This is a genomic window from Paenibacillus sp. J31R109 (assembly GCF_059692055.1).
Map to the genome: position 1 here is coordinate 403701 of NZ_JCAUAR010000005.1, position 51970 is coordinate 455670.

Annotated in this window: 30 protein-coding genes (1 of these 30 running past the window's edge); 25 read left to right on the forward strand and 5 right to left on the reverse strand. The window is 45.9% G+C overall.

Going from position 1 to position 51970, the window contains the following annotated elements:
- On the reverse strand, positions 1-600 hold the 5' portion of the coding sequence (locus tag AC58QT_RS16790; protein WP_497410006.1) for a helix-turn-helix domain-containing protein. It extends 237 nt beyond the left edge of the window; only the first 600 of its 837 coding nucleotides appear in the window; the start codon lies at positions 598-600; its stop codon lies beyond the left edge, outside the window.
- A 162-nt stretch (positions 601-762) separates the two neighbouring features.
- On the opposite strand from AC58QT_RS16790, the gene AC58QT_RS16795 reads away from it, so the two are divergent.
- The 16 genes from AC58QT_RS16795 to AC58QT_RS16870 all read left to right on the forward strand — a co-directional run bounded on the left by AC58QT_RS16795 (position 763) and on the right by AC58QT_RS16870 (position 31116).
- Entirely contained in the window at positions 763-1896 is a 1134-nt protein-coding gene (locus tag AC58QT_RS16795) for a glycoside hydrolase family 88 protein (protein WP_497410007.1), read from the forward strand.
- Between the two features lie 227 nt (positions 1897-2123).
- Positions 2124-2789: a GntR family transcriptional regulator gene (locus AC58QT_RS16800; protein WP_497410008.1), complete on the forward strand. Its 666-nt coding sequence runs from the start codon at positions 2124-2126 to the stop codon at positions 2787-2789.
- Positions 2790-2822: 33 nt separating this feature from the next.
- On the forward strand, positions 2823-3920 hold the full coding sequence (locus tag AC58QT_RS16805) for a mandelate racemase/muconate lactonizing enzyme family protein (RefSeq protein ID WP_497410009.1): 1098 nt from the start codon (positions 2823-2825) through the stop codon (positions 3918-3920).
- A gap of 129 nt (positions 3921-4049) precedes the next feature.
- The gene (locus tag AC58QT_RS16810) at positions 4050-4958 is read left to right on the forward strand and encodes a hypothetical protein (RefSeq protein ID WP_497410010.1); all 909 of its coding nucleotides are present in this window, start codon (positions 4050-4052) and stop codon (positions 4956-4958) included.
- 126 nt (positions 4959-5084) lie between these two features.
- Complete coding sequence (locus AC58QT_RS16815) at positions 5085-6950, forward strand: hypothetical protein (protein ID WP_497410011.1); 1866 nt, start codon at positions 5085-5087, stop codon at positions 6948-6950.
- Positions 6951-7035: 85 nt separating this feature from the next.
- Complete coding sequence (locus AC58QT_RS16820; RefSeq protein WP_497410012.1) at positions 7036-7563, forward strand: DinB family protein; 528 nt, start codon at positions 7036-7038, stop codon at positions 7561-7563.
- A gap of 154 nt (positions 7564-7717) precedes the next feature.
- Positions 7718-8965 carry a DUF4153 domain-containing protein gene (locus tag AC58QT_RS16825; protein ID WP_497410013.1) on the forward strand — a complete coding sequence of 416 codons (1248 nt, stop codon included), beginning with the start codon at positions 7718-7720 and terminating at the stop codon, positions 8963-8965.
- Between the two features lie 238 nt (positions 8966-9203).
- Complete coding sequence (gene helD, locus AC58QT_RS16830; protein ID WP_497410014.1) at positions 9204-11633, forward strand: RNA polymerase recycling motor HelD; 2430 nt, start codon at positions 9204-9206, stop codon at positions 11631-11633.
- Positions 11634-11789: 156 nt separating this feature from the next.
- Positions 11790-14147 (forward strand): helix-turn-helix domain-containing protein, encoded by a 2358-nt coding sequence (locus tag AC58QT_RS16835; RefSeq protein WP_497410044.1) that lies wholly within the window; start codon positions 11790-11792, stop codon positions 14145-14147.
- 234 nt (positions 14148-14381) lie between these two features.
- The gene (locus AC58QT_RS16840; RefSeq protein WP_497410015.1) at positions 14382-16022 is read left to right on the forward strand and encodes a type 2 periplasmic-binding domain-containing protein; all 1641 of its coding nucleotides are present in this window, start codon (positions 14382-14384) and stop codon (positions 16020-16022) included.
- Between the two features lie 86 nt (positions 16023-16108).
- Positions 16109-17086 (forward strand): ABC transporter permease, encoded by a 978-nt coding sequence (locus tag AC58QT_RS16845; RefSeq protein WP_497410016.1) that lies wholly within the window; start codon positions 16109-16111, stop codon positions 17084-17086.
- A gap of 13 nt (positions 17087-17099) precedes the next feature.
- Positions 17100-17969, forward strand: coding sequence for a carbohydrate ABC transporter permease (locus AC58QT_RS16850; RefSeq protein WP_497410017.1), 870 nt, complete (start codon positions 17100-17102; stop codon positions 17967-17969).
- Positions 17970-17975: 6 nt separating this feature from the next.
- Positions 17976-21137, forward strand: a complete 3162-nt coding sequence (locus tag AC58QT_RS16855; protein ID WP_497410018.1) for a glycosyl hydrolase family 95 catalytic domain-containing protein — start codon at positions 17976-17978, stop codon at positions 21135-21137.
- A 148-nt stretch (positions 21138-21285) separates the two neighbouring features.
- Positions 21286-29457 (forward strand): endo-alpha-N-acetylgalactosaminidase family protein, encoded by an 8172-nt coding sequence (locus AC58QT_RS16860; RefSeq protein WP_497410045.1) that lies wholly within the window; start codon positions 21286-21288, stop codon positions 29455-29457.
- A gap of 174 nt (positions 29458-29631) precedes the next feature.
- Positions 29632-30237, forward strand: coding sequence for a pentapeptide repeat-containing protein (locus AC58QT_RS16865; RefSeq protein ID WP_497410019.1), 606 nt, complete (start codon positions 29632-29634; stop codon positions 30235-30237).
- A 51-nt stretch (positions 30238-30288) separates the two neighbouring features.
- Positions 30289-31116, forward strand: coding sequence for an AraC family transcriptional regulator (locus tag AC58QT_RS16870; RefSeq protein ID WP_497410020.1), 828 nt, complete (start codon positions 30289-30291; stop codon positions 31114-31116).
- 32 nt (positions 31117-31148) lie between these two features.
- Here the strand turns inward: AC58QT_RS16870 and mgrA are convergent, their stop codons facing one another.
- Positions 31149-32141 carry an L-glyceraldehyde 3-phosphate reductase gene (mgrA, locus tag AC58QT_RS16875; RefSeq protein ID WP_497284117.1) on the reverse strand — a complete coding sequence of 331 codons (993 nt, stop codon included), beginning with the start codon at positions 32139-32141 and terminating at the stop codon, positions 31149-31151.
- Between the two features lie 212 nt (positions 32142-32353).
- On the opposite strand from mgrA, the gene AC58QT_RS16880 reads away from it, so the two are divergent.
- From AC58QT_RS16880 to AC58QT_RS16905, 6 genes are all read left to right on the forward strand, one after another.
- Complete coding sequence (locus AC58QT_RS16880) at positions 32354-33976, forward strand: glycoside hydrolase family 10-like protein (RefSeq protein ID WP_497410021.1); 1623 nt, start codon at positions 32354-32356, stop codon at positions 33974-33976.
- 21 nt (positions 33977-33997) lie between these two features.
- Complete coding sequence (locus AC58QT_RS16885; RefSeq protein ID WP_497410022.1) at positions 33998-35596, forward strand: response regulator; 1599 nt, start codon at positions 33998-34000, stop codon at positions 35594-35596.
- Between the two features lie 236 nt (positions 35597-35832).
- Positions 35833-36738 (forward strand): ABC transporter permease, encoded by a 906-nt coding sequence (locus AC58QT_RS16890; protein WP_497410046.1) that lies wholly within the window; start codon positions 35833-35835, stop codon positions 36736-36738.
- A 63-nt stretch (positions 36739-36801) separates the two neighbouring features.
- Positions 36802-37716, forward strand: a complete 915-nt coding sequence (locus tag AC58QT_RS16895; protein WP_497410047.1) for a carbohydrate ABC transporter permease — start codon at positions 36802-36804, stop codon at positions 37714-37716.
- 111 nt (positions 37717-37827) lie between these two features.
- Positions 37828-39363: a type 2 periplasmic-binding domain-containing protein gene (locus AC58QT_RS16900; RefSeq protein WP_497410023.1), complete on the forward strand. Its 1536-nt coding sequence runs from the start codon at positions 37828-37830 to the stop codon at positions 39361-39363.
- Between the two features lie 60 nt (positions 39364-39423).
- The gene (locus tag AC58QT_RS16905; RefSeq protein ID WP_497410024.1) at positions 39424-40260 is read left to right on the forward strand and encodes a Gfo/Idh/MocA family oxidoreductase; all 837 of its coding nucleotides are present in this window, start codon (positions 39424-39426) and stop codon (positions 40258-40260) included.
- A gap of 577 nt (positions 40261-40837) precedes the next feature.
- Here AC58QT_RS16905 and AC58QT_RS16910 read toward each other — a convergent pair.
- From AC58QT_RS16910 to AC58QT_RS16920, 3 genes are read right to left on the reverse strand one after another with little or no spacing between them, the layout of a single operon-like run.
- Complete coding sequence (locus AC58QT_RS16910; RefSeq protein ID WP_497410025.1) at positions 40838-44008, reverse strand: Ig-like domain-containing protein; 3171 nt, start codon at positions 44006-44008, stop codon at positions 40838-40840.
- 9 nt (positions 44009-44017) lie between these two features.
- A complete protein-coding gene (locus AC58QT_RS16915) occupies positions 44018-45076 on the reverse strand; it encodes a Gfo/Idh/MocA family protein (protein WP_497410026.1) in 1059 nt (352 codons plus the stop codon).
- A gap of 32 nt (positions 45077-45108) precedes the next feature.
- Positions 45109-46683 (reverse strand): FAD-dependent oxidoreductase, encoded by a 1575-nt coding sequence (locus tag AC58QT_RS16920; RefSeq protein ID WP_497410048.1) that lies wholly within the window; start codon positions 46681-46683, stop codon positions 45109-45111.
- 245 nt (positions 46684-46928) lie between these two features.
- On the opposite strand from AC58QT_RS16920, the gene AC58QT_RS16925 reads away from it, so the two are divergent.
- The 3 genes from AC58QT_RS16925 to AC58QT_RS16935 are packed head-to-tail and all read left to right on the forward strand — an operon-like array spanning position 46929 to position 51463.
- Positions 46929-48032, forward strand: coding sequence for an SGNH/GDSL hydrolase family protein (locus AC58QT_RS16925; protein ID WP_497410027.1), 1104 nt, complete (start codon positions 46929-46931; stop codon positions 48030-48032).
- Positions 48033-48069: 37 nt separating this feature from the next.
- Complete coding sequence (locus AC58QT_RS16930) at positions 48070-49575, forward strand: extracellular solute-binding protein (protein ID WP_497410028.1); 1506 nt, start codon at positions 48070-48072, stop codon at positions 49573-49575.
- A 58-nt stretch (positions 49576-49633) separates the two neighbouring features.
- Complete coding sequence (locus AC58QT_RS16935) at positions 49634-51463, forward strand: cache domain-containing sensor histidine kinase (RefSeq protein ID WP_497410029.1); 1830 nt, start codon at positions 49634-49636, stop codon at positions 51461-51463.
- Positions 51464-51970: the final 507 nt, after the last annotated feature.

Genomic DNA, 51970 nt, shown 5'->3' on the forward strand with positions numbered 1-51970 from the left:
CTGGAGTGTCAGTTGCTGGTATAGGTGATTATGTATATACGTGACGATATGTTCAATTTTGGCATGATAGTTGCCCTCAAGCTCAAACGTATGCAGATGAGTGGCGATTAGCTCATTGAGATGAATGAGGAGTCGGATAAACGTTAATTCAATGAGCACCTGACTTGCTGGTTGCTGATTACGAATATGTTCTTCAATCTCCGTGAAATAGCCGCTTAGTTGTTCTACTAGCTTGCTCGGGATGCGATTAAAGCTTCCGGGCTTTTTGCGTTCAAAATATTGCAAAATGGGATAGTTCATCTGCTGATAATGTTGGCAGAACTCCGGCGTGAAAAAAATGAGGATTCGTTCATAGCTAGCATCACTCGTAAAATAAGGTCGATGCATTTCCCTATTATTAATAATTAATAGATCCCCAGGATTGAGGGAGTACGTCATCTCTTCTACTTGATAATCGACATTGCCAGAGATTAAATAATAGATTTCGTAGCAATCCAACGTATAGGTGTGGTGTTGGTTGTCATGAGGACTTTGCGTAATGGAGTGGATGTAGCTAAATGCGTTATTTAGCAAGGAGATGGTTGTAAGAATTTCATTCATAGCGGCCCTCGGTGGCTAAGATTTAATATGTTAACTATATCATAAAAGGCAAAATGAAAAAGCAACTTTTGCAATGTATCACGCAAAGTCTACCATAGGTAGAAACTTCAATTCTCGCTATACTTAGCATATTCAAACAGATTTGTTTAGGGAGGCAACAACATGAAAGCGATTTTACAGGAGAATAAAGCGTACATTCAAGGGACATGGGATCGAATTACAGCGAAAATAGCCAAGACCTCAGCCCGTATTCAAGACGGGTTCCCGCACACGACGAATAACGGGGTTTATGATGATTGGCATGATGAACTTTCCTGGTGGACCAATTCATTCTGGGCTGGCATTCTATGGCAGCTGTACAAAGACACGAATACCGATGAGTACAAGCAATATGCGCAAAGTATTGAGAAAAAATTAGATCAGGTTCTCCACAGTTACGATGAGTTGCATCATGATGTAGGCTTTATGTGGTTGTTAACAAGTGTATTGAACTACGATCTTACAGGTGATCAACAAGCAAGACAACGCGCTATGCTTGCAGCCAATGTACTTTCCGCCAGGTACAATCTAGCAGGCGGCTATATCCGTGCTTGGAATGGAGAAGGCACAGAAGGCTGGGCTATTATCGATTGCATGATGAATATTCCGCTGTTGTTCTGGGCTAGTGAACAAAGTAAGGATGATCGCTTTAAGCATATCGGTATTCAACACGCAGACAAGACAATAAAGGCCTTTATCCGAGAAGATGGTTCGGTGAATCATATTGTTAGCTTTGACAAGGAGACAGGCGAATTCCTGGATAATCCAAGAGGACAAGGCTATGAGAGCGGTTCGTCCTGGTCGCGAGGTCAGAGCTGGGCGATATACGGCTTCGCGCAAACATTCAGCTGGACACAAAAACCAGAGTATCTGCACGCTGCCAAACGAATTGCACATTATGTGTTAGCGTGCCTACCACTCACGGGGTACGTGCCATTGTGTGATTATAGACAGCCGCAAGAATCTCCGTTGCTAGATAGCAGTGCAGGAGCTATTACCGCGTGCGGCTTAATTGAAATTGCCAAGGCTGTGCCAGAAGCAGAAAAGGCGCTGTATCTTCAATCGGCCCTATTCATTCTTAAAGCACTCGATGAAAAATGTGCGATCTGGGATCTTTCGGATGAGTGTATTCTGACAAACGCGACAGCGGCCTTCCATCCCGGTAACAATAAGCGCACAGCGGTTGAGAATGGTGCACTTATCTATGGTGATTATTATTATGTCGAAGCGATAAGTAAGCTGAAGGAACTCTTATAAGTCTTTCGTTGCGCTAGCTAATTTACAGCAAACAAAGAAGATCTCTGTCTTGTATAGAGATCTTCTTTGTGTTTGGACAATCTAAAACGTACTCGCTTTGCTCCCTGCATTATTTGAGTATACCGAGATCAGAATAGGTAGTTGTGTGTGTTGTTAAATTAACTGTTTATTTCGAATCATAAATCATGTATGATTTATGATATGAGGTAGAAGAAAAGGTGGCTACGATGAAAAAAGGCTTAAACCGTTATGTTTTGACCGATGAAATCTATACGTTATTAAAGGCGCAGATCCTTCAGCATGACATCCCTTCTGGTGAAAAGATTAATATTGATCAGCTGGCTCGTGACCTTGAAGTGAGCAATATTCCGATTCGTGAAGCACTCTCACGGTTAATGGCGGAGGAATTGGTGTACACGGTGCCTTTCAAGGGGATGTATGTGGCACAGATTTCAATGCAAGAGTTGGATGATATGTATGAAATCCGTAAGGAGCTGGAATCATTAGCGATTCGCAAAGCGCTGCCGCAAATGCCAGATGAGAAGATTGCTAATTTGGTACAGCAAATGGAAACATGGTCAAGAAGTCATCCTGCTGAGGGTGAGGACAAAGTAGCATTAATCGCAGAAATGAACCAGAGTTTGCACGGTTTGATACTTGAATATTGTGGCAACTTGGCATTGGAAAACCTGATTCATGTGTATATTGATCGCATTCAACGCTATTCATCACTCTTCCAGAAGGGAATGGAACAGCAATTATTACAGGATGAGTGGAATGAACACATGCTTATCGTTCAAGGTTTAATGGCAAGGGATACGGTGATGGCGGAAAATGCTTTACTACAGCACTTAACCCATTCGCATCAAAGAACCCGAGGTTTTATTGGCTAATGTAGGATAGTTACAACAAAGGAGATGGATGCCATGAAAATTACGAAAGTGGAGAGTTTTGTTTTGCATGTACCGATTACACCCCCGATAACAGATGCAATTAACATAGCTACGCATTGGGGATTAGCAGGCGTCCGGATTTATACAGATGAAGGCTTTGTTGGCTATGGCTACACAGGGACTTGTGCCCATGGTGATGGGATGATCGTGGATACCATTGATAACTATTATGCACCTCTTTTGATTGGCCAAGATCCTTTCATGGTCAAAGCACTCTGGGAAGAGATGCGTTTTGGCAAGATGCACTGGATCGGCCGAGCAGGCGTGACACACATGGCGCTTGCCGCTGTGGATATTGCCTTGTGGGACATTATGGCGAAAGCCTCCAATAAACCGCTTTGGCAGTATCTTGGGGGAGCGAAAACGAAACCAATTAAAGCCTATAATACCAATGGCGGCTGGTTGAACTGGTCGCAAGATCGATTGCTCAAGGATGTAACCGAGATCGTAGAATCAGGCTTTACGGGTGTCAAAATCAAGGTCGGTAAGCCCGATCCGCGCGAGGATTATCTTCGCTGTAAAGCGGTCAGAAAAGCGATCGGTGATGAGGTTATTTTCATGATCGATGTGAATCAACAATGGCATATCAATACGGCGATGACTTGGGGCAAAAAACTAGAAGAATTCGATCTCTTCTGGCTAGAAGAGCCATTGAATCCGGATGATATTATGGGGCATAAGAAGCTCGCAGACGAGCTCAATGTATCCATTGCACTTGGCGAGCATGTGTATAATAAATATGCTTTCCGTGATTACATTCATCAAGGCGCGCTCGAATATTGCCAAGTTGACGTTACTCGTGTAGGTGGGATCACGGAGTGGTTACAGGTAGCGGGCTTAGCGGCATCCTATGATGTGCCGATCTGTCCGCACGTAGGCGATATGGGACAAATACATCAGCATCTTGTAGCTGCGACGCCGAGTGCAATTATGCTGGAGTACATTCCATGGATTCGACATATCTTCGAGGAGCCTGCTACGGTGATAGATGGACACTATGTGTTGCCGCAGATGCCAGGAGCTTCGACTACGATTCTCCCAACCTATTTTGACCAATATCGAGTTAGATAATGGTGTGCCAACTGCTAGAATAAGGGGCAAAAATAAACGAATCCCCCGTTTAATTTGTCCACACGATTTTCTATCGTTTTGCATCTCCTATAGTAGATAGTGCTACTAGATACTAGGAGGAGATAGGTAATGACAACTGTTTCTGTTGTTAGCATTTTTACTAGGGGGGCAAGATCTAGCGATACGGCTGAATTGCGCAGAGCTAGAGTACAAAACGATATTAGTCGTTCGACTGAAGCATGGGGGACCGGATTTTTCCCAGGCGTTCGACCTAATATAAACTTTGTTTCCTTGAGTGAGTATTACATCTCAGATGTAACGATTCCATCAAATACGGTTGCAAACGTGAATGATGAAAGGGTACAATCGCTGATTTTACAAGCAAGAACGGTAAATAATAATGCGACTGCGATTTACGTTGTTTACGTAAGCGGAGGTAATTTAAGCTCTGGTGCCGTAGGAAATGGCGGACCCCAGATCATAAATTTTGTTAACACAAATAATTATGGCGTTTATGGACAGGTAGTCCTATCGGACAATGCGGCCGATTCGTATTTGTTAGCGCATGAAGCAGGACACGTGCTTTTCGGTCGTTTTACAAGTAATAGCTCCAACAGCTTTACAATTAACGATCCATCGAACCCAGGGAATGACCATAATAATAATCCGCAAAACCTGATGAATGGTTTCGTCCCGGCGAGCGCGCCTTTCATTAACGAAGCTCAGGCTTTAGTTGCATTTCAGAGCCGAGTGTTACTGGAGAACTCGACGATCCAAATGGCTACCGTAAGTCTAAGTGCTTCCGGGCAAACGGCAAGCATCAGTCATGCTCCGAATAACAAGTTGGAGAAGGTGCCTGCTTGTCCGTGTTGTGACCGACCTAAGCCTCCAGAAGAATCCGAGAGAGAGAGAAGGATCAATAAAGCCATTGCCAAACTGATTAAAGAAATTGGTCCAGATAAGATTAATCCTAAGTTTAAACCTCCACATGATCCATTTAAGCACTGCAAATGTAAATGTAAAGATCATCATCATTAATTTAATTGGAGAGGCTGCCCAGGGAGGGCAGCCTTTTCTATGTCAATTGGCACTTGATTTCCCATTAATTTCCTATATGCTTTGAATAGTAGTACACAGCGTTGATCATACAAAGAGGAGGTAACGATGGCCTACACACGTTTGATTGTTGTGGTGATGGTGTTTGAAGTACTGATCTCGGCACTAGTTGGTCTTGGCTTATACTGGGGGTTTTCCGTGTTTCCCTATTCTCCGTCAACGGTATCGACAACGGCTGCTATGGGAAACGCAGGATTTAACGCAACGATTCCGTTATACATGCCTTCGCTTAAAGACTTGAAAATCCCATATACGTATCTTCAGGCAGGGACAAACGTATGGGGAATCACAGCCATTCTGGTTTCATTGGCTGTCATGGGATTGCAAAGTTTTGTTCGAGGCATGTACCTTGGGGGTTTAAAAGGATGGGTTCTGAACCGTAAGGTAGTCCCGCTGTTTGCTTATGGATGCAGGTACTTCAGCGATATGATCGCTTGGTCGTTATTTCAAGGCATAATAAGCGTGTTGACTTTCGTCCTTGCTGCAGTTTTCTTTCCTTTGGGTCTCGTCTTGATAATTACAATCATGTTGTACTCACTTACACCGTATTTAATTGTTCTTCAAGATATTCCTTTCCATGAGGCATTAGGAAAAGCTCCTCGGCTATTTAGGCGCTATTTTACCTCCATGCTGCCTCTTGCGTTGTTTGCAATGCTGTGCACGTTAGTAATCAGCTCTTTGCAGCAGTTGGCTGCCCCTTGGGGACTAGTGGTACCGTTAATAGCGTACGCATTCATAGGAACCTGGTTGATTGGTGCGTTTATGAGTCATCTGTCTGTCAAACTGAGTCTAGACCGCCAACCGGCGTCAGAACTAGCAGGGGATGAGGTCCGAACACGTAAAATTGTAAACATTCTCGTTGTTCTGCTTGTGCCGGTGCTTCTTGCAACAGGTAGCTTCACTGCTGTGGGCAAGCACTTAAGTGCGTTTGATTGGGGGAGTAAAGAGCGGCTCGAAGGCGTTGCTTATTCCAATACCTTCTCTGATGTCTTCTACGCATCCCAGCAACAATATACCGCTTATGAATGGCAGAACAACGGTTACCATATGGAAATAAAACTGCCGGATTTATCGAAATCGAAGCCTGATGAACTGCGAGGGATAGCCGACATCACGTGGCAAATCAACGAGGAAGTCCGTATCAAGAACGGATACTCGGTGTATGAAACTACTCAGTCGAATGTAAAGAAGAGTCGTTTGATGTATCGCCTTGTTAGGGAGACCGCCGCTGACGGCAGCAACTACTATTCTAGTTTACATGGTTCTTCCACGATCCTTCCAGGTGAGGCGCAGCCTCGGGATCCATTGTCCGTACAAATCATGGTAAGTGAAAACGGAAAGCATGTGTTTGTCTTGCAATACCCGACGCGATTTGATGTCTCCAAGGTGTTCCGTGTATCGAAGGATGGGAAGTATTTGATCCCAGCAACAAGTCAAGTAAATCCGATGGATTTTCATGCCTATTGGTTAACGGCAGATCAGCGAGCAGAGAATCTATTCGAAATGTTGGCGGCTAAAAATGAGTTTAATATGATAGGTACGATGAACCGCGCTTACCTTATGCTAGCTTGTGCGATGCAGGAAGGTGACGGTCACATGGTCAACATGGTGCTAGGTACGATGCGGAGATCTGGCATTATCGTGAAAGCACCAGATTGGAATGACGAGACTTGGACCGACAACTTGCGTAACCGATATCAAGGTGCCAATGTCCAGAAGTCCCTGGAACTGCTGTCTAAAGCTGGCATTCAGGGTGGTTATGAAAGTAAGGAGCTTTCTGAGCAAAGCAATGAAAAAATTCGTGCGCAGCGGTTAGAGGTGCCTTTTCCAAACAGCATAGTGCCAATAACGTTTCAGGAAAATAAAGCAGATGGGAAATTACTGTCTATTCAAGTTTTCGAGGAAGGAAGCTAGAGAGCAGGAACGTTGAATTCGTTCGCGAATTACTAAAAGTCGGGCGATACGGCCGTTCTGAACAACTACCATGCCGGAGGAAAATATGATCAACATGAACAATATTTATCTCATTACGGATATACCTGGTTATACACCCCAAGTTAGTCGGTTACTATCGATGATGAACTATGCCAGATATGTTACCTTAGAAATGACGAAAAATTTAACTGTGCAGCAACTGGATTTCTTGTTAGACGCCAAAAGCAATTCCATCGGTGCCTTATTATCACATTGTGCAGCGGTCGAATACGCCTATCAAGTCGAAACGTTTGAAAAGCGAGATTTGAATGAAGAAGAGATGCTCATCTGGGGAGCCGCGATCAATCTAGGTGATGAAGGTCGTGAAAAGATTAAAGGGAATGCGATCGATTATTATGTAAATACCTTAAATGAAATCAGGAATCGTACGTTTGAGTTGTTTAAGTCCGTTGATGATGAGTGGTTATATCAAGAAGAAGAGTTCTGGTATAAAAAGCAAGCTAATCACTATTTTATGTGGTTCCACGTCATGGAAGATGAAATCAACCATAGAGGACAGATCAGCTTGATTAAGAAACGAACACTAGGATAATTACATCAGAAGGCAGTTGACCCAGTGGGTTGGCTGTCTTTTCTACATAACAACAATTATATCGTTATATTCGGTAATTATATATTGCAAAACGATAAATTGTGGGTTAATATCAAATTGACGAAAGTGACAAAGATGAGAGGGAGGTATCACCGTGGACATCAACAATCGGATTATCGAACAGATGACGAATCCCCACGAGCTAGAGAGAATGTTTAGACAGGATCCCGATGCTTTTAAACAGTCCTTCACAGCCGCATGGCAACAAAACCCTCATTCGGAGGTGCTTGCCGTTTGGCACGAAAGATTGCATTTCAAGGAGAGCGTACATACAGAAAAAGCGCCCCTGTTTCAGAAAAATTTTATCTTCATGGGGATCTTAGCTATATTGGCAGGGTTAATCACAAGGATTATTTTTCAATTTGTGGAACAAGAAACGATTGCCCCAATTAACTTGGCATTTGGTATTCTTCCCATCATGGCGATCTATTTTGTAACGATTAATCGTCCTAACCGAAATGTGCTATACACGCTTGGCGCATTATTCCTCATCTCTTGTGTCTATCTGAATATACTGCCACTCGAGCAAACGGACAGTATGATCTTGGCTTATATTCATCTTCCTATTTTTTTATGGGTAGTTGTGGGGCTAGCTTTTACAGGAAATGACTATCGGAAAGGCAGTACTAGGTTAGCTTATCTGAAGTTTAATGGGGAATTCGGCATACTCTATGCGATCATGGCCATTAGCGGCATGCTTTTAACAGGACTAACGATGCAGCTATTTCGCTTTGTCGGTATGGATATTGGCGATTTCTATTTCAAAAATGTCGTATTATTTGGTGCAGCAGCACTCTCCATTGTTGGTACTTATCTTGTAGCACGGAATCTTAGAATTGCTAAAAATATGGCACCTTATATAGCGAAAATTTTTAGTCCACTCGTATTGGCAACCCTGTTGGTGTATCTGATCACGGTTATCTGGGTCGGGAAAAATCCTTTCATGGACCGCGATTTTCTGCTCTCCTTCAATGGCGTGCTTCTTAGTGTTTTGGCTGTCACCATTTTTTCCATAACGGAAAGCGGTACAGAAGAGAGGAAGAACCTGTCTGATTATATCAACTTAGGCCTCATTGTTCTTGCGCTCATCGTTGATAGTGTAGCTCTATCCGCGATCGTGTTCAGGCTTTCCTCTTACGGGATTTCACCGAACAGACTTGCTGTTCTTGGTGTGAACCTGCTAATCTGGGCTAATCTCATTTGGATCATGCTATCTTATTTACGGTTTCTACGAAATCAAACTGGTCCTACAGCGATCCAAGATGCCGTTACGAAGTATTTGCCCGTGTATGGGGTGTGGGCGGCAGTTGTAGCGTTTACTTTTCCTATCCTTTTTAAGTAGAGGAATCATAAGGCAACACAAAGAAGAACCGGCAAAAAATGCCGGTTCTTCTTTGTGAATTAATCATTTACATGCGAGTGAAATCTATGTTAAAATCGAAAAGTCATTTCTGTTTTTATGAGTAAAAAATATAAATTTAATGCATTTTATCTATACTTAAATTTTAGCATGATGACTTACCGTTTGTCAAACATTTTTTGTTTTTCTCATAAGACCACGAAGGAGAGTGTTCCTAAAGATGATAAATGCGAAAGATTGGCAGCAAGAACAAGAGCGGTTAACTACGGTTATGGACAAATTGCGAGGAACTATTGCTGAATTGGAACCGGAGGTATCCGGGTTGCGCGATCAGGTGACGGACATTCGCAAGCGCTTCTGGGAGGAAGTAACGATTAATACAAGCAACGCCGAAGATTTCGAAGAAACATTTTACAGCATGAAACAGCAAGAAGCTTTGTTGTCTGAACGGGAGCGCAGTCATAGACAACGGATGCAGCGGTTGAAAAGTATGAAGCGGCTGCTAACGTCTCCTTATTTCGGGCGCATCGATTTTCAAGAGGAAGGAAGCAGCCTCAGCGAGCACATTTATATCGGTGTGTCATCCTTCGTTGATCGAGACGGGATAGACTTTCTTGTTTACGACTGGCGAACGCCTATCGCAAGCATGTATTATGACTTCTCGCCGGGAGCGGCGATATATGATACGCCAGGAGGCCGAGTTACAGGGGATATGAGGTTGAAGCGTCAATACCAGATTAGCAGCGGTCAACTTCACACGGTGTTTGATACCAGTGTAACGATTGGCGATGAATTGCTTCAGCAGGTGCTTGGCAAAGGCGCAGATACACAAATGAAGAGCATTGTAGCGACCATCCAAAGAGAGCAAAATGCGATCATTCGGGATGATACAAGTGCTATGCTCATCGTGCAGGGAGCAGCAGGCAGCGGAAAAACTTCCGCGGCATTGCAACGTGCAGCCTACCTGCTATATAAGCACCGCGATAAACTAAAAGCGGATCAAATTGTGCTCTTTTCACCAAACCCGATGTTTAATAGTTATGTGTCTACGGTTCTGCCAGAGCTCGGTGAGGAGAACTTGCAGCAAACGACGATGCAGGAATATCTGGCCTACTGGCTAGCCTCCACGTTCCAACTCGAAAACCCGTTTGACCAGATTGAATATGTCCTGTCAGATGCGAACTCATATGGCTATGAAGCACGGCTGAGCGGTATTCATTACAAAGCATCAAAAGCTTATTTAAAGGCGCTTCAGCAGTATGGGCTGTGGTTGCGTAAAGAAGGAATGTTATTCCAAAGCATCCCTTTTCGAGATGGCGAGTTGGTATCCACGGAGCAGATGGAAGCCCAATTTTATAGCTACGACAGCTCAATTCGTCTAGCTAATCGGGTCGCTCTATTGCAGGAATGGCTGCTGAAAAAACTATCCGTACTTGAACGTAAGGAGCGGAGGGCGCAATGGGTTCAAGATGAACTGAACTATCTCGACAACGAACAATACGCAGAAGCCTACAAGGAGCTAGTCCGGAGACATAAGCAAGAGGGGACTGTCATTCATTTTAACGAAGAATATGTTGGTATTTATGGTGATGCGGAAGAAGGGCTGGGTGAAGCCGAAGACTTTGACTTTGATTATGCCATGCAGGAAGAAGAGCTGCTGCGCCAGATGATCGTGAAAGCATGGTTTAAACCACTAAGGCAGCAGGTGAAACGGCTGAAGTTCATCGATATGATTGGCTTGTATGCTCGTCTGTTCGGTGACGAGGCTGCCTATCAGGAAATGACGAACGAGATGGATATGCCTATGCATTGGCAGGAGATAAGCAAGCAAACAAAGGAGAAGTTGAGTCAGTCTGAGTTGTTTTACGAGGATGCGGCTCCCTTCTTGTTCTTGAAGGAGCTCGTCGAAGGCAATCGGACGAACACAGAAGTACGTCATCTATTCGTGGATGAGGGTCAGGATTATTCGCCGTTCCAATTCTATTTCCTCAAGATGCTTTTTCCTCGCGCTCGCATGACGGTGCTGGGAGATTTCAGTCAAGCGATCTTCCCGCAGGCGACGAATCTGCACGAGCTGGATTCGCCATTGACCAAGCTTTACGGCGAAGGCGAAACTAACCTCATTCGGCTTGTCCGAAGCTATCGCTCCACGCGCGAGATTGTGGCGTTTACGAAGGCGTTATTGCCGAACGAAGAGATTGTGCCCTTTGAGAGGAGTGGCCGAAAGCCCAGCCTCGTCAACGTTATCAGCAGCGAGAAGAGGGCCGAACGCATAATAGCCGACATCGCGGCGCTTCGGGCGGAAGGCTACGACTCGATCGCCGTTATTACGAGAACGGCAGACGAAAGCCGTCAGGCGTATGACGTCTTGAAATCGCAGGGCTCCGATGCGCTGCGGCTAATTACGAAGGAGACGCTCACGTTCGAGAAGGGAGCCATGGTGATTCCTTCTTATCTGGCGAAGGGAGTCGAGTTCGACGCTGTTCTGATCTATGATGCCTCTTCTCAAACCTACGTTAGAGAAAGTGAACGCAAGCTCTTCTATACGGCATGTACCCGTGCGATGCACCGGCTTGTCCTCTACGCGACAGGGGAGTGGACGCCATTTATCCAAGCGATGGAGCCTCTCCTATATGAAGTAGAGCAATAAATCGAGCATTGCACGATGAAGAACAAGGAGCCCGCAGCTTTCAGCAGCGTGGCTCCTTTCTCATTTGCGAAAAAAGGTGTATTGCAACTTTGGTAGAGAGCAGTTACAATCTCTAGTAAATTCGTTTGTGGAATGGATGGTGAGATTGTTTTGAAAATGCCTTTCATTATTCGTCTTTTCAATAGTCGTAAAAGCGCCCTTTCAACGATGATCGCCTCCAACTTGTTTATCTTATTGATACCGCTTGCAATGGGTCTTTTTCTGTACACAAAGGTGGAGCAAAGTCTTGAAAGAAGTACGACAAGATCCAATGTAGCCATGCTCGAGCAGCTGAAGCTATCCCTTGATAACAAATTGTCCGAAGTGGACACGTTAATGCGCCAAGTTGTGTTTGATCCCAAGTTGGATTATATGCTTCGGATTCCAGCCAACTCCAATGATGTTGATAAATATGAATTTATTCAATTCATGCGCGATAAGATGAGTAAGTATCGCAGTATGACCAGCAATTTCATCCTCGATTACTATGTCTACTTTGCAAGCAGCAATACCATTGTCAAATCTGATTTGGTAACGGATTCGTCAACCTTTTATTCCATCTACTATCCATATAAGAACATGCCGTATGAGGAGTGGCGTCGTCTGTTAAGTAAGGAACATAAGATGTCCTACTTACCGGTAGCCGCTTTAATCACTGATATTGATCAATCACCGAAGAATGTGATTACTTACATACAGTCACTACCCGTCCAATCACAATCCCAAAATCTAGGGAGTTTTATTGTGTTGATCGATGTGGATCACGTCAAAGAATTATTCGCGCAGATGGAATCTGCCAGTCATAGCTCCGTTTATATTATTGATCATGATGGCAATACGATCATGAGCAACAGTGAGACCCCATTTCCAGCAGACTTGCTTGGACGTATCCAAGAAAGATCAGGGCCATTTGATTACAAGCTCGGGAGTGTGGATCAAGTGGTGTCAGTCACTTCGTCCCAAAAAGCAGGCTGGAAATATGTCTCGATCATGCCTAACGATGTATTCATGCAACAGGTCAATCAAATCCAAAGTTGGTCTATAGGTTTATTTATCCTGTGCCTCATTGCCGGGCTTGTGGCGGTTAGCCTAGGTGCGTATCGCACATATAAGCCGCTTCAGAAAACAGTGAATGCCATCATGCGTGGAAAAGAAATGATCGGGCGGCCCTCTTCGAATGAATATGAGTTTATTCGGCAAACGGTGGAAGGGTCCATACATGAAGAGAAACATTTGCGCATGACCTTAGGTCAGCAAATTCCGTTCATACGGGCCAATTATTTGTCTCGTCTTCTGAATGGTCACATGGATGTTGATATATCGCCAGCCAATGGTGATTCGTTGCGATTTATGGATCTGAGCTTTGTCAGTGATTGTTTTGCTGTTCTCATTGTGAAGATCGAGGATATGCAACATCTGAAGGAAGAGGATGAGCAGCAGTGGGCGCATGCGCGATTTATTATTTCAAATATTGGTACGGATCTGACAGCGGCTACGCACCGAGGATTTTCGGTGGAGCTCGACAGGGATCGCATCGCGCTTCTCATTAATTTAACAGCCAATCGTGAAAAGCTAGCTGAATTGGACATTCGAGAAATTGCCGAATCGCTTTACAACATCACCTCGGAGCGATTCCAAATCGGCATCTCCATCGCTGTTGGCGGCATTCATTGGGGTCCGAAAGCGATTCGTGAATCGTATCCCGAAGCACTCGCCGCGCTTGAATATAGGTTGATTCAAGGTAAATATGCCATTATTCATTTTAAAGATATCATGGATGTGAAGCAGCACTATTATTATCCGCTAGAAAGCGAGATTCAGTTAATTAACTTTGTTCGCAGCGGTGATACCGAGAATGTAGCCAAGCTGCTTGATAAAATTTATTCGATGAATTTCAATTCCAGCCATATAACCCCTGAGTTGGGTAAATGTTTGTTTTTTAATGTGACGAGTACACTCCTGAAAATCCTAAACTCGACGAACACGAATCAAGATGAGGTGCTAGGCACCGAATTCGATCCGATTAAAGAAGTATTCAGTTATCCCACGGCACAAGGCATGTATATGAAAACCAAGGAACTTTACGAAACACTTACCCGTTCGTTTAATCTGGAACGTTCGGATCATGGTCAACTGCGACTGCAGGAAATCATCCGTATTGTCCATGAGAATCTGGGTGATTCTAACCTAGGGGTAGCTCAAATTGCTGAACGTATCCAAATGACACCGCAATATCTGTCCACTTTTTTCAAAAAACATCAAGGGCAGAATCTGCTCGATTACATCACGACGAAACGGATTCAACATGCGAAGCAGTTAATGGAGCGCAAAGAACTGACCATTGTTCAGATTGCGCAGAAGGTAGGCTACAACAATGATGTCGTTTTCATTCGAGCTTTCAAGAAGCTTGAAGGTGTAACGCCAGGAAAATATCGGGAGACGAGCTTAACGGAGGTTATTGGCTCAGATACGTAATGAGCAGCCTAATAGGCTGCTTATTTTTGTGGAAATAGCTACCGTCGATTTCTAATACGGGCTGATGATTTCTCACAACGCCTGTATTTCTTACTAAAATACAACGGAAATGAGAACTAGGCAGTATGCATTCCCTATTTCAAAAAGCATACTTGGGAACAGGTGCTGATGGCGAGGAAGATCGCCGGTGCCATTCAAGCTAGGCGTTACTCATGATAAAGGGAGGCTAGACAAATGAAGAAAAGATTAAAACAAGTAGGGTCTATTGCATTGCTGTCTGCACTGGTTATTTCGGTAAGCGCATGCGGTGACGATACGGCGAGCACAAGCACATCGGCAACACCGCAATCCAATACAGAAGCGCAGCCGCCAAAGCTAAGCAAATTGTCGTATTGGGTAGCTAATCACTCTGCAGTCTCTGGTCAAATGAAAACGTACGCCGAAATGGGCATGTACAAAGAACTTGAAAAAGCAACTGGCGTAAAGGTTGAATTCCAGCATCCTCCACTCGAGGTTCCGCAAGCGCAAGAGCAATTTAACTTAATGATTGCGACCAACGAGCTACCGGATGTGATTGAAGCGAGCTGGGGAGCGACAAGCGGTTCCGTTATTCGGTACCCAGGGGGACCGGAGAAAGCGATTTTAGATAAAAAAATCATTAAGTTGAACGACCTCATTGATAAATATGCACCGAACCTGAAGAAGCTGCTTGCCGAGCATCCAGATTGGAAAAAGCAAATTTCAACAGATGAAGGAAGTATCTATGCATTTCCTTTCATACGAGGTGATGACAAAGTCAGAGTGAGCTTTGGTCCTTCGATTCGCCAAGACTGGCTAGATAAACTGGGCTTGAAAATGCCGACGACAATCGACGAATGGTACACGGTATTGAAAGCATTTAAAGAAAAAGATCCGAACGGGAATGGCAAAGCGGATGAAATTCCAATTTACTTGGATAAAAGTATGTTTTCTACAGACGCTCCTTTCCTTGGCGCATGGGGGATTAACTATAGCTTCTATCAGGATAAGGGTACTGTGAAATACGGTCCAATCCAACCGGAATATAAGGAATTCCTGGCCACAATGAACAAATGGTACAAGGAAGGCTTGCTGGACAAAGACTTCGCAGCACCGAATGAGAAATTGTATGACAACAAGATGACGACCAATCTCATGGGTGCATCCGTTTCCTTTAATGGTGGTGGACTAGGTAAATATGCTGGCCTCATGAAGGACAAAGATCCGAACTTTAAGCTGGAAGCAGCACCTTACCCCGTATTAAAAGCCGGAGAGAAAGCGATTTGGGGACAACGGGATTTTGCCTATAACGGTGTAGGAGCAGCGATTTCAGCTGTGAATAAAAATCCAATTGAAACGGTAAAATGGCTTGATTATGCGTACGGTGACAAAGGGAATCTGATCTTCAACTACGGAATTGAAGGCACAAGCTATAAGATGGAGAATGGCAAAGCAACATTCCTTCCAGAAGTGTTGAATCCTCCAGCGGGAACGAGCATACAGCAATCCATTTCCAAATATACGCGTGCCACTTGGAGTGCACCTTACGTGCTAAGCGACAATTTCCAATTGCAATATCTAGCTCTCCCGCAACAGAAGAAAGCGTTGGAAATTTGGTCGGCGCCTACAGCAGAACGTAAAATACCTCTTGTTTCTCCGACACAAGATGAAAGCAGCAAGTTCGCTTCCATCGTGACGGATATCCAAACGTATCAAGATGAAATGCTCTTGAAATTCATCATGGGTGTGGAACCGATTGATAATTTTGATACTTATGTGAAAAAGGTTAAAAGTATGGGCATTGATGATGCGATTAAAATTCAGCAAGGGGCTTTGGAGCGTTTTAATAAACGCTAAGGCTGCGTTGCTCGAGGGGATGAACGTTGTTAGAGTTTATCCCCTTTTTCCAAATAAATTCTATGAAAGAAAGGGTAGGGGAGACGATGAGGCAAAGCACTGCACCTGCTGAGGCTGCACAGGCCGTACATACAACGAAAACCTATCGCAATCCAACTGTCCTACAAACCATACGTGCGGATCTGAAACGGCATTGGTCCATCTATGTGATGGCCCTGCCTGTTATTGCATATTACTTAATTTTTCATTATGGACCAATGTATGGGTTGCAAATTGCGTTTAAAGATTTCTCGCCGGCAAAAGGGATTCTGGGAAGTCCTTGGGTTGGATTTAAACATTTTGATAGCTTCTTTAACGGAATTTACTTCTGGCGGTTGATTAAGAATACGATTCTGATTAACCTTTATGATCTTCTGTTCGGGTTCCCTGCGGCCATTATTCTGGCGTTATTGTTGAATGAAATTCGTCATAGCGTGTTTAAAAGGGTCGTGCAATCGATCTCCTATTTGCCGCATTTTATTTCAATCGTGGTCGTGGCTGGGATGATGATTGACTTTCTTAGCCGCAATGGTCTTATTAATCAAATCATCGGCGCCTTTGGCGTTGAACCCATCGATTTCTTGCAAAAGGAAAGCTGGTTCCGATTCCTTTTCGTATCCTCTGGCATCTGGCAAGGGATTGGCTGGGGTTCCATCGTTTATTTGGCGGCCATGTCTACGATCGATCCGACGCTGTATGAAGCAGCTAGGATGGATGGTGCGAACCGCTGGAAGCAGACGCTGCATATTACGATTCCGGGCATTATGCCAACAATCGTTATCTTATTTATTTTGCAAATGGGGAATATGTTGACGGTCGGCAGTGAAAAGGTACTCCTGCTCTACAATCCATTGACCTATGGTACAGCAGATGTGATATCGACGTATGTCTATCGCAAAGGGGTATTGGAGGCAAGCTATAGCTTTACGGCCGCTGTCGGTCTCTTCAACTCGGTCATCAGCTTCGCTTTAATCATTGCGGCCAATAGCTTTGTGAAGCGAATCAGTGAGAACAAACTGTGGTAAGGAGATTGTGCACATGAAACTAACCCGTGGAGAGCGCACGTTTGGCTACTTTAATATTCTGTTAATGCTCGTACTTTGTGCGGTCACCCTATATCCGTTTCTATACGTGGCATTCGCTTCAATTAGCGATGCGACATCCTTGCTGCAGCATCGCGGAATTATGCTTAAACCGGCAGGGTTTGATTTTGGCGCTTACAAAGCGGTGTTCAAGAATCCGATGATTGTGAAAGGATATCAGAATACGTTGCTGTATGTCGTCCTCGGTACAACGATCAACCTATTCATGACAGCGATTGGTGCCTATGTCTTGTCTAGACCGAATCTGTATTTTAAAAATATCATCATGTTTTTCATCGTCGTTACGATGGTATTCCATGGAGGACTCATTCCGAGTTACCTGCTCGTGAACGATCTCGGCATGATGAATACGATGTGGGCGATCCTCATTCCAGGTGCGATTAATACGTTTAACATGATCATTATGCGTACTTCTTTTCAGGGGATTCCGGTAAGTTTGGAGGAATCCGCTAGAATGGATGGGGCAGGCGATTGGAAAATATTATTCCGAATTGTCATTCCGCTTTCGATGCCGGTAATTGCCGTTATGATTTTGTGGTATGCGGTAGGGCACTGGAATTCCTACTTTAGCGCGCTAGTCTATCTGCGGAATAGGGAAGCTTATCCCTTGCAGCTCGTACTTCGTGAAATATTGATTTCTAACAATACAGATTCGATGATGTCAGGCGGCGATGACAGATATGCGATCGGAGAAACGATTAAGTATGCTGCGATTATGGTCTCGACACTCCCCATCATTTGTTTGTATCCGTTTCTTCAGAAGTATTTTGTTCAAGGTGTAATGATTGGTGCAATCAAAGAGTAGGTATGGATGCCTACGATCATCGAGATATGGACAGAAGGAGAGATACGTGTGAGAGGGGTTATTTTCAAAAACGCTCCTAGCAGCTGGAACGAAGCGTTACCAATCGGTAACGGACATTTTGGAGGCATGGCGTATTTCGAGGAAAACAAGCTGACGTTAGCGCTGAATCATTACGAGGTGTATTATCAGAAGCTTCATCGGTACAGTAAAAAGTATCGAAATGGAGATGTGCAGGATCTAACTCTTCAATATGGTCGTACATTTGATGAGCTGCGCGCGTTGGCAGCAGATAGGTATCGCGATCCCGAGGAGGAGCCATTCTTTCTGTATGGTGATGCCTTATCGGATACTAGCATGTACAGAAAGTATGGCAAGCCATCCGGTGGGGCCTCTCATTATCCGACGGGTGAAATTGAGCTCTATCCTTCGGAGATCTTGAGAGATCCTGATCATTACTCGCTCGAGCTCGATGTGGAACAAGCAGTTGTGCATTTACACGTTGAGAAAGGCAGTGACAAGCTTGAAGTAAAGACGCTGATTTCGCAGACTGGCGATTATGTCGTTACAGAAATCAAGCAGACGCAAAAAAACCTATTATCTAGTGTGAGAATGCATGTTCCCCTCGGGAGATATGTGCACATGAATGTGAAGTATCTGCAGTGGGATGAGACGACATTTTATTACCTGGGAAATTTCTATCCGGATGGGGAAGATAAAGCGCGCTACGAACCATTTGCGTTCATCGTCATGATGAAGATCATTGGGGCAAAAGGAAGCGTAGCTGCAAGCTCCAACGAGTACTTGGACATTACCCTGCAGGATGCGAAGGGAAATATGACGCTGCTTACAACGGTGGTCACGGAGGAAGAAACGAAGGATCTGCTTCAAACTGCACGGATGAGATTGCATAAATCCAGTTCACAGGTTAGTGACCTAGTGGCGGATCATGAACAGCATTGGAAGCGTTTCTGGTCACGTTCCTCGATCGCCTTGCCGGACAAAATGATCGAAGAACTCTGGTTTATCAATCTGTATGCGATCGCCTGCTGCAGTGGCAAAGGCGGAAGAATGCGCGAGCAAGCGTGCGGATTGAACGGTTTGTGGGATATTAAACAGCCGACCAAGTGGGGCAGTATGTGGTATTGGGATGTGAATATTCAAGCGGCATTCTGGCCGCTTTACACGGCTAATCACCTTGAAGTTGCGGAAGCGTTCAACGAAGGATTACTCTCTTATGTCGCTGAAGCTGAGCGTATGGCGAAGCAGTTTCATGGGCTGAATGGCATTGCAGGGGATTACCCACATGCGCTGTATGTCAGCATTTGGCCTTGGTGTGCACAATTTCTTTGGGACTATTATCGCTATGGCGGGGATCTTGATTTTTTGCGAGATAAAGCGTATCCGGTATTCAAGGGGATTGCTAAGTTTTTGGAAGGCTATCTGCAGGTGAATGAGCAAACGGGATGCTATGAGATATTTCCGGATATTTCCCCGGAACAGGGGCCGTTGACCCGCAATTCAACCTGCAGTTTGTCTGCGGTCAAATATGTGTTAGAAATTGCGATGGAAGCGAATGCGTTGCTTGGCGAAGCAGAAGAGGATCAGTTCAAATGGAAGCAACTTGTAGACAATTTGACGCCGTATCCAACAGCAGATTCCACACGTTATGGGGACGTCCTGCTGGATTCCGAATGGGCACCTGCGGAGATGCATCTGCGACATCCTTCGCTGTTAATGCCGATTTATCCTATAGGAGAAATCGACAAACGAAGTGAGCCAGCCCGCAGGAAAAGAGCAGAGAACACGCTTCACTATGCAGAAAAGCAGACGGAATATGGTATGTTTCAGTTCGGCTGGCTATCCTGCGTCGCCTCTAGATTGGGGAAAGGCAATACAGCGCTTAGGCTGCTATACGAGCAAGGCATCGACTTATCCCTCAGGAGCAATGGCTTGTTTGCAGAAGAAACGGAACGCTGGATGAACTATTGCAACATCACGAATGAACCGCTCTACCATCCGCACATGATGGAGGCTTCGGGTGAAATGGTAGCCGCTGTGAACGAAATGCTGCTGCAAAGTTATGATGGTGTGATCGAGGTGTTCCCTGCACTGCCTTCAGGTGAGGTTGAGCCGGGACAGCGGGTGGGATTATATGACCATCAAGTGGCGGAGAAGGTGAGGAGTTACGAGAAATGGCGCGATTGCTCCTTCCAAGGGTTATTGGCTGTTGGGGCTTTCGAAGTTAGTGCGCAGATGAAAAATGGTCGTACGACTTGGGTTACGATTATAAGTAAAGCTGGAACCAAGTTGGTTATGCGCAATCCATTTGATGCTAGTAAACAGGTGTTCGTTGCGCGTAAAGTGGGTTCTTCTTGGATCGCAGTAGAAGCTCAGCAGGATGATCAGAAGCTAATTTTCTTTGAGACAGAAGTGAATGGGGAATATACGATTTATCCGCAAACGGAATCGATCTTACTTGAGCTATATACAACCAAGTCTAATGGTGATCTATCAATGAGAGGTGAGCTTCCATTCGTTCATGAAGCACATACCCATCGGAGGGTGTTCCTTGGCAAAAACCAAGACACGCAGCATTTTAGAACACTCGATCATTTTACTTTCGATTATTACTCCGGCAATTACCGTGAATCTAGGCTGGCAGCATATCGGTTTGATTTTGGCGTAGAATTGCATGAGTTGACTAAGGATTATACCAAAGCGCTGCCTAGACAGGTGCATATGGAAGGTGTACTTGGCCAGACGTTTCGTAAAATAACACCAGACATGTCATTTACACCTTACAATGGTCTCGGTTGGGAGTGTACACAAGATCTCATCGCTGTGGATCGCGTAGAGCCTGATGAATTGCGAAGAGATTTCATCGGTGGAACGAGTGAAGCTGCGTTTCTGCTAGAGCTTCCGAAGGGGAGATATGATGTGCTCTTCGTATCTGGTGATGCTGAGGCGGCATCCTACACGGAAGTTGAGATTGCGGGGCAAAGTACGTGGAAGCCGGATAAAGAGCTTAGGGCTGGCGAATTTGTCACTGAGATCCTGCCGATCACACAGAGTAAGGACGGATATGCAAAAATTAGATTTCGCACTTGCGAAGGCATGCAATGGCGAGTAAATACGTTGATTATCAATAAAAATTACACATATTTGTAGATACTTTTTACCGTATGGTGTGAGTTAATTTTAATCGAAATCAAGGGTTGTGTTGAAACAAAGACATTTTGTTGGTACCAACGAGCTGAGGCAACAACACAATCCAGTGTGAATTCACAATTAATAAGGAGGAAAAACTGTGAGCAAAATGAAATGCAGATTTCTGAGCATGATGTTGGTTTTGGTCATGATGCTGTCGTTAATCGGCGATAACCTTATGTCATTGACAGCATTTGCAGCTGAGCCACATGGATCCGAGGCCGAGTTGATCAGCGTGGGTGGGGAGACGCTCGAGCCGGGCGGAGGCGATGGTCCACAAAGCGTTATACAGCCGCTCTCTGCGAGCGCTCCCAAAGTAACGTTTACCATCAACAAAGACGGCCAACCGTTTGGCGGGCACGGGAAAACGTTCACACTGAGGCAGAATGGGGAAATAATGCATAGCGGTTCCGACATTGGCGGCACGGTTACATTTGACGTTTATGACGGTACTTATAACATTTTTGATGGCAGTGTCGATACCGGCGAAACAGTCGCCGTCTCTGGAACTGCTGCCAAGACACTCAACTACTACACGGTTGAATTCAGGGCAGAGGATGCAGGTGCGTCCAATGGTTCAGCTATCGTCGCTAAATACAACGATAACTTCATTGCCAGCGGTGCCGTGGTTCTCGGCGGCAAAACGTTAGTGATTACCGCCGAAGGAAGGGGGGCGATGTCATCGCCATCGGACGTGCTCGAAGCCGGGTATTCGTACAAATGGAGCGGTGATGGGGCCAACAATCAAACCACCGACGCGATCACAATTAACAATCTAGACAAAAAGATTGATTTGCTCTGCTTAGTGAGGGGGAGCCTACGGTTATATGCTGCTGGTAGAAACAGCGCAAATGCTGCTAAAGCATACTATACGCTGCCGGAGGTTTTGACCAGTGGACAAATGACGGTTCAGTTCGACTATGTCACAACGGCAACCAGTCCGAATACAGCAATCTCCTTGGTTCAAAGTGGGACCGCAGCGAATGCGGATGTTGACAAAATGAATGCCCTTGTGCGGTTCAATACGGGCATTGGCGCATATAACGGTACAGGGTGGGGTGTCGATGTCATTTCCCCTTTAGTTGCAAGTAAAGTGTATCATGTCAAAATTATGATAAATATGACTACAAAAACATACAGCGTATGGGTGACGCCGGAGGGAGGCTCAGAGACAAAAATTGCCACAGACTTTGCGTTCAGGGCAAAAAATCCTACAAACATCGGTGAGCTCCGGGTTCTTGATACAAGAAACTCAGGCAATAACAATGCTGCAAGGCAAATGTGGGTTGAGAATATATCCGTTTCCAAGAAGCCAGAGTTGACGGTGCTTCTGGATGGAGAGCCACATCCTGATATTAACGACATGGAGTTCGTACTGATGCAGGACAGTGTCGTAAAGGCTACTGGCGTCAAGAATGGTAACAAGGTTGTTTTTAACGAGACGTTGAACGACGGCATTTATGACATATATGTCAATAGCACCAATTCTAACGTTAAGCTCACGATTATCAACGGGGGAGGCAGCGCGACGGTCGAGCTGGGCACTGAAGAGGGCAAAGCGAGGAAAGCGCTGCAAGAGCTTGTCACGACCATTGAGGGGCGTGGCCTTAAAGAGGAACGCTATACCCCAGCTACATGGGTGCCGTTTGCCATGGCGCTGGCCGAGGCGAAAAACTTGCTTCTCGACGATACAGCGATTGCAATAACACTCAATACCGCCTTGAGTAACTTGAGCAACGCGTATGAAGCTCTTGTGCTTATCCCGCGTGCCAACGGAATCTACAAGGCTGCGTATGCGGATAAGTTCGGCGGCACCGTAGTTCGTACCAACATTGGCAACACCAGCAACGGTGCGACTTATCCGAATGGCAGCTACTCGTCGCCTCCGGCAGGTCAACCTAACGACAGATCTGTTCTGGGTGGCTTATACACAGGCAGCGACCCTCAAACCTATCGGGCGAAGCGCGGTGCCGGGGTTACGTTCCCTTTTACTATCCACAAAGATGGGGAGTATGGATTCATGCTGAAGTTCTCCCGCATCAATTATGAAATTGAAGACTATATTAGCGTGTATGTCAACTACGACCAGGTCGAAAAAAATGAAGATGGCTCTCCGAAAACGCCTGGTAATTACCGTATTCCCCTCGCTGGCAGGGACAGTGAGCTTGTGTTTGTTGAGTCCGATATTTGGACGATGGGACTGAAAGAAGGCGACACGATTTCTCTGGTGCTCGACACCTCCAGTCTTGACGTAGTGGACTATCCGGACAAGGGCCTTGTGAATATTGACTACATCTCTGTCTGGGAGGTAGAGGAGTCCTATAAATACGATTCCTTTAACCGCAACTTCTACCTCCTGTCGGGAACTCAAATCATAATTCCGGAGCCCGTGACCTTCCCCCTCACCTGGAGCAGCAGTGACCCGGAGATTGCGACAGTGGATCCTGTAACGGGGAGGATTCAAACGATTAAGGCTGGGGACGTCGTCATTACGTCCACTGGTACCGGCGGTACGTTTAAATACAATCTGTACATAAAGAATAACGAAGGCGAGATTACGTTGAAAACTGCCCAAGTCTCGCTATGGGATACGGTGAACAATGTATTCGATCCACCAGCAGCGGTACGGAATAGCAACGCCAGTGAAGTCCCACAGAATATCCCAATCGCGTTAACCGGTCTTAACGGCGGGATTAAGGTCGGCAATGGGTTTGTGGACACCATGGACTACGTCCCGGTAGGCTCGTCTATTGAAATCGACGTTCCTAATGCCGTAGTGAAAAAGCCCGGTATGTATGACATCACTCTGAACTATGCAAAAGGCAGCTCTCAGGCGAGCGGCCAATTGGGGCTGCTTGTGAACAGCCAGCTTGCAGGCACACTGTATACGAGGACAACAGCCAGCCTCACCAGTACGGAACAGTCGAACATCGTTACTGTGTATTTGAAACCCGGCGATACAATCGGCATTCGTACGATCGTCAATCCGAAGGACGCGGTTGGACGCTTTAATAGTTTGACGGTCACCGAGAACGTAGTGATTCCGCCGTCATCTGTTACATTGTCCACGGCCACTAGCGTAAATCATCAGGATCAGACAACACTGAATTATACAACGGTCCCAGCGAATGCCACGCCAGCCTTTGTCTGGACAGCCGCAAACACTGACATCGTGTCCGTGTACGGAAACTTAGTGGTCGGAGAAAATGTTGGGGAGACAACAGTTACGGCGACTTCCCTATATAACCCGGAGATCAAATCAACCGGCACGGTGACGGTTGCACAGAACAGCAGTATTTTCAGCATCGAAAGCAACGAAGTAAAGGTCTATCTGGATAGGGACTTCCCTCGCGCCATTCAGTATGAGATGAAGGACAGCGGTGCGAAGATTGACGGCAACCGTAATAAGCTAGACACCTTAAAGTTGACCACTGGGATGACATATAGCTTAAATACGTCACAAGGGTTAACAGGTTCAACGGTTAAGAACTACAAGCCCGTCGTTACATCCAGTGAGCCAATCTTGAACGCAGACGGCAGCCAGCATGTTATCTATACCCTACAAGTGACCGAGTTGAACGCGGTAATAAAGATCAAGGCGACGGTCGAGGGGAAGGTGCTCAAGTTTGATTTTATTGAGATTAAGGAAGATCCCGCTAACCGTATTTTCAACATCGAAATACCAAATCATAATCCGGTAACGGTTAGCAATTTTACTACTGGCTCCACATTTGCCGGTTCCAAAATGGAAAGCAACATCGGAAGGAGCGGCGACAGCTTTTACAATATTAAAGATATGATGACCGGCTCTGATTATTATAATTACGCCTTTGTGTCAAACGGGAAAGTAGCCGCCAGCATTCAGAGTAACGCCTTTGGATTGACGGATGGCAGCGTGGCAAGACGCGTTTTCGCTGACACCAAGAGAAACGATTCACTGGTCACAACAAGTCTGCTCAGCGGATCCTGGGTATGGCGATTCCCTGACGCTACCAAGAAATTTATAGACAATGAGGGTAGATACGGAGAAGAGGAAGCCTTAATAACCAGAACATATACAGATGAACCATACGACAGGGATATGCCGCATGTTTGGGTCGTGCTGGCTGAAGAAAACAATAACGATGGCATCGTTAACTGGCAGGATGCGGCCAATGAGTTCCGCAGTGTCGCTAAAGTAGCAGTAGGCTCAGACAAAATCGCCGACGCGGTTGTACAACGACTAATTATGTCACAGGGGAACGAATCCAACTACCCTTATCTGGCATCTGTGGACGAAACTAAGCGGATCTGGCTACATACGGACGGCTTGGGACAAATCATCCTGCAAAAATACCACAACGCAGGCAACTGGGGCGACTTCAGTGTCTACGATGACCAACTAGGCGGCTTGGACGAGTTCAGGAAGTTTACCGACATTACGACCAACCAGTACAACAGCTTTGTCGGTGTTCATACCAACTTTACAGAGTATTTCGCGAAGGTTGACCAGTTCAGCTATGAAAACGTTGAAATGCAAGCCGACGGAATAACACCCCGAAGCAAAGGTTATGTGGCGTTCGGTTACTACCTGCACCAAGCCTATGTGATCGACGACCAGTTGGATGCGTTGACCCGAGATAATGAGAATGAGGCAAGCCAAGAAAAAAGTCGTTATGAGCGAATGAATCGTTTTAAAACCGATATCCCGGATTTGGGCTTTATTTACAGCGATGTGTTCTCTCACAATGGCTGGCGCGGAAATGCCCTGGCACGGGATTATGAAGATAATGGCCTTGCGTATTTCGTGGAATGGCCGTACGTTGCAGAAGACTCCGCCGCATGGGCGCACTGGTCCGTGGAAAAGAGCTACAGCCCCGCATCGCTCAAAGGATATTCCAGCGATATTGCCCGGTTTATCTTCAACGATTCCAAAGACCGTTGGGATAACTACACCACCGACAACTGGAAGGCTGACATTGAGGAAACCCGAGTGCCAAACAGCGCCTTCCTGCTGATGGGCGCCGATACGACCTCCTACGAGGGCTGGGTGCACAATGGTATCAATGAATACGACTCGATTGTTGAGAAAATCTATCGCAATAACATTCCAACTAAGTACATGCAGCACTTCCCCGTTACGCGTATGGACAAGGATAAGAATGGCTGGGCGGACTACATCGAGTTTAATAACGGAGAAGTGAAAGTTTATGCAGAGGGTTATGAGAACCTTAATAATGAAACAAGAAACAGTAAACGTATTATGGAAAAAGACGGAAAGAAGATTTACGAGCAGGTTAATGCAATCGGCACGGATCAAGGTTCAACCAAGTACCTGATACCGTGGAACGAGGGCGACATGCAAAAGATAGATGAGCAAGAACAAAAGGAAATTAAACTCTACCACTGGAATGATAACGGCGGCAGTACGACCTGGGAACTCCCCGACAGTTGGGCGGGCCTCGAGAACGTCTACGTATATAAGTTGTCCGACCTAGGCAAATCTTCTGAACAGATAATTATGGTGAAAAATGGAAAAGTAACTATCAATACGGATGCAAGAACCCCGTATGTGGTGTACAAAGAACAGCAGGATATGGATGTGGATGTTGACTTTGGCGAGGGACAATACGTGAATAACCCTGGCTTCAGCACAGGCAGCAATCTCAAAGGTTGGAAAACTGTTAGTGGGAATCCCGAAGCAGTGCGTAACGACAATACAACTATGCCACTCTTCACTAATGACGGGGCTGTAGCGCAGCTTAACTCGAATGCCGACAACCACGGCAGAAGCCGCAACTGGGAGCTCGCCGTTAAGGATGGTAACGAAATGGAGGTCAGTCAGACAATCACCGGCTTGACGCCAGGCGATGAGTACGCAGTTTCAGTTATGGTGGAAGTACAACGTGGAAAAACGCGCAAGGCATCGCTCATCGTGGATACAGATGGAGCTAGACGTTCCAGTTACACAGATTCCTCCATCTTGCTCAACTATGACCGCTATGATTCCAAAGAAAAAACCAGTATGCTCCGGATGCGCGTTGTATTCACCGCAGATGCACCTACGGCAACAATCCGGTTGCACGCCGAGGCGGGCGAAGGTGAGGTGCGATTTGACAACGTGCGCATGTACAGGACTACCACGCCAACACCGAAGACTCCTGTGACCGACGGGAAAATCGTCTTGTATCAGGATTATGAATCCGCGCCGGACGGAACAACTGAAGCAGGTACGTCCATCAACAAACCTACCTTTGAGGGCTTCTTACCCTTTAATCTTGGCAACGGCGGAGGGTTCCGTGAAGCCAGAACGATCATGCAGCGCCGGCATGATCCCTATACGCAAAACAATACTGTGCCCGTTTGGAGTAGTAACGCTCCCGAAAGTGTAAGAAACTTTGTGCAGCCAACGAAAGACCAGGCGGGTAATAGCGTTACTGGCCAATGGTGGGATACCACGACCATCCCGGTTGATCTTGTTGTGGATGGCAAAACCTCATTCTCTAACATTACCGGCAGCGCGGGCATTATGTACCAGACTACACCTCAGAGCCTCCGGTTTGAAGAGGGCAAGACATACCGTATCAGCTTTGATTACCAGACCGGCCTAAACGGCATTTTCGCCTTTGTGCTAGGGGATGGCATGAAAGGGACACTTAGTCAGAAAGTTTCTTCGACAAACGTGGAATTTACAGGGCATCAGCACCATGACTATCTACAAGGCACGATGGGACCGTATTATAACAATGTGATATCGAACCGGTCGGATAGTGGCGTGCCAATAACGGCAATGCCTGAAGGCTGGGAAGCCAATGGCACCTACCGCAACACGGACATTAAGAAAGCGGTTCCGAACTGGAAAGGGTATTATGAGTATGAGTTCGTGAGCACATCTGACCAGACTTGGTTTGGTATCTTGCGGAATAATGACTCACCGACGCCGAGCGATAACCCTAACCCGTTTATCATCGACAATTTGCTAATCGTGGAAGTAGGCGCGGTTGACTCGGGAGATGCAACGCTTGCTAACCTGACCGTAAGCGCAGGCGTACTGTCTCCGGAATTCAGCTCAGACATTATGAGCTACGCAGTCAATGTGGATAACAGTGTCAGCAGTATGACCATTACTGCCACAAAAAACCACAGTGCCGCGACGGTCAGCGGTGCGGGCGTAAAATCTCTGAGCGTAGGGCTGAATTCATTGGAGCTAGTTGTTACGGCCGAGGATGGTACGCAGAAAACCTATTCGATCGTAGTGACCCGTGCCAACACGCCGCCGACAGACACCGGCTCTGAGGGCAGCGGTTCTGGGGACACCGGCTCTGAGACTCCTTCTCAGCCTGTCTCGACAATCACTCCTAAACCAGCCGAAAATAAGTGGATCCTCCAGGTTGAGGAAGCTACGGATGCAACCACCATCATGAAAGCTACATCGGAGCAAACGAAAGCAGCGGAAGACGCAGTGAAGGCAACTGCGGCGAACAACGTAGACACAAGTGTGACCATTGTCGCAATTGCACCTCCGGTGATTGTGAAAACATCAGGGGATATCAACAAACCATACGCAGTAACCGTTAATATTCAACCCAACGAGGACAAAGCCGAATTCACTACATTAGCAATCGTGAATGCTAATGGTACCTTGACCCCAGTACCTACCAAGATGAATAGTAATGGTACGGTAACCGTTATCGTCCACGGAGATGTCATGTTGGTGCCGGTGAACGTCAAGTCCAACTTCATCGATGCGATAGGGCATTACGCAAATGATGAAATTAAGAGGGCAGCAGAGTTGATGCTAATCGTTGGCGTAGGTGATGGCAGATTCGTTCCCTCAGCGTCGGTTACGATTGCTGAAGCAAGCACAATGTTCCTACGGGCACTTGGTATTCCGGTAAGTAAAGACGCTTCTGACGCGAACGGGGTAGATCAGAACAAATGGTATGCTGATATTGTCAATACCGCGACTGATAGTAAGCTGATTGACTTAAACGAAAATAACATGGATTTTGACAGCCCCATGACACGCATTCAGACAGCGACATTAATTGTCAATGCGCTTAGGGCTTTGAACATGAATCCAACGATGACTATTCAGGAAGCGGATGAGTTGTGGTTGAAAGACTTCAAAGATCTAACAGGGCTGACGGAATCAGAGCGTATCGATCTGGCTATCTCTGTTAAACTGGGGATCTTTCAAGGAAATGGGGATGCAACTATGTCCCCGCACTCCGCACTGCAGCGAGCTCACTTGGCTAGTCTTGCGGTTAGGTTTCAGGATAATATTCTGAACCGTAAGTAACATGAAGGCAAATGAGTTCAAGTTATATAATTAAGGAAAAGGGAGCTAAGCGGCGTGTTGCTGCTTGGCTCTTATTTACGTCTGATAAAAATACTTCTTGATTTACAACTGCGTTTATGCAGGTACTTGACAGCCGTATGCTATATTAAAATAACTAACCTTAGGAGGCCTCTCATGTTCCAGCAGATAAATCAGACGTATACGGGCGTAAACTTCGGAAAGCAAGATTTAAGATATGGTGAGCTAATCAGCTGCACCTTTGATCGTTGTTTGTTTGCAAACGGATCCTTAGAGGAAATCACGACAACGAACTGCCGATTTATATCGTGTGATTTTCGCGGAGCTTCGCTAAATGGCTCCATTCATAAAGAATCTGCTTTTGAAAATTGTACGTTTAACAGTGCCAATCTGTTTGTTTCGAAATTTGAACATTGTAAAATGATGGGGTCGGACTTTTCGAGTGCGAGTTTGGATGGCTTGACGATTTATCGTGGAGATTGGTCATATACCAATTTAAGACATAGCAGATTAGGACGACAGGACTTGCGAGGCGTTAAATTTCATGAAGCAGACTTCTCAGGAGCAGATTTGGAAAGGGCTGATTTAAGAGATAGTGATCTGACCATGGCGATTCTAGCAAAAGCTAAGTTACAGGGAGCAGATGTAAGAGGGGCCAAAATGACAGGCATCGATTTCAAAACGTTCACCATAGCAGGCATGCGAATGGATCGAGAGCAAACGGTCTTATTTTCACTTTCACATGGTGCCAAGGTAGATTGATGTCTTGTTTATGGTATAATGTCTGTGCAAAAGAGGAGGAGAGAGTTCCGAATGGCCATCTTTCATTACAATCAGGAACGTTTATTTCGCAAGGATCCGGATTTACATTTGCTGCATTGGGGCAAAGAGGATTGTAAGCCTGGCCATGCTGTTGGGCCTGGTGTCCGTGATATGTACAAGATTCACCTTATCCATAAAGGGAAAGGGCTTGTTCGTATTGGAAATGTGACGCATCAACTTAGTCCGGGTCAAGGATTTCTTATTTTTCCTCATGTGATTAGCTATTATGAAGCGGATCCCATGGAGCCATGGACGTATTCGTGGATTGGCTTTCAAGGGGCGCAGGTGGAATCAATTGTATCGCGTACACGATTATCGCCGGAAAATGCTATTTTTCCGATGGATCGGAAAGTTATGCCGACGATGTACGAACAATTAACAGAGGCGAATACCTATTCAAACAGTGCCGATTTACACATCAAAGCGACCTTATTTTCGTTTATGACGGCGCTACTTGATGTGGCTCCTGCCTCCTCAAGTAGTGATGTACTGCCTACCAAATGGGATAGTTATATCATTCAAAGTATGGAATTCATCCATGCTCACTACAATGAACCCATTTCAATTGAAGGGATTGCAGCGCTGCTTAAGCTGGATCGCAAATATTTTTCGGCTATTTTCAAAGAAGCGACAGGGCTGCCTCCCCAACAATATCTCCTGCAATATCGAATGAATAAAGCAAGTGATTTGCTGGAGAAGAGCAACTATGCCATTGGAGAAATTGCCAACTCTGTCGGCTACCAGGATCAACTGATTTTCTCCAAAATGTTCAAACGTGTAAAGGGTGTATCACCTAAACAATATCGGAATTCGAACTAAATTAGCGTAGAAATGTTCAAATTGCAGATCTGTTAGGCATTTAAAATCCCATCAATGGTGGATAGCTCTTCTTTCGTAAACGCAGGAGCCTTCAATGCTTCAACAGCATCTTCAATTTGGCTGACTTTACTCGCGCCAATTAAAGCCGAAGTCACACGACCACCTCGCAGCACCCATGCTAGTGCCATTTGGGACATTTTTTGACCACGCTCATTCGCAAGTGCATTTAATTGTCTCACCTTCGAAATTCGCTCTTCATTAATATCCTCTTCTTTGAGGAAGACGCTTGAACTAGCAGCTCTGGAATCCGGGGCAATACCGTTCAGATAACGGTCCGTAAGAATTCCCTTAAATAGCGGTGAAAAAGCAATGGAGCCGATACCTTCTTCATCCAATACATCCTGAAGACCGTCTTCAATCCAGCGGTTCATCATGGAATAACTGGGTTGATGAATGACACAAGGTGTCCCTAATTGTTTCAAAATGCGGGATGCTTCTTTGGTCTCCTCAGGCTTATAGTTGGAAAGGCCAACATAGAGTGCTTTACCTTGTTGAACGATTTGGTGCAAAGCAGCCATCGTTTCTTCAAGCGGTGTATTCGGATCTGGACGGTGATGATAGAAGATGTCGACATAGTCTACTTGCATACGTTTCAAGCTTTGATCCAAACTGGCAATCAGATTCTTTTTAGAACCCCACTCCCCATAAGGACCTGGCCACATATAGTAACCTGCTTTCGTCGAAATGATCATCTCATCTCGATAAGCAGCGAAATCTCCTTTGAGCATCTTCCCGAACATTTCTTCTGCAGAGCCTGGCGGTGGCCCATAATTGTTCGCTAAATCGAAATGCGTAATCCCTAAATCGAAAGCTCTCTTGAGCATCGTTCTGCCGTTCTCGAACGTGTCAATACCACCAAAGTTATGCCACAGACCTAATGAAATGGCTGGCAGCTTCAGGCCGCTACGACCACTCCGGTTATAAGTCATGGCTTCATATCTGGATGAACTAGCTGAATAAGTCATTTTTGAACCTCCTAATCATGTGAATAAGTTACATTCTAGAGAGATTTGGACCAGAAGACAATGTTCATAAGGATGTTGTTTATGTCCTAATGTCAGATTTGGAAGTCTCGATTATTCCGCATCAATCTACCAAAGAAAGTAATCACTCTCCCCTATGAAGCTCATCATGGATATGATATTTTCTATACCAAACACATGAAGGGGTGTTACCTATGGCAGAACAGGCAATCGCCCATTGTTTGGAAGAGGCTGAAGAGAAGATAACCTATGTGAAAAAAATAATAGAGGAGAATTGGGAAAGTTACATCAACGCTCCTTTTGATTTGGCAAGAGAACATGTGCAAAAAGCAGAAGGGCTGCTGGAAGAGGCACGTCAGGCTGCGGATGCAGAAGAAAGTTTGAGCAAGGCTAATCTTGCAGCCATAGAAGCTATGGAAGGCTATTTGTGCGCTTTGCCAAGTAGAGCAGCGGAAGCTCGCGGCGTCTGGTATCGTCCTACCGAGCATAGCTTTGAGGAAGTAATCCTCACGTTAGATCGGATGAAAGCGGCAGGCTTTAATGAGTTGTACCTCGAGACTTGGCTCTGGGGCTATACGATTTATCCAAGTAGAATGGCAGTGGAGAAACAGATTGAAGAGCAGCATCCTGCTTTTCGCGGGTGGGATCCACTGGAGGCTTTCGTTCTTGAAGGTGAAAAACGAGGGATCGCGGTACACGCTTGGTTGGATGGGTTCATGGTGGGTATCGACCCAACGGGTGGCCCTGTACTACGTGCCTATCCCGAATGGTCTGCGCGCTCGCGAAGACAAGCGGATGCCGAGAGGCCAATGCCACAGCGGGGGACTGGTTACTTTTGGCTCGATATAACGAACCCTGCTGTACGGCAGTATCTACTGGACATCGTGAAAGAGATCATTACGAGATATGGCGTTGCGGGTATTAACCTAGACTTTATGCGGTTTCCACATGTGGATGACGACTGGCAGGACGGTTACTGCTTCAGCGCACATGCCCGTGAAACTTTTCAACGAGAACATGGCAGGGATCCACTTGAGATTTATGAAGACGAGCAGACGGAACTTTGGGCAACGTGGATGAAGTGGGTCGAGCAGATCGAGGATGATTTTGTAAGGGAACTGTACAAGGAGATTAAGCAGATCAGCCCGAAAATAATAGTATCGGCTGCGCCAGAACCAGGTGCGGAGTCTGATAAAATTGGCAACTGGTCGCAGCATGTTGATGTCGTTATTCCTCAGGCTTACTTTGAAAAAGCAACGCTAGTTCGTGCATCTGTTCAGCTGCACAAAAACGAGCTGCTCCCTGGCAATCTTGTATATAGCGGGATCTATCCGATGTATGCCAAATTGGGAGCGCATGAAACCGTAGAGCAGCTGCTTGCTGCACGTGAGATTGACTGCGGAACTGTCATATTTGCCTTCGGGCAAGCGACGGATGAAACGATACGTGCTTTGCGCAAAGGACCTTGGCGAAACGATGCCATATCGACAGGCATGTATCCGCTGCGTGCGGTTCAAGCGGCATTCCACGCGGTGATAACAGATGTAGAGCAAGTTTACCTTCCACGCCAAGCGGTACATGAGAAAACGGCGAATGATCTTGTAGGCAGAGTGGAGTTGCTCCTTTCTATTTTGCAAAGGAATGCAGGCGATGATGTGTATGCCCCTCTGGAAGAACAGGTAGAGGCTTGTAAGCAATTTCTGTTAAAAGCAAGCGAAGAGAAGAAGATTCATGCCTCTGTCGTGCAGCAGTTGATGAACACATTGATAGAAGTACAAGAGATTCTATGCTACTCGGAGATAAAACAAGTGAAATAAATGTGAGCGGAGGTCCCCATTATGAATTTATTAATTGTGGAAGATGAAATCCGTCTCAGAAATGCGCTAGCCAACAATATTCCATGGGATAAACATGGGATTGAGGTCGTAGGTCAAGCTGGTAACGGAGCGGAAGCACTTCGAATCATTGATCGCAAAAAGCCTGATATTATCCTGTTGGATTTGCAAATGCCAGAAATGGATGGGTTGACATTAGCTAAGCACTTGCGTCAAGTCGATCCTTTGTTGAAGATCATTGTGCTTAGTGGACATGATGATTTCACGTATGCCCAACAGGCGCTGGGTCTTGGCGTTATGAAATATTTGTTGAAACCAGCCGGCGATGAGGAAATATTGGAGACGGTGCTCGAAGCAGCGGAGAGGTTGCAGAGTGAGCTTGAGCAGCGTCATAACGAAGACGAGCTGAAGATGAAGTGGAAGCTGCACCTTCCGCAATTGGTTAACGAATTCTTTCAGGGTTTGTTGAATGGGAAATTCGAAGCGTGGGAGATTGAGCAGAAGTGCAAGGATTTACAATTGGATTTGCCAAAGGAAGCTTTATACGCCGTAGCTGTCGTCGATATGGACCCGATTTCGGCGACCGAACAGCGTTTCAGCAGGAAAGATATGTCACTGCTCCAATTTTCGCTCGGCAGTATCGTGAAAGAAGCACTATCGCATACACAGAGCTGGGTGTCCACCAATTTTGCAGGCTGTACGGTTATCCTTTTCCAGCTTGCAAGTGAAGAGGAGCCTAGAATTGCGCTGCAGAAAATCAATGCTTTAACTGAAAAGCTGCTATTCACAGTGAAAAGCTGCCTTAAGCTAAGTGCGAGTGCGGGGATCAGCGGTATGCCTGGCAGCATAGCAGAGATGAATAAGCTATATGTTCAAGCGGTGCGCGCGTTGCAGGATCGAATCGTTCTTGGGCATGATTTGGCAATTCCGTATCGTGCTGAACAGGGAAGAGAGCCTGAGCTGACGTTTCAGCCTAACCTGGAAAAAACACTGGAAATCGCTCTTGAAACAGGGGATTGTGAGAAGGCAATGGAAACGTTAACGGGAATTTGGAACAGCGGGATGGCCAAAGCGGAAACTGTTGATGATATTCGTGAGCATATTCTCTATTTCACCTGTTTATTTATCAGCATGATCCAAAAGCAGGGGTGGCCGGTGAGGGAAGTAGCTGGCGAGGATTATGTGTATTTTCATAACCATTCAGAGCTCGCATCAAAGGAGCAAATCCTTTTTTGGCTGCAGCGTATGATAAGAGCGTATTTGGATTATGCCGGCCATAGGCGGAAATCGACGAGTCATGGCATGATCAAGACCATTTTGAGCCTAGTGGAAAATGAGATTGACCAAGAAATGACGCTGCATGCTGTCGCAGACAGAATGTATGTCAATTCGTCCTATCTGAGCCGCCTTTTCAAGCAAGAAACAGGGAAAGCCTTTTCGACCTATGTACTGGAAAGAAAAATGGAGCGGGCCAAAGCCATTCTGCAGGAGGGCTCACGTGTGTACGATGCCGCATCTGGCGTTGGGTACAGGGATGTGAGTTATTTTACAAGAGTATTTCGTAAATACTGGGGTGTCACGCCTGGGGAGATTCGTAATTAAATCGTATAGATGCCGTTTCATCAGCCTTCTCGATCATCATCGGGAAGGTTTTTTCATTTTTCTAGTCGAGAAGTTATCAAAGTACCAAAACAAGTAATATTCCTCTAATTCGCAAAAAAACGGAGGATGATACACTAAGTTTAGAAAGACAGTACGAAGGAGGAGGCACCTTGAGAGAAACGAACACTACAAAGGAAACTGTCCTATCTTTGAAAAAAAATGTTAAAAAGAGATATATGCAGCAATTGTGGATCGATGTCAGGAAAGATTGGGATTTATACCTTGCACTTATTCCTGGCATCGCATTCCTCTTGCTGTTCAAGTACACGCCGATGTACGGAATTATTATTGCGTTCAAGGATTTTAATATTTTCGATGGGATGGCAGCAAGTCCATGGGTCGGCATGAAGCATTTCGATAAACTGATTTCCTCTGCAAGCTTCTTGCAAGTATTTAAGAATACGTTGCTGATTTCCGTTTATAAAATCTTGTTTCTGTTTCCACTCCCCATCGTAATTGCTATTTTACTTAATGAATTAAAAAACATCGCGTTCAAACGAAGCGTGCAAACTGTCGTCTACTTGCCACACTTCTTATCCTGGGTCATCGTCAGCGGATTATTCATCGATCTACTTTCCACGAATGGTGGAATGGTCAACAAAATCATCGTTGCTATGGGCGGTGAACCTATCCGTTTTTTCCTAGACAGTCAAATTTTCCGCTCTGTACTCATCGGGTCGGCAGGCTGGAAGGAAACGGGATGGAATACGATTATTTATCTAGCTGCCTTAGCAAGTATTGATCCCGGCCTGTATGAAGCAGCGAAGATAGATGGTGCGAATAAATGGAAACAAATCGTACATATCACGTTGCCAGGCTTAATTCCGATCATTTTACTTATGTTCATTTTGCGGCTCGGCTACGTGCTGGAGGCTGGAACGGAACAAATTCTCGTCATGTACAATCCAAGTGTATACAATGTCGCAGACGTAATTGGTACGTATGTGTATCGAATTGGTCTCGGCGAACAAGATTATAGCTTTTCAACTGCTGTAGGGGTATTCGAATCCGTCGTCGCGTTTATTTTGATCCTATCGGGCAATGGTCTGGCTCGAAAGTTTTTTGGACGAGGCATTTGGTAAGTGCTTCTGCTTACAATGCGCGTTTTGCACTAGCAAAGCTTTTAGGAGGCATGGAAGATGAATATGCAAAGCATGCTGAAACCCAAATCAGCCAGAAGGTCTTCGGGCATCCCTTCATCGCTCGGCGAGAAGATTTTTACAGTCCTTAACCACCTATTCTTTATACTTCTTGGCTTATCGACGATCTTTCCATTTATTAATCTCATCGCGAAATCGCTGAGCAGTGAGGCGGCAGTCGTAGCGGGAATGGTTAATCTCATTCCAATCGATTTTCAAATAGGAACGTATACGTATGTAGCTAGTAACTCTATGTTTCTAAGTGCGTTCATGATATCGATAACAGTCACCTTGGTTGGATCTATTATCTCGCTAAGTATGACCACGCTAGCCGCTTACCCGCTCTCTAAGCCTAGACTGAGAGGACGCAAGTTTTTCATCCTGCTGTTTTTATTTACGATGTTGTTTAGCGGTGGGTTGATTCCGACGTATCTGCTCATGCACAAGCTTCATCTGATTAATAAGCTGCCTGTGCTATTCCTGCCCTATATGATCAATGTGTACAACATGCTCATTGTTAAAAACTACTTCGAAAGTCTGCCAGACAGCCTTGAGGAATCGGCAAAAATGGATGGGGCCAGCAACATGACGATTCTTGTTCGTATTATTTTACCCCTTTCCATGCCGGTACTAGCGACGATCGCCTTGTTCTATGCGGTTACGTTCTGGAATGATTACTTTACTTCGCTAATCTATATTAACTCGGCAGATTTGAAACCTCTGCAGTTATATTTGAAAGAATTGTTCGTATCATCAACTGACACGTTTATGCGCACCAATGTTGACGCGTCACTCAATGTTTCACCGCAGTCCATTCAAGCGGCATCGATCATTTTAGCTACACTTCCCATTATTTGTGTGTATCCATTTCTACAAAAATATTTTGTTAAAGGTGTTCTTGTAGGCTCTGTGAAGGGTTGAATCTGGAAACAATTTTTTGAAGGGTGGTGGTGGGCCGGCTCTACAATGGTTCCATGATATTTGGTATATTGCGCTATCCATACTCAAAGGGAAAAATAGGGAGGCTCTTACATGGTTAAAAAGATGTTAGTTCTCATGTCCATCACATCGATGGCAGCGGCGATTACGGCTTGTGGCGGAAGTACTCAAACAACGACTAGCAGTTCCACTACGCCAGCTGCTTCAACAGCTCCAGTAGCGACCGTAGAAGCAAATAAGCCGAAACCAGAATTCAAAGCATTGCTGCAATATGCACGATTTGATCCGAATACAGAAGTTGTGGCTAAGTTCCTGAATGAAAAAACGGGCTACAAAGTTACCTACGACATGCTGCCAGTCGAAAATCCGGATGATAAGCTTAATTTGCTCATGGCTAACAAAGAAAAGTATGCCTACATGCTTCTCAGCGGCCCGCAATATTCGAAGCTTGCTGCCTCTGGGGCACTTGAGCCGATTGATGAGCTGGTAAATAAATACGGCACGAATATGAAAAATGTGATCTCACAAACTTCCTGGAACGGCGCGAAGCTGAACGGTAAAATTTTCGGCATTCCGCAAACGGGATCTGGAACCATTGTTAATACCCAGCTTATCGTTCGTCAGGATTGGATGGATGAACTCGGATTAAAAGCACCTACAACGCGTGATGAATTGTATACCGTTTTGAAAACGCTGAAAGAAAAGAAAAATGTGATGGGGTTATCTGGAGGGAAAAGTCCGCTTCTCCCTGAGGTTCTTCCGACATTTGGCATACCGATGGTGCAATCCAACGCAACAACTGGTTGGCAAGATGTTAATGGCAAGCTAGTGAATGCGATTGAGAATCCGAATATGAAAAAATATGTAGAATTTATGAAAAAGCTGTACACGGAGAAATTGATCGATCAGGAATGGTCGCTGAACCAAGCGAATAAAGTGATCGAGAATTTCACAAGCGGTAAAGCGGCGATCATTTCAAATGCTTATTTTAACGCACCAACTGTACAAAATGCCTTATTGAAAAACTCTCCTAACGCGAAAATCGGCAGTTTCCCTTACCTCAAAGGGGATGATGGCAAAGTTCAAGTTATGGGCAGCGCAGGAATCAGTTTCTACGTGGGCATCCCGAAATGGGCGGATAACAAGGAAGACGTTATTAAATATTTGGATCTTAAACTGGATAAAGATATTTTCAAAGAAGCGGCGATCGGTAAAGAAGGCGTTCACTATAAGATGGAAAACGGCAATTACTTCCCAATTCTGCCGAAATTCAATGATGAATACAACAATGCTTCAACTTTCTTAACAGGTGTGGATGAGAAAAATTATCCGATCTACTGGCAAGCTCGCGTACGGAAAGATCCGATCTTAACGGAGTCTTTTACAAAAATTCAAGAAGCGGCTAAAGGGAACATTGTTCTTGATCCGCTTGCATTTGCACCACCGCTTGAAGCAATTGGTAAATACAACTTGAAGTTGCAAAAGCTGATGGAAGATACGTTCTTGAAGTACATCACGGGTGCAGAACCGATTGAAAACTATGACAAGTTCGTTGCTCAATGGAAAGCAGAAGGCGGCGACGAAATGACCAAAGCGGCTAACGAATGGTACGCAGCAAATAAAAAGTAGTCATGCGCCCCCTGCGGTTATGCCGTGGGGGGTTATTTCCTAGAGGGAGTGGAGATTGAGATGCCTAAAATCGGGTTTATCGATTATTTTTTAGATGAATGGCACGCGGAGAAATACCCAGGTTGGATCGACAAAGCGACGGATGGCCGTATGCAGGTTGCGTATGCTTATGGGAAGACCAACATAGAAGGGAAGCTCAGTAATGATGCGTGGAGTGAGAAGAAGGGGATCCAGCTGCATCACTCCATTGAGGAGGTCGTAGAGAAGAGTGACTATTTGGTCGTTCTGTCACCGGATCATCCCGAGTATCACGAGGAGCTATCCAGATTGGCATTGCAATCGGGCAAGCCCACCTATATTGACAAAACGTTTGCTCCTGATCGAGCTGCGGCGTTACGAATGTTTGAGCTAGCTGAGAAGCACGGGACCCCGATGTTTTCAACTTCGGCGTTAAGATTTGCAGCGGAGTATGCAGGGATCGATAATGCGGGAATAGAGTCTATTAATAGTTTGGGACCTGGGAAGTTTGGGAATTATGCCATCCATCAAATCGAACCGATCGTTTCCTTAATGGGAACGGATGTCAGACGAGTGATGTGGACGGGAACTGACAAGACGCCTTCTCTTCTTATCGGTTATGCAGACGAACGCCAAGCGACAATTAACCTTTACGGCTGGGAATGTCCATTCAATATGGCACTCAGTTATGAAGCGGGAACGTCGAAGTTTATGACCATTGAGTCGGATTTCTTTGGGGCTTTTATTCAGAAATTAGTGGGGTTTTTCGAATCAGGCAATCCACCTGTCTCCTCCAAGGAGACAATTACTATAGCTACGATTCTAGATGTGGGTATGCAAGCTGCAAAGACGCCTCATCAGTGGCTGACGTTAAAGTAAATGAAAGATCTGGCATCTCCTGGTGGGAGTGGCCGGATCTTTTTTTTGCGTTAGAAACGGCATCGGTGGGTGGGGATGTCGGAAATGACGTGAATCGCTTCTTGAGCGGTCGAAAAATGCAGTCTCAGCAGCCTTCCGGCACCGACCGCACTCTGAGAGATCGAAAGTGGCAGTCTCGGCACTCCAACTAGTGTGAAATGACGTGAATCGCTTCTTGAGCGGTCGAAAAATGCAGTCTCAGCAGCCTTGGTGCACCGACCGCACTCTGAGCCGTCGAAAGTGGCACTCTCGGCACTCAAACTAGTCTGAAAAGACGTGAATCCCTTCTTGAGCGGTCGAAAATTGCAGTCTCAGCCACCTACCAGCACCGACCGTACTCTGAGCGGTCGAAAGTGGCAGTCTCAGTACTCAGTACCTGTTTTTCGCGTATGGGGGTTGATTGGAGCAATTTAGTTGCATTATTCGAACTAATGGGGAATGAGGGAGTGTATGTGTGGAAGCGGCAAATAGAAAGGAGATAGCCGGTTAAACCGACTATCTCCTGCGCAGCAGCGGTAATGAGTACGAAGTGGCCTAATTACTCAAGCTCTTCATCAGCATCCGTCACGCTTGCTTCACTCTTATCCTTGTGGCTATTGAAAACTTTAATCTTGATGTCCGCTTGCTTGCCACGATAGGTAGCTGTAATGGTTGCAGATCCAGGTTTTACAGCTGTGATCGTACCGTCAGCCGCAATGGATGCAACTTTATCGTGCGAGGAACGGTAGGTGACATCTTGCGTAAGATAGCTTTCTACGCCATCGGAATAAGTTACTTTGAGTGGTGCCTGGTACGTTTCATCTTTGACAAGGCTGTGTTTGTTTTCGCCAAAACTAAGTTTTGTCACGGCTACGACAGTTACTGTGGACTTAGCGGTTTTGCCCTCAAACGTAGCCGTGATTTCAGCTGTACCTGCTTTCAAGGCGGTTACGATGCCATCAGCTGAAACAGAGGCTACCGATGGATTACTAGATGTGTAAGAAGCCCCAGCTACAACGGCTTTAGTTTGATCTGAGTAGACAGCGGTCGTAACCGATGCATGTTTGTCGCCAGCAACAAGTCGATAGGCTGCTGAATCAAGCTCGATACCTGTGAGGATGGGAGCTGTCCGTGTGACGTTAATCGTTTTTTCATTCGTTTTGCGACCGTCAACATAAACGGAGATTTGTACGGCATTGTTACCTATGACAAGCGGGACAGTGCCAACAAATTCGCCATTACTTGCGACTGTTGCAGGTACACCATTCAAAAGAACGCGTGCTGTCCCCGGTCCAACGACGTCAACTTCGCCTTTCATCTCCAAATTAGGAAGTGCTGTACTCGTATTCGCATCATCCAGATACCCCTGAAGCACAGCCGAGCGTACATCATCACCGACTTTGTAAGTTCTAGCGACTAACTGTCTTCTCGTTCTTACGCCAGAAGCATCCAGTGCAGAGATGACAAAACCGCCTTGCGGGATCACGCTGTTATTCGGTGACATCGTGCCCCAACTCCAGTTAAGGGCTTGCTGTTGGTTTACGACCTTCGTGACTTTACCTGAACTATCAACAACAGCTTCGACACCGAACGTGCTCGTTGCCGTTGTTTGACCGAATTCGTTTGAATAAATGTTAAGATTATTCTCGTTTCGACTCACATTAAATAGATCCGCTTCAAGGAAAGACTCAGGGCTGCCTGGGATGCTTGAGCCGATTTGATAATCCTTTACATATGGCACATCATGAAGTGATGCCTTCACTACGGACCAGTTGACTTGTGAAAGATCAAAGAGCATAAGTCCGTTCGATTGCGATAGGCCAGCTTGGAACACCGAACGCTGCAGTGGAGGATCCTGGATGTTCGCCAGAGCGATACTCGCGTACATGGGAACTTCACCGTTTGTTACGATATTGCCCAAGGTAATATGATGTTCGATTTCTTTTTGGGTCGTTTGATACGTACCAATCATAAGGAAATCGATGTTACCTGCATAGCCAGTCTGTGCATACGAATCTGTATAAAGGCTATCGTCCGGTAATTGCAAACGGCGGTCATATTTGAAATTCGGGCTGCCCCAGTGGACGCCGTTCAAGTAGTAGGACTCGAACCAGGAACCCACATAAGCAGAGGAATAGACTTTATGACCTTTCAAAGCGGTGTAACGATCCGTGAGTAAACGGACCTCATCCGTAAATGTCTTGATCGTTTGTGAGCGAAACTCCCACCAGTCATTGATGAGCGGCCCCGCTTGGCGTACGTTGTTCACATAGCTAAACACATCCGCAGGCCAATTCGTTAACGATTTGCCCCGTGCAGCGAGGAACGTTTCAAACTTAGCTCGTGTCAACGGGCTAAAGTCGGCTGTCTCATTGTCATAACGGGTGCGATCGAGAACAACGCCATCTACATCATAGTTCTTGATTACTTCTTCCATGTTCTTTAACTCAAACGCTCGGACATCATCATTGGCTGGGTTTACAAAAGCAACGAGAGATTTGCCCGATGTGTAGTATTTGCTTTCACGCAGCCGCAAAATTTGACCGTTATCCTCAGGGCGATACACTTGCTCTTCCCAATCCAGATGCTGGTTCAACAGTGCATACTCGTTGTGCGCAGGCGAACCTTCCGCAAACACGTTGAAGGCTGCGTGGATTTTAATCCCCAGCTGATGCCCGTACTTGATAAACTCCTCCAGCATATCCAGATTCGGATTCGCACCCGCACGCGTCGGTGCGGTCATCTGTGAGATATGCGGACGCCCAGTCAAATCATTCTTCTTATAGTTGGCGAAGCCTTCGACGCCTTTGACATCAAGCGCAACGGCTGTTACGCCAGCATCCTTCGCTTTGGTTAGCATATCGCGAATGTTTTCAGGAGTTTGCAGCTTGAAAATATTCGTACCTTGGTCGACCCAGAGGACGACTTCCTTAGCCGTGCTCGTTTGTTTCTTATAAAACGCGACTAACGTTTTACGATCGTTTTCTACGCCGTTCTTGGAGGCGACGACATCTAAATAATTAACCCCCTCAGTAAGGTTAATTTCACCTTGGAAGGTGCCATTAGTCTGTAAAGTAACTGTTTGTTGGTTAATGCGGAGCCCATAAGTGACGCCGGATTCTACGTTTTCAAGCTTGCCGGAAACCGTCGTTTTCGGTGTGGTTACTGTAAACCAATCGTCATTATCCAATTTAAGACGTGCTTGTGGTCCTTGGCCAGTCATGAGCGCAGTGACGGGAACCACTTCACCATTTTTGCGCAGCTTAATGAGGTCGCCTACCTTGAAGTTTTTGGCGAGATACTGTTTAAAAGTTTTATTCGCCCAACTGTCATCGTTGGCTACGAGGATGTAGCCGCCTTGCGGGATCACAAGTGTTGTAGGTCCTGTCCAAACGGGCACAGCTCCGTTGATGGAAGGGTTAACAACCCGTGTCACGTGATTCGTCGCATCGACGACAACACCGACAGAAGTAGTGCCAACGGTAATGGATGTTGCAAATTCCGTCGTGTACAAAGCCACATAATCGGTGATTCGACTCATATCGGTGTCAACGGCGTTAATTTGCTTACGCGGACCTTCAATATCAATGGTGATATCGACAGGCGCAGCTTCAACTTCAATAAAATCGGTAGGACTGATTGCCGCAGATGCGGTTATGGACCAAGAAGAAGCGAGTAATGTAATCAATAAGGTCATGATTAGCCATTTCGATTGTTTCACTGGTTTCACGTTCCTTCCCTAGAAGCGGATTTCTTCACCTTTTTCACTAGATTCATAGACACCGCAAAGTATTTTCATCATCTCGACTCCGTCTTGTACAGGCGAGAGGGTTTCCTTTTTACCTTGACACACTTCAATAAAGTAATTGATTTCATCCTGAAAACCGGCAACAAAATCGAAACTTAAGTTATTGATCTGCGGTGTGAGGTTCAAGATCGTATCGTACTTCTCCGTAATGATGGATAGCTGCGGCTCCAACTCGGCTCCGCCTTTTTCCCCGTACAGCTTCACTGTCAATTCATCTTCCTTGGCATGAAGCGTAAAGCTGACATCAACGAGAATGGAGGCACCGTTCTCAAAGCGAATTAAGGCATTCGCCAAGTCTTCGACCGTATTATGCGTAGGGTCATAATCAGCTGCTTTGTAAAAAGCAAGATTTTTCACGTTGGCACGGTTGCCAAGTTTCTTGTACGTATTGCCGGAGATGGACTTCACTTTAGGTCGACCCATCAAATACCAACAAAGGTCAATGACATGCACCCCAACATCAATCAATGGGCCGCCGCCAGAACGTTCAATATCGGAAAACCAGCCACCTGGATTGCCGAGACGACGAATACAAGAAGCTTTTGCATAGTAAATTTCGCCGAGCTCATTGTTATCGAGGAACGATTTGATGATGCGGGTATTCGAAGCGTATCGGCGCACGAAGCCGACCTGAAGCGTTTTACCTGTACGTCGAACAGCATCCTCTACAGCAAGCGCCTCGTTTACAGAGGTACAGAGCGGCTTTTCGGTGAGTACGTTTTTACCAGCCTCTAAGGCAGCTATGGAGATTTGAGCATGACTATTGTTCCACGTACAGATGCTAATCGCATCTACAGCCTCATTGGCGAGCAGCTCCTTATAGTCTGTATAAATGTGAGGAATTCCGTATTTCTCAGCTTTTGCTTTTGCGCGCTCCTCATTCAAATCACAAATCGCATAAAGCTCTGCATCCGGATTATTGTGATAGGATTTCAAATGCATTTCAGAAATGGAGCCTGCGCCAATAACGCCAATACGTATTTTACTCATCTACGAACACCTCTTCATTAGAATAGTCAAGCTTATACGGGACGAAGCGTGGGCCAAGACAGCTCGATGCCGTAGCTTTCAAGCTTACGTTGGAAAATGTGAAGCTCAGATTCCGTATTACGTACCTCACGGGGGATTATTCCGCGATCGATGCAGTGACTTGCTAGAAATCCAGCGGCTTCGCCAATGTTCCATTCGACAGGATGTAGACGATAGCAGCCGTTCGTAATGTGGGTAACGCCTAGATTCTTACATGCTGGAAGTAAATTGTTCATACGAATGGGAATCAAGCTGCCCAGTGGAATCTGGAACGGTAAGGAAGAAATATCTATATAATGACGATTGCCCGTGCTCGGATGCAGGTCTATGCGATAACAGCCGATACCTACGGAATCGGGGAAAATCTCCGCTTTCCCATCAGGCCGGCAAGCAGTGCTCACATGCTGCTCCAAGACGGTGAATTCCGCTTTAATTCTGCGCGACTCACGTATGTAGGGATACATAGCCATTCCGTCCTCGGTCCCGACGATATCTTTGCGCAGTCGAAGACCGGGGTAGCCTTGCCCACCGTCAGGCCGTGGCGCTTCTGTTTGAAGCCAATAGAGCAGTGATAGACTTAGTTGTTTGGCATCCCAGAGGCTTCGCTCTCTGTCCTCTTCGTTGACATCAATAATCGAACCCAGCCAGTAGTCATTCTGCGGCCAGTTGACGAGCGTGATGTCGCCAGGATAAAAGCCATCCTGAAAATTTTTGCTATCAATGATGCGTCGGTAGAAAAATAGGGAGTACTTTTCTGTACCTTCAAATAGTTCATAAGAAACAGGCTCCAGCGTTTGAGGGCGAACACCGGACCAGCTGAGCAAACGATCAGGCCAGAATTCCGCTTTGTATTCCTTCCAGAAATCGTAGCGCTCAGGACGTGCAATAGTGTGATCTTCATCTTCGATATAATCCATGGCGAAGCAGTAAGTAAAGCCCTGCATGTCCTGTGGCAATGCTTCGCCATCTACCGCATGGGGCTCGCCAGTCTCGCTTTTGGACTCCGCTCCTGTCACATATTCCGCGCCAGCTAGCGGGAGCACATCGCCACACTCTGTGGCGTCAAGGAAGTAGGCAGCGGTTAACAACACGGGATCGCCACTCATCAAATTGCGAACCGTGATAGAGCGGACATCATCGCCCTCGACATAGACGGATTCGATGCGATGGCGAGTTAGAATTTGCAGCCTCCCGCTATTTACGTAGGGAGCGAGCATATCCTGCAACACGGCTAAAGCAGCACGCGGCTCGTGACATAGGCGTGAAACGCCGCCATTGCCGGGATTAAGCAGCGTTCGTGTACGTGCCTCTGCAGTAAGCGGGAAATGGCGGCGATAATAGTCACGCACCCCTTCCCGAAACTGCCGATAGGTGCGTGTGCAGCCAAATTGTTCGATCCACGGATGTTCATCTGGCGGAACAGCCTGACTCGTTAATTGGCCGCCAATCCAGTCCGTTTCCTCGGTCATGATGACTTGTTTCCCTGACTTGGCAGCAGCGAGAGCAGCTGTGCAGCCGCCGGTACCACCGCCGATTACGACGATATCAGCATGGTATTCATGCTTAATAGGTGTGTTGTTTGTGGTCACCAATGCAGATAGTCCCTCCTTTTCCAATTCGCCTGTAAGCTTCACAGGTTATCCCTATTGTATTACAGCTGGTAAAACGCCACAGCGGAGGACCATGACTTCTTTTGGTACTTTAATAACCCATTGGCTATGAAAAAAAAGGGATTGCCTCCTAGAAGGCGAAGTTTCATAACAAGCAAGTAGAGGAATAGACGGTAAGCGTAGGTAGAGGAGGATATGCAAGAATGGCGAATCATCAACGACCAAGTAACCCCTTACAATTGGATTTGAATATGCGGATTCAACAATTGGCGGACGATACGTACCAGTGGTTTTCACCCCTCGAGCAGCCATTTCACGTAGCAGGTTTTGGCTGGCTGAACGAAGAGAGGCTGTATCGAAGGTTGCCAACACACCCAGCTTGGCAACTCCCGGAAGCAGTAGATAGCTTGGCTAACTGCACGGCTGGCGGGCAAATTCGCTTCACGACGAATGCAACTTCGTTAGCTATCCAAGTGAAACTGGCTGGGGCTGCGAATATGTACCATATGCCAGCAACAGGACAGTGCGGTTTCGACTGCTACATAGGCCCTCCTGGGGAACAGTTTTATTACAGCACAACCCTGTATGATGCCAAACTTACGGAATTCGAGAGTGTATTGTTTACGGATATGGAGCGAGAATATCGAAGCATTACGTTAAATTTTCCATTATATCAAGGCGTAGTAGAAGTATGGGTCGGTGTAGACCCAGCTGCTCAAATCACGCCTCCTATTGCCTACGATAACAAGGAGAAAATCATTTTTTATGGTACATCGATCACACAGGGAGGCTGTGCTTCACGACCTGGCATGGCGTATACCAATATTTTATCAAGACGTATGAATCGAGAATTCCTGAATTTAGGTTTCTCAGGGAATGGCAAAGGAGAGCCAGAGCTAGCGCATCTTTTAGCAGAAATACCAGACCCAGCGTGTCTCGTGTTGGACTATGAGGCCAATTGCGTTTCGTCAGAAAGACTGCAACAGACATTGCCTGAATTTATTCGTATTTACCGCAACCAACATGCGCTGACGCCAATACTTGTGATCTCAAGCATCTCATACGCAAAAGAACGTTTTCAAACCAACTTACGGCAGGAGAAAGAGAAGCGCAAACAAGTCCAGATGCAGACAGTTGAAGGGCTGCGAGAAAATGGTGACGCTAATATTTATTATTACGAGGGCTCACAATTGCTTGGTGAAAATGCTCACGAATGTACAGTCGATGGTGTTCATCCGACAGATCTCGGGTTTATGCGAATGGCGGATGGACTGACACCGTTACTGAAGAAGATACTCTCTTCTTGATTGCTTGTTTGGCTAAGTCTGAAGGGGTGATGGTTCGATGAAAAGATTGCAAACAACCTTGCTGGTCATTCTCTTAGGTTGTTTAACAGCTGGCTGTGGCATTCCTAATTTGGATATGAATGAAGAAAATAGCGTGGAAACCACTAACGAACCCACGATACGAATCGTGGCGAATAGCCTAGGTATGAACTTTCCAGAAAACATGGATGAGAATCATAATCCGTATCTTAGCTATATCGAAAAGAATAATGGCGTTCAGGTCAATGTCACGCTTCCTCCACTGAATGGTTATGATGAAAAGTTAAACGTTATCATGGCATCCGGCGAGCCGCCTGATTTGTTGAATACCAGTGATCCATCGTGGTTTATTCATTTTGTTAATCAAAAGGCGCTTACCCCATTAAATGATTACATTGATAAATATGGGGCTAATTTAAAAGCCAAAATCCCAAAAGAAGCTTGGGATAATGTCACAGTGAATGGCAAGATCTATGCGATACCAAGCTTGAACGAAGTAAAGGGAACCGAAATCATGTATGCCCGCAAAGACTGGCTCGATAAGCTCGGTCTACAGCCACCGAAGACGATTGAAGAATATACGACGGTGATGAGGGCTTTTGCTCAAAGAGACCCAGATGGTAATGGGAAAAATGATACCTATGGCGTATCGATTCTAGAGCGTCTTCGTAGAACGTCGCCTTTTCTTGGCGCCTTTGGCGTACAAATGAAAGCGTGGTACAAACGGGACGGAAAGCTGGTATACTCAGGTATTCTTCCAGAAATGAAAGAGGCGCTGATGTATCTTCGTGGCTTGTACGACGAGGGTATACTAGATCCGGAATTCCCGCTGAATAAAATTGACGTCCTAGGTGAAAAGATTGTAAATGGACGAGTCGGCCTATTCTCGGCAGCTTGGTCAGATACGCGCGCCCATATTGCAGCCAATCGTAAAAAAGATCCGAATGCCGTGTGGATTCCGCTAGAATTTCCGGTCGGTCCTGGCGGGAAGCATGGCGTATACAGCACCTCCATCGTCCGATCCTACAATGTGGTTCCTATCAAAAGTGAGAAGCCAGAAGCGGTCGTTAAATTTTTGGATTTCGTCGCTGGCCCAGGTCAAACCAGCCTCAAGCTAGGTTTTGAGAACGAAGTTTGGAACCGAGTGAACGGGAAATTATCTATTCGTTTTGATGAACACGCGAAGCAAGGTTATCGTGGCATTTATGGCGCATTAGCGGATATGGCAGATCCGATCGTAACAAAAGATCGACTGGAGGCACTAGGTGAGCAGTTTCATTTATACGACAACATACAGCGAATTGAGAACAATTTAATGGAAGATCAGTTCAATGGACCGCCAACACCAGCTATGGGTAAGCACCAAGTTAAGCTGTCTAAGCTGCAAGAGGAGACATTTACACGAATCATTGCGGGATTGAGTCCGATAGAAGAATTTGATGCGTTTGTGAAAAAGTGGAAGGAATCCGGCGGTGATGAAATTACCGGGGAAGTAAACGAGTGGTGGCGCGAAACCACCAAATAAGGAGTGTGAATCCGGCAATCTGTCGGAGTGTAATCGGTCATGAATGGAGGTTGCCGAAATGACCAAAGAAATACTTCCCAAAATTCGCAAATTGCTTGCCGGTTACATCCAAGTTCGGTTAACTTGGTATTTTTTACTTATTCTACTTCCGTTAGCAGGGTTCAGTCTGTTTGCCATTGCCAAATCGCAGTCGATCGTAGAGGTGCAGACAGGAGAGCGGACACAAGGCGCGCTGCATACCATGACGGATTATATTGATCTGACCTTGCAAAATATCGAGCAGTTGTCCTCTTTGATCGCTTTCGATACGAATGTCAATGCCACGCTGCAGTCTGTCGGTCAAGAACCCGAGAAACAGTCATTCGTTCATTTTGCTCAAGTGATGGATCAGATCACAAGTATGACGACGGTTAATCTTATCATTGACCAAATTACAATTATCCATATGCCGTCACGCACCGTCATTTCCACGAAATTCGGTGGAGGCAAACTTCCAGGCGGAGCAGAGAATCAGGAATGGTATCGGAATTTAATGGAAGCGAATGGGGGGACGATTTTCTTTACTCCGCAGCAAGGTGAGTCGTATTTTGATAGCGATAGTGTGCATCTAATTCGGACAATGGACCCTTATAATCGTACGTTGATGAATCCGAACTTGCTCATCCTTTCGGTAAAAAAGAGTGCGCTAATCGAGCTCGCAAAACCGCTTCTGCCTTCGAAAAATGCGAATATCTATTTATTTGATAATGACGGAAGAGCGATAACCGGCACGGGCGGAAGTGTGAATCCCCAGGTGTGGGGCAAAGTGGATAAAGTAAGAACGATTCGTAAATCACCACAGACCGGTACGGAGATGGTAACGATCAACGTGAAGTCGAAACTATCCGGTTGGACGCTGATGATGGAGCAGCCTTTATGGGAAATTCGGAGTCATACCGACTCGTTAAAAATTTTCTCTTATGGCATTCTAGTTGTCAGTTTGGTACTTGCCATCTGGACATCTTGGATCATTTATCGAGGTATTTCCGCGCCACTGCGGAAGCTGGCCTATGGGATGAAGCAGCTCCGGACCGGTAATTTCACCATTCAGCTGGAAGATACACGGATCGATGAATTGGGCTATGTGATCGAATCCTTTAATCGGATGGCGGAGAATCAGAAAACGCTGATTCGAGATCACTACGAGAAACAATTGTTATTGTCCAAGATGGAATTGAAATTTCTGCAGTCACAAATCAATCCTCATTTCCTCTACAACACGCTGGATTCCATTTATTGGACAGCTAAAAACTATGAGGCGGATGAAATCAGCGAAATGGTGTTGAATCTGTCGAAATTTTTCCGACTAAGCCTTAACAAGGGAAATGAGACATTTCCGGTGAAAGAAACGATCGAGCATTTGAAATACTACATTAAAGTGCAACAGTTGCGATTCCTTGATCATTTCACGGTTCGCTTCGAGATTGCTGAGGAAAGTGCGCACTATCATGTGCTGAAGCTTTTACTGCAGCCTTTGGTGGAAAATGCGGTTCTGCATGGTTTGGAGAAACAGAGTGGGGGCGGTGAACTCGCCATCTCCTCCTATCTGGATGGAAGCTATCTCGTTCTTGAAGTGTGCGACAACGGAGTAGGCGTCAGTCCAGATCGACTTACCTATATTTGTGCCAAATTGGAGGAGGCCTCTAAGCAAGCTGTCGAAGGCATATCTACGGATTTGAAAAAGGAGAAGGATCTATTTGGTCTGCGTAACGTCGTTGCCCGAATGAAAATGTACTATGGCAATGAATCACAGTTTCTCATCGAGAGTGGTTCTCACATGGGAACCCGAATCACGCTACGCCTTCCGCTAGCTATGTGCGAATCCTCCTTAGAGGAGCGGGCAGGGTAACAGAGCATACAACTGATAGAGACCTCCGGAAGCAGACGAGCTCCGGAGGTTTTTCTATATAGTGACAATTCCGCCTTAGTAAGCCGGCCGGCGTAGTCGCTTAATTGTTCACCATTTATCTCCTCACTATCCCTTTGGCTCAGAAGAGCATTTGTGGAGGGTTAGTTAGGGAAGTGTATCCTGAGGGAAGGGGATAGTGGAAGTGGAGTGAGAGTAATTAATGTATATCACGTTAGTCAGTGTTCAGAAATTTATCTCCTCACTATCCCTTTGGCTCAGAAGAGCAGTCGTGGAGGGTTAGTTAGGGAAGTGAATCCTGAGTGAAGGGGATAGTGGAAGTGGAGTGAGAGTAATTGATGTATATCACGTTAGTCGGTGTTCTGAAATTTATCTCCACACTATCCCTTTGGCTCAGAAGAGCAGTCGTGGAGGGTTAGTTAGGGAAGTGAATCCTGAGTGAAGGGGATAGTGGAAGTGGAGTGAGAGTAATTGATGTATATCACGTTA

Coding starts and splice junctions, on each gene's coding strand:
- AC58QT_RS16795 (WP_497410007.1), top strand. CDS start 763: ATGAAAGCGATTTTACAGGAGAATAAAGCGTACATTCAAGGGACATGG.
- AC58QT_RS16800 (WP_497410008.1), top strand. CDS start 2,124: ATGAAAAAAGGCTTAAACCGTTATGTTTTGACCGATGAAATCTATACG.
- AC58QT_RS16805 (WP_497410009.1), top strand. CDS start 2,823: ATGAAAATTACGAAAGTGGAGAGTTTTGTTTTGCATGTACCGATTACA.
- AC58QT_RS16810 (WP_497410010.1), top strand. CDS start 4,050: ATGACAACTGTTTCTGTTGTTAGCATTTTTACTAGGGGGGCAAGATCT.
- AC58QT_RS16815 (WP_497410011.1), top strand. CDS start 5,085: ATGGCCTACACACGTTTGATTGTTGTGGTGATGGTGTTTGAAGTACTG.
- AC58QT_RS16820 (WP_497410012.1), top strand. CDS start 7,036: ATGATCAACATGAACAATATTTATCTCATTACGGATATACCTGGTTAT.
- helD (WP_497410014.1), top strand. CDS start 9,204: ATGATAAATGCGAAAGATTGGCAGCAAGAACAAGAGCGGTTAACTACG.
- AC58QT_RS16835 (WP_497410044.1), top strand. CDS start 11,790: ATGCCTTTCATTATTCGTCTTTTCAATAGTCGTAAAAGCGCCCTTTCA.
- AC58QT_RS16840 (WP_497410015.1), top strand. CDS start 14,382: ATGAAGAAAAGATTAAAACAAGTAGGGTCTATTGCATTGCTGTCTGCA.
- AC58QT_RS16845 (WP_497410016.1), top strand. CDS start 16,109: ATGAGGCAAAGCACTGCACCTGCTGAGGCTGCACAGGCCGTACATACA.
- AC58QT_RS16850 (WP_497410017.1), top strand. CDS start 17,100: ATGAAACTAACCCGTGGAGAGCGCACGTTTGGCTACTTTAATATTCTG.
- AC58QT_RS16855 (WP_497410018.1), top strand. CDS start 17,976: ATGCCTACGATCATCGAGATATGGACAGAAGGAGAGATACGTGTGAGA.
- AC58QT_RS16860 (WP_497410045.1), top strand. CDS start 21,286: ATGAAATGCAGATTTCTGAGCATGATGTTGGTTTTGGTCATGATGCTG.
- AC58QT_RS16865 (WP_497410019.1), top strand. CDS start 29,632: ATGTTCCAGCAGATAAATCAGACGTATACGGGCGTAAACTTCGGAAAG.
- AC58QT_RS16870 (WP_497410020.1), top strand. CDS start 30,289: ATGGCCATCTTTCATTACAATCAGGAACGTTTATTTCGCAAGGATCCG.
- mgrA (WP_497284117.1), bottom strand. CDS start 32,141: ATGACTTATTCAGCTAGTTCATCCAGATATGAAGCCATGACTTATAAC.
- AC58QT_RS16880 (WP_497410021.1), top strand. CDS start 32,354: ATGGCAGAACAGGCAATCGCCCATTGTTTGGAAGAGGCTGAAGAGAAG.
- AC58QT_RS16885 (WP_497410022.1), top strand. CDS start 33,998: ATGAATTTATTAATTGTGGAAGATGAAATCCGTCTCAGAAATGCGCTA.
- AC58QT_RS16890 (WP_497410046.1), top strand. CDS start 35,833: ATGCAGCAATTGTGGATCGATGTCAGGAAAGATTGGGATTTATACCTT.
- AC58QT_RS16895 (WP_497410047.1), top strand. CDS start 36,802: ATGCAAAGCATGCTGAAACCCAAATCAGCCAGAAGGTCTTCGGGCATC.
- AC58QT_RS16900 (WP_497410023.1), top strand. CDS start 37,828: ATGGTTAAAAAGATGTTAGTTCTCATGTCCATCACATCGATGGCAGCG.
- AC58QT_RS16905 (WP_497410024.1), top strand. CDS start 39,424: ATGCCTAAAATCGGGTTTATCGATTATTTTTTAGATGAATGGCACGCG.
- AC58QT_RS16915 (WP_497410026.1), bottom strand. CDS start 45,076: ATGAGTAAAATACGTATTGGCGTTATTGGCGCAGGCTCCATTTCTGAA.
- AC58QT_RS16925 (WP_497410027.1), top strand. CDS start 46,929: ATGGCGAATCATCAACGACCAAGTAACCCCTTACAATTGGATTTGAAT.
- AC58QT_RS16930 (WP_497410028.1), top strand. CDS start 48,070: ATGAAAAGATTGCAAACAACCTTGCTGGTCATTCTCTTAGGTTGTTTA.
- AC58QT_RS16935 (WP_497410029.1), top strand. CDS start 49,634: ATGACCAAAGAAATACTTCCCAAAATTCGCAAATTGCTTGCCGGTTAC.